Below are 57,671 nucleotides of genomic sequence, written 5' to 3' on the forward strand. Positions count from 1 at the left end.
GAGCGAGCGCCTTTGTGTTGAAGGACATTCCGGCCGACCAGCTCGCCGTCGCGGTCCGCACCGTCGCCGATGGTGGCGCACTGATCGCGCCGTCGATCACCCGGCGCCTCATCGGCCGGTTCACCGAACGCAGGCCTGTCAGCTCGACGGTTGCGCGCCGCGTGGAACGCCTGACCGACCGCGAACGTGACGTGGTGGTCGCGGTCGCCCGCGGGTCCAGCAATTCGGAGATCGCCAACGAACTCTTCATCGGGCCCGCGACAGTCAAGTCGCATGTGTCGAGCATCCTCACCAAACTCGGCCTTCGCGACCGCGCCCAGGTCGTGGTCTTCGCCTACGAAAGCGGGCTGGTCGAGGCCGGCGACCACGACATCGGCCGGTGAGACCGGTGCCTCGGCCCGTCAGACAGCCTCGTCGTAGCCTCGTCAAGGTTCGAACTGTGCGTCCGAAGGAGGGCCTTGGTGGCTGATGCCGACGATGTGCGGCGCCTCGCGATGAGCCTGCCGCATGTCGTGGAGATCGACAGCGACGGTTTCGACTTCCGGGTCGCGGACAAGGGATTCGTCTGGTCCTACCCGGAACGTGTGCCGGGGAAGCCGCGGGTGATCCGAACTGACATCGCCGTGCTCTTCGTCGGTGACGAGGCGGAGAAGCAGGCGCTCCTGCTCGGCGAACCGGACCTCTTCTTCACCGCGCCCGGTTACGACGGCTGGCCGGTGCTGATGGTGCGCCTGGCGAAGGTGACGGCCGAGCGGCTGGCGGAGCTGGTGACCGACGCCTGGCGGATGCGCGCACCCGAAGAGCTGGTGAGCGACCTGGACGAGGCGAGTCTCGGGCAGGCCCGCTGAGCAGGGGAGTCCGCGGTGCCGGGCACAGACGTTTCAGACGTGCCAGAAGCGCCGCTGCTACCCGGGCGCGGGTCGGACTCACCGCGTTTCCTGCCCATGGGCGCCGAAAACACGAACGCCGCTGCCGGCCCGTGGCGATGTACGGGCTGGCAGCGGCGCGGACGAACCCGAGCCGTCAGGCAGCTCAGGGAGCGTCGGCGTAGCGGAGGTAGGGCTTGACCTCTTCGACGTTGCTGAACTTGCCCTTGGCGTCCTCGGTCGACAGCGTCGGCGCGACGATCACCCGGTCGCCGGGCTTCCAGTCGACCGGCGTGGAGATCGGGTTCTTGTCGGTCGCCTGCAGCGCGTCGATGATCCGAATGATCTCGTCGAAGTTGCGCCCCACCGACTTGGGGTAGGTGAGGGTGAGACGGATCTTGTTGTTCGGGTCGATGATGAAGACCGAACGAACGGTGGAGGTGTCACCCTCGCCGGGGTGGATCATGTCGTACAGCTCGGCGACGGCACGGTTCGGGTCCGCGATGATCGGGAAGTTCAGCGCCGTCCCGCTCACCTCGGCGATGTCGGGTGCCCAGCCGCGGTGGTCCTCGACCGAGTCGACCGACAGCGCGATCGCCTTCGTGTTGCGCTTGTCGAACTCACCATGCAGAGCCGCGGTACGCCCGAGCTCGGTGGTGCACACAGGGGTGAAGTCGGCCGGGTGGCTGAACAGCACGGCCCACGAGCCCTGCTTCCAGTCGTGGAACGAGATCTCGCCATCGGTGGTCGTGGCGGTGAAATCGGGCGCGATGTCGCCCAGGCGGAGGCCCATAGGAGCGTCCCTTCGTCGTTGTCAGAGACCGCACGGCTGCCACGGCCCGAGGCGTGACAGTAGGCCAGAAACTACCTGAGATTGCGCTGCCCCCCGCACGTCCCGGGGTCCAGCATCGCAGAGACGTCCGAGGTCACGACGGCCACGAGGACGCCGGCACCACCCATCCGCGGTCCGCCGCCGAGCGGCCTGGCCTCAGGTGTCGGCTACCTGCCCCAAAAGCACTAGTCCGATGTAGCTACGATGGTGGTCGGCCAGTGCCATCCGAGAGGGAGCTGCGACATGAGCAACCGCTCTGACGTCTCCTACGTGCCGCCGCAACCAGACGCCGGCCCGGACGACTTCGCGTGGTGGGTACACGAGATCGACCCGTTCCACCGGCTCTCGCCGCCTGTCCGCCAGGCCCGCGCCCGAGCCGCCCGCCGCCATTGGCTCGCCGACAACGAGGCCGCCGCCATCCGCTGCCGCCTCGCCGAGAGCCGGTAGCCGGCGCACTGCCCGTGCTGAGGTCACCAGGCCGCCCGGGCTGAGGTCACCAGGCCGCCCGGGCTGAGGTCGCCAGGCGCAGGGGCAGGCCGCGAGCCGCAGGGGCAGGTCGCCGAGCGCGGGCCAGGTGGCCAGGCCAGGCAGGTGGTCGTGGCTTGGGCTCCCCGGTTTCCGTGCTGCGTGCCCCCGCGGCGCATGGGAGCATGCGGTCGCGTGGCGACCGAGAGACGGTGATCGGCACGATGGGTGTGCTTGACGGCAGGACGGCGCTGGTCACCGGGGCCAGCCGTGGCATCGGTCGGGCGATCGCGCGGCGGCTCGCCGCGGACGGGGCGGTCGTGGCCGTCCACTTCGGCAGCAGTGTGGCCGCGGCGAAGCAGACCGTTGAAATGATCCTTGCTGCCGGCGGCCGCGCGTTTCCGGTGCACGCAACGCTGGGCGCGCCCGGCGACGCGGCGGCGCTCTGGGCCGCCTTCGACGCGGGGCTCGCGTCAGCCGGCCTCGACCCCGGGGTCGACATCATCGTGAACAACGCGGGCATCGGCCGGTCGGAGGACATCAGGAACGTCACGCCGGCGGAGTTCGACCAGCTGTTCGCGGTGAATGTGCGGGCACCGTTCTTCATCGTGCAGCACGGCCTGGTCCGGCTGCGTGACGGCGGGAGGATCATCAACATCTCCTCGGGCGTCACCCGCATCGCCACCCCGGACATCCTCGCCTACGCCATGACCAAGGGCGCACTCGACACGTTCAGCCTCGCGCTGGCCAAGGATCTCGGCGTGCGCGGCATCACCGTGAACTCGGTCAACCCTGGCATCATCGACACCGATGTGAACGCCGACTGGCTGCGCGGCGACGAACAGGCCCCCGCGGCGCGGTCCGCCGCCTCCCTCTCGGTCTTCGGTCGGGTGGGTCAACCGCAGGACGTCGCCGATGTGGTCGCCTTTGTGGCCTCTCCTGACGCCCGCTGGGTCACCGGCCAGACCATCGACACCACCGGCGGCTCGGCACTGTAGGTCTGAGCCCACTACGGAGGTCTGAGCCCACTCCGGCAGCCGTACCTCACACACCCCGGCTGTACGTCCGGAACCTCCCTGCCGCTGGCAAACCGGGTGCGGAGACGGTTGTCGACCCCGACCGGCACGACGCGCGGCGTGTCGGCGCCTGAAAGGCGCTGACCAGGGCCTCTTCGAGCCGATGCCGATTCGCGGCCTCCCGTGAGCCCGACACACCCTTCGAACTAGTCAGATATGACTAGGATTGGGTAGTCCATCAGTGCCATTCACTGGAGAAGTCGAGATGCGCATGCGCTCAGCCATCACTCACAACCCGCCTCAGCCGGACGTCGAACCCGACGACTTCGCGTGGTGGGTGCACGAGATCGACCCGTTTCACCGGCTCGCTCCGACCGAGCGCGCGGCTCGCGCCTGGGCCGCCCGACAGGGATGGCTCACGGATATCGAGGCAGCCGCCAGCCGGCACCGACTCGCCGGTTCCAGGCGGGCCGCGGACCGGACGACCGGCCGATGGCTCACGTCGAGCCCGACCGTCAGGCCGGCATGCTGATCGTCGTCGCAACTGTCGAAGAAGACGGTCACCCAGTCAGCGCCCAACAGGCCGAACCGCCCGCGGCAGCTGACATCTCATGCTCTGGACCGGCGTCCCATTCCCCGCCAAGAGATCAGGACGCCGGAACCAGAGGTCTTCCCTGCAACCTCAACGAGAGAGGCCGCTTTGAGTAGACCACGCCCGCCACACAGGCGCAGCGACGGACCCGGCGTCCCACGGCCGGCCGCGACTGCCAGTTGCGGCAACCCGATGGCCGGACGCCTCCGCCCGGTGCGCACGGCACTGGCGATCGGCACCATCGTCATTCGGCTTATCACCGTCCTGTCCGTTCTGCACGGCAACCACGACGACATCGACCCGCACTTCTAGCTAGCTGATCAACCGTTCTGCACCGAGGGTGGACGTCGTAGGACCGATCTGGACGACGCCCTGCCGAAGACCACTGGTCGAGCTCGTGTCGAGGGGTCCAGCGCGGACGGCGGGACGGCCACCATCCGTCCCGCCGCGCCGTGGGCAAGACCGACCGCCCACCGGACGCTCACCGGATGCCCACCGGCCGTCCTCCGTGCCGGCAAGCTCTGCGTCACCGGGTTGTAGCCGGGTGGTCATCATCGACGCGGACGGTGGCCTTTGCGCTTTACCGAGCGTTCATCCGCCGCTGGCCGGCGTGCGGTGCTTAGGAAAGGGAGCCTTACTTGAATCGTCCAGCCTGCCGGAGTGTTTTCGGTGGGTCTCGGGTGGGAGCGCTCGCGGGGGACCCGGGCGGGACGGACGAACAAGGACTGCGAGACAGGTGAAACACAGGCAGAGATGGGCTCGGTCGTGGCACCGGGTGGCCGCCGTGACCGCGGCCGTGGCCACGGCTTCGGCTGTGAGCGGCGTGCTGGTGGTCGGGGGGGCGTCGGTGGCGGCGGCCGACACCACAGGTGAGCAGGTCGTTCTACAGCAGGACTTCTCCGGCGGCTCGCTGCCCGCCGGCTGGAACGCGGTCACCGGCAACTGGCGGGTCGAGAACGGCCGCCTGGTCGGTACCGGCGCCGCGTACTCGGCCAGCCCCGCGCGGATCACCTTCGGCCAGCACCTGGAGAACTACCGGTTCGACGCCACGGTGCGGTTCGAGTCGGTGGACAACACCAGCCGCTGGCAGGCGCTCGCGCTCGACATGGCGCCCGACGGCGCCGTGCCGTGGCAGCACGCCGCGATGCGCACCACCACCACCGCGACCAACGGGCTCGAGTTCGCCCAGCGCACCGCCTCGAACACGTGGAACGTGACCGACACGGCCGCGGCGCCGACGTCCGCCGGCACCGGCAAGGACGTCCACGTCTCGATCGTCGTCGAGGGCACCCACGGCGAGTGGTGGTTCGAGGGGCAGAAGATCTTCGAGACCGAGAACCTGGTCCGCAGCGCCACCGGCGTCGAGGGCTTCGTCGTCGACGGCGCCACCGTCTCCTACGACGACGTGACGATCACCCAGCTGCCGGACCCGAACGCGGCGAACATCGTCCTGTCCGAGGACTTCTCCGGCGGCGTCGTCCCGGCCGGCTGGACCGCGGTCAACGGCAACTGGCGGGTCGAGAACGGCCGGCTGCTGGGCACCGGCGGAAGCATCGTCCGGATCACGTTCGGCCAGCACCTGGAGAACTTCCGGTACGACGCGACCGTCCGTTTCGAGGCGGTCAACGAGGCCACCCGCTGGCAGGCCCTCGCGCTCGACATCCCCGCGAACGGCGGGGTGCCGTGGCAACAGGCGGCGATGCGCAGTGGCACGACCGCGGCCAACGGGCTCGAGTTCGCCCAGCGCACCGCGGCGAACGCCTGGTACGTCCCCGCCACGAGCGCCGCGCCGACCGCGGCGGGCACCGGCAAGGACGTCCAGGTCTCGATCGTCGTCCAGGGCACCCACGGCGAGTGGTGGTTCAACGGCCAGAAGGTCTTCGAGACCGACGGGCTGCTCCGCAGCACGACCGGCGTTCAGGGCCTCGTCGTCGACGGCTCCACGGTCTCGTACGACAACATCAGGATCACCAGGATCGACCCGCTTCCGCCGGCGGCGTGCGTGCCGGTCGGCACCACCGCGCCGGGGCAGACCGGGCTGGTCATCGCGCACCGCGGTGACTCCGCCGCCTACCCGGAGAATACGCTGCCGGCGATGCGGTCGGCTTTCGCGAAGGGCGCGGACTACCTGGAGACGGACATCGACTGGTCGTCCGACGGTGTCCCCTTCCTGATGCACGACGACAGCGTCGACCGCACCACCGACGGCACCGGTGCCAACCACAGCCTCACGATCGCCCAGATCAGGCAGCTGGACGCCGGATCGTGGAAGGGCGCCCAGTTCGCGGGCACCCCGGTGCCAACGCTGGAGGACCTGCTCGCCTGGATGAAGCAGAGCGGTGCCAAGCTCCTGCTGGAGTACAAGGGCGACTGGCCGGTGAACTACATCCAGACCACCAGGGACCTCATCGAGCAGTACGGGGTGCGTGACCAGGTCATCGCGCAGGGCTTCAGCACGACCACCATCGACCGGCTCTACCAGGTGCACCCCGAGCTGCCGACGATGATCCTCGCCAACTTCCCGGCCGACCCGGTGACCTTCACCCAGGCGCACCACGCGATCGGCCTGAACCCGGACACCTGGCCGAGCAAGGCGGCGCTGGAGGCGATGCGTGCCGCCGGCCTGAAGACCTTCGTCTGGACCGAGAACTCCGCGACCGCCTGGGCGAGCCTCACCGCGCTCGGCGTCGACGGGATCATCACGGACCTCGGCGGTGAGCTCGTCACCTGGCGGGCGAACTACAACGCGACGCCGCACGCCGAGCCCAACTGGTGCGAGGCGCCCGACACCGACGCACCCGCCGCCACGGCGTCCCTGACCGGCGCGGTCGGTGGGCAGTGGCTCGGTGCCGACGGCCGGGTCGTACTGGCCGCGACCGACGAGGGCTCCGGCGTCGCCACGGTCGAGTACCGCGTCGACGGCGGCGCGTGGGTGGCCTACAGCGCGCCGTTCGCGGTGCCGGCGGGCCAGCACCAGATCGAGTACCGCGCCACCGACAAGCAGGGCAACGTCTCCGCGGTCGCCAGCCTGCAGGCCGGCCTCGACGCCACCGTGCCGGCGGTCACCGTCGCGACCGAGCGGCTCGCCCTCACCGGGGCCGTCCGCCCGGTGAAGATCACCCTGACCGCTCAGGACGCCGACAGCGGCGTCGCGAAGACCCTCTACCGGATCGACGACGGCGCCGAGGCGGAGTACACCGGCCCGTTCGCCGTCGACGCCGCCGGCGAGCACACCGTCACCTACCGGGCGGTGGACCGGACCGGCAACGCCAGCGTGCCGGCGGGCGAGGCCGTCCGCGTCGACGGTGCGAAGACCGCCCCCGCGAAGGGCGTGCTCAGCTCCGACGAGGGCTGGGACACCGGCCTGAGCGACGGCACGTTCAACGTCATGCTGAACATGTGGTACGGCGAGAACGCCACCTCGTTCGAGCTCTACCAGGCCGGCGAGCGCCTTGCCACGCTGCCGCTGACCTGGGCCACCCCGGGCGTGCAGAAGGCGTCCTTCCAGGTCGGTGGCCTGCCCAACGGCCAGTACACGTTCACCGGCGTGCTGATCAACTCTGTCGGCCGCACCGAGACGACGACGCTGCGCGTCACGGTGGACGACGCGAACCCGGCCAGGCCGGTGCTCTCGCACGACAACTGGGACAACGACGGTTCCTACCAGGTCACCGCGAACCTGTGGTGGGGCACCAACGCCACCGGCTACCGCTTCTTCGAGAACGGTGTGCAGGTGGCCGAGGGCGCGCTGACCGCGGCGAGCCCGGAAGCCCAGAAGGCGGTGCTGAACGTGACCGGCAGGGCCGCCGGCACCTACCGCTACACCGCCGAGTTCCGTAACGCGGCGGGCGCCACGACGAGCGACGAGCTCGCGGTGACGGTCCGCTAGTCCGCAAAACCGCTGGACCGGCGGATCGTCCTGCCTACGGGCGGGACGATCCGCCAACCCGCCCGGGTGTTTTGACAGCCGCGTCGGGACTGCGTTGAAAACTCTGTTCGGCGGCCTTCGGCGATGCTACTGTTCCGATCTGGAATTCTCGGACTGATGGTGCCGACAGAAGTCCCGCCAGGTGCATCCGCCGGCGGTGCTGGCCCGTTCCGTGCGGACGGTTCCAAAGGGGGATTCATCATGGTCGCCGGTGTTCATATTCCCGTCCTCGACGACGTCGACCCAGGTGCGGCGCTTACAGCTGTCATCGAGCACGGCGCGGCGTTCATCAAAAGGCCAGGAACCACCCTGTTCGACTTCAGGGAGTTCACCGAGGCGCTCATGGTCCCGATGGTTCACCACGCAACGAACACCATCGAACGTGACCCGGTGGGCGCGGATCCAAGCACGTCCACCGTCAACAAGGGTATGGACGCGATTCCGCTGCACCGGGAGGGCTCCTACGCGCCGGGCTGCCCGGACCTGCTCGTCCTCTACTGCGAGCGCCCCGCCGCCGCCGGTGGTGAGACTGTCCTGTGCGACGGGGCGGAACTGCTGCGGCGCCTCGACGAGTCGACCCGTGCATACGTCTGCGACCTGGACCTTTACTGGAGCTGGGAGGCTACGCCGGCACGCTGGCAGCAGACCTTCGGCGTGACCGACGTGGCGCAGGCCCGGGTGGCGCTGGCTCGGGTCGGCAGTTTGCTGCGCCCCTACGAGCGGCTTGACGGCGACTTCCAGGGGGATGTGCTCCACGGCCGGTTCCGCACAAAGGCGGTGATCCCGTCAGAAGGTGGTGTTCCGTCCTTCTGCAACTCGCTGATGATCTATGCCTATCGGGAGAAAAGCGACTATTACGCCAGGGACAGCTTCCGTGTCGCGCTGGCGGACGGGAGCCCATTCCCGGCCGATCTCCTCGCCGAGATCCGCAAGGTCGCGGAGACGGTCTCCGTGCGCGTCTCCTGGGAACCCGGGAACCTCGCGGTCTTCGACAACTCCCGTTTCATGCACGGCCGCACGGGGTTCGATGACACCGGCCGCCGGGTCCTCATCAGGATGGGCCATCTCAGGAACCGGTGATCCTATTTCGTCTCACGGCGCATGGCCGGGGATGCGGCAGGTCCGAGTCGACGACGGAAAAGGATCGGTCATGATTGAAATCTTCGACGGGAGTGACGCGGCCCGCCTCGCCACGGTCCTCTCGCTTCGGAGGGCCGCGTTCTCCGGCAGCCGGCGCGATCCGGCCCACCTCGACGCCTGGGCGTCGGACACGTACGACCGCGCCTGCCGGCACATCGTGATGACGGACCACACCGGTGCTCCGGTCGCCGCGGTGCGGGTCGTCCTCGAAGGCCGCTGGCCGCTGCAGGACCGCTATGACGGCCCCCTGGAGCAGACGAGGGGCGCGGAGTTCGGCCGGCTCTGTGTGCTGCGGCGGGAGACCGCCGACGTCAGGAACCTGTACGAGCTGATGGTCAACGCCGCCCGGCACTGCGTCGAGTTGCAACGGCCGATGATGTACGGCCTGACCATCGCACCCTTCTGGCGCGCCCTGGCCCGGGCGGGCGTTCCCCTGGCGCCACTTTCCGGCCCGATCCAGGCCTACGGCGAGGAGGAGAACGTCATCCTCTTCGACGCCCACGACCTGATCGCCTTCTACGACGGTGGCGCTCACAGCGGACCACGGCCGACCACGGCGGACACGGTGACCGGTGAGCGGGCCTGAGCGCCCCGTGACGATCCCGGCCCGCGTTCTCGGGGAGCGGGCGATGCGGAGGCTGGCGGAGAACGCCACCCCCGGCAGCCTCCAGGAGACCGCCCGGCTGCTGCGCGCGGGGGAGCTCTCCCCACGGCAGGTCCTCGACGACTGCCACCGGCGCGCGACCCGGGCGAACGCCGCGCTGAACTGCTACGTCACCATCGGCGCGGAGCAGGCCCTGGAACAGGCACTCGAGCAGTCGCTTTCCCGCTTCCGCACCAGCGCGCCGGACGAGCGGCCCCTGCTGTGGGGAATCCCGACCTCCGTCAAGGACCTGACCCCCACCGCGGGAATGCGCACGACCTTCGCGTCCCGTGCGTTCGCGGAGCACGTACCGCCGCACGACGCGCCGGTGGTCGGACGGATGAAGGCCGCCGGCGCGGCCGTGTTCGCGAAGACGAGCACGTCCGAGTTCGGCATCCTCCCGGTCACCGAGCCCGAGCTGAACGGTGTCTGCCGAAATCCCTGGGATCACACGCTCAGCGCCGGCGGGTCGAGCGGAGGCGCCGCCGCGAGTGTCGCGGCCGGGGTCACCGCCGTCGCGCACGGAAGCGACGGGGCGGGATCGCTGCGCATCCCCGCCTCGTGTTGCGGGGTCTTCGCGGTCATGCCGGGGCCGGGCCGCCTCCCCGTGACCCCGCGCCCGGCCCTGGGCGCGGGCGCCCAGGACGGTGTCGTCAGCCGCACGGTCGCGGACGCGATCTACTGGCTGACCGCGCTGGGTGCGCTCGACCTCGACGAGGTGGCCCTGGCCGTGTCCGAGGATCCGTGGCCGGCGGACGACCACCGGATCGTGCTGACGAACGTCCCGCCGGTCGACTGCGAGGTCGACCCGGTGTGCACCGCCGCCGCGGTGGCGGCCGCGAACCTGCTGGCAGGGGCGGGGTGCCGGGTCGAGGAGGCGGCACCGGACTGGTCGGCCGACGCGGTTCTCGACGATCTGATGCTGGTGCGCAGCACGGTTCCGGTGGCGTACGGGGATCCTCGGCCCGAACTGCTGGACGCGACGACCCGGGCGGGCCTCGAGCTCGCCGGCCGGACCAGCGCGCTCGACCTGCACCGGGCCATCGCACGGCTCGGCGCGTACACCCAGCGGGCCAGCCGCGTGCTCGCCGAAGGCGACGTCCTGCTGACCCCGACCGTCGCGAGGCCGTCGGTCCCGCACGGCTGGGTCACCGCCCCCGCACATCCCGCGGACGTCTTCCGGCGCGCCGCGCACTTCGCGCCGTTCGCCGCGTTCGCCAACCTCGCGGGCCTCTGCGCGGTCTCGCTACCGCTGGCCGCACCGGCCGCACCGGCCGCACCGGCCGCACCGGCCGCATCAGGCGTGCCGGGTGCACCGGGTGCATCAGGCGTACCGGGCGTACCGGGCGCGCTGGGCGCGCTGGGCGCCGCCGCGTCGGTTCCGGTCGGGGTCCAGCTCATGGCACGGCCGCGAGACCTGGCGGGCCTGCTCGGGCTGGCCCTGCGGCTGGAACGGCTCGCCCCCTGGGCGGACCGGGTGCCGCCCGTCTGGGTCGGCTGACCAGGCACCGTCATACCCGAGCCGCCACACAGGAGCGCTCCTCTTGACCACACGCGAAACGCTCAGGCCGATCTCGGCGCCTGCCAGCCCCCGCTTCTACAACGCCGCATCGCTCGACGGCCTGCTCGAGCGGGCCGGCCTCGCCGGGCCCGACCGCCTGATGGCCCGCGCCGTCGCGGCCGTGCTGCCGTTCCGCGTCAACGACTACGTGGTCGACGCGCTCATCGACTGGGACGCGGCCCCCGACGACCCGATCTACCGGCTGGTCTTCCCGCAGCCGGACATGCTGCCCGCCGAGCAGGTGGCGCCGATCGCCCAGCTCCTGGCGCGCGGCGCGCCCACGCGTGAGGTCCAGGCCGCCGCGGCGGCGGTGCGTGCGGCGCTCAACCCGCATCCGGCGGGCCAGCGGGAGCTCAATGTCCCGGAGCTCGCCGGCACCCGCCTGGACGGGCTCCAGCACAAGTATCCCGAGACCGTCCTGTACTTCCCCGCCCACGGGCAGACCTGCCACGCGTACTGCACCTACTGTTTCCGGTGGGCGCAGTTCGTCCAGGAGCCGCACCTGCGGATGGCCTCGCGCAACGTGGACGACCTCGTGAGGTACGTACGTGCGCATCCCGAGGTCACCGACGTCCTGATCACCGGGGGCGACCCGATGGTGATGTCGGCCGAGATGCTGGCGCGGTGCGTGCTGCCGCTGCTCGACGAACCCGGGCTCGGGCACCTGCAGTCGATCCGGATCGGCACGAAGTCGTTGTCGTACTGGCCCGCGCGGTTCGTCACGGATCCGGGGGCCGACGACACCCTGCGGCTGTTCGAACGAGTGGTGGCCAGCGGGCGCAGCCTCGCCCTGATGGCCCACTACTCACACCCGCGTGAGCTGGAGACCGACCTCGCCGAGCACGCGGTGCGCCGGGTGCTCGCGACCGGGGCGGTGATCCGGACCCAGGGCCCGGTCATCCGCTCCGTGAACGACGACGCCGGGGCCTGGGCGGCCATGTGGCAGCGCCAGGTGCGGCTCGGCATGGTTCCGTACTACATGTTCGTGGAGCGTGACACCGGGCCGCGCGGCTACTTCGAGGTCGCGCTGCTGCGCGCCTACGAGATCTTCAGCGCCGCCTACCGCTCCGTGTCCGGTCTGGGACGCACCGTCCGTGGGCCGGTGATGTCCGCCACGCCGGGAAAGGTGGTGGTCGACGGTGTTCATACCGTGGGTGCGGAGAAGTACATCGCGCTGAGATTCCTGCAATGCCGCGATCCGGGACTGGTGAACCGGCCGTTTCTGGCCCGGTATGATCCGCGGGCGTGCTGGTGGGACGACCTGCGCCCACCGGTTGGCACGGCGCCCGGCGTGCCGTGGTCCTCCTGGGGCGTGGACCACGGCCCCGATATTCCCCTGGTGCGGTAAGAAAACCGACCGCGGGCCCGGCCGGCTCGGGTGCGCTCCGTGCTCACTGTGGCTCACTGGTAGGATTGGCCTCCAGTGCTGGCACGGTGATGAGTTGCACGACGATAAGCTGCACAGTCGAAGTTGCATGGTCGAGCGCGGGAGGAAATCCGAGCACGATGTTCGATCCGGCTGGATTCAGCGAATTCTCCTATGAGGGCTATTCCTTCGATTCGACCGGGGAGACGTTTCGCGCCTTCTACTCACTGCTGGGGCAGGCTGGGAGCATCGAGTTCGTCGAGACGATCCGCCTCCCGAACGGGAACCAGGGCCGGCCCGCTGGAGTGCCGTCGGCGCGGACGGCTCGGCTGCTGGCACTGGCGAGTGGCCTGAGCTACTACAAGGCGGCCGCTCCCGGCACCGTCCGGGTGGGGTTCGGTCTCACCGACGGAGAGCACACGTTCCTGTCGGAGCTGATCAGGAACGGGCTCGGCGAATTCGCGTTCCGTAACCAGCTGCCCGGCGCCCTCACGCCCCAGATCACGGGCAAGCGCCTGGACGAGGTCCCCGACGAGATCACGGGCGCGGGCGGCGGCGGAGCCGCTGGCGGCGGCGGCGGCGGAGCTCGCGACGGTGGCGAAGCTGGCGGCGCGGTGGCCGCGGCGCCGGCCGCGCCGCTCGTTCCGGTCGGCGGCGGCAAGGACTCCGTGGTCACGATCGAGTCGCTGAAGGCCGCGGGCTTCGACCCGGTGCTCTTCTCCGTCAACACGTTCGCGCCGATCACCCGCTGCGCTCGGGTCAGCGGGCAGCCACTGGTCTCCGCCCAGAGATCGATCGACCCCACCCTGCTCGAGGCCAACCGGCAGGGGGCTCACAACGGCCATGTGCCCGTCACCGCGGTCGTCAGCCTGATCGCCCTGATGGCCGCGGAGCGCCTGGGCCTCGGCCCGGTGGTCATGTCCAACGAGCGGTCGGCGGAATACGGAAACCTCTCCTGGAACGGCCACACCATCAATCATCAGTGGTCGAAGAGTATTCATTTCGAGGCTTTGCTCCGTTCGGCGTTGGAGCGTTCCGGGGGAGCTGCTTCCGGAGGAACCGGTGCCGACGCGTACTTCTCGCTGCTTCGCCCGCTCTCGGAGCTGGAGATCGCCCGCCGGTTCGCCGGGTTGCCGGCCTATTTCGAGGCTTTCACCAGCTGTAACCGCAGCTTCCGGATCGACGAGTCCAAGCGGGCGTCGTCCTGGTGCCGTGAATGCCCGAAGTGCCAGTTCGTCTTCCTGGTGCTCGCCCCCTTCATTTCGAGCGGGCGGCTGACGGAGATCTTCGGGGGAAACATGCTCGACGACCCGGCGAACCTCGACGGCTACCTGGAGATCCTGGGTCTTCGCGGGCACAAGCCCTTCGAATGCGTCGGCGAGTACGACGAGGCTCTGGTCGCCCTGGTCCTGCTGGGGCGCGATCCCGGGTGGGCCCGGGCCCGGCTGGTGGGGCCGCTCACCGACGAGATGCACGCCCAGGGCCAGGCCCCGGCCCCGGGGCTCGATGCCGCGTTGCTCGAGCCCTTGGCCACCCACTTCATCCCGCAGCCCTTCCGCGAGGCACTCGATGCGCTTGGCTGAGATCGCCACCAGGCGCGTCGGGATCTGGGGTCTCGGGCTGGAGGGGCGCGCCGTCCTCGGCGCCGTCGCGGCCTCGCCCGCCGGGGTGGTCGTCGTGGATGAGCGGGAGGCGTCCGCGCTCGCGGCCGAGCCTCTCCCCGGGGTCGACTACAACTGGGGCGCCGGCAGCCTGGAGCGGCTGCTCGACTGCGACCTCGTCGTGGTGAGCCCGGGGATACCGAGGACCCACCCGTTCCTGGAGACGCTGCGGGCGAAGGAGATCCACCTGACCTCGGGCTCCGCGGTCTGGCTCGAGTCCGAGGCCGCGCGGGCGGTCGGGGTCACCGGCACCAAGGGCAAGAGCACCACGGCGTCCCTCATCCACGCCATCCTGAGCCAGCCGACCGGCACCGGCACCGGCACCGGCACCCGCACCGGCACCGGCACCGACGCGGGCGCCGTGCTCGCCGGGAACATCGGCCTGCCGTTGCTGGCCGTGCCGCCGGGCCCGGCCACGGTGGTCGCGGAGCTGTCGAGCTACCAGTGCTTCTGGATCACCCGGTCGCCGCGGGTGGCCGTCGTCACCAACCTCTACGAGGAGCACCTTCCCTGGCACGGCTCACTGGAGCGGTACTGGCAGGACAAGGCGCGGATCGCGGTGCACGGTGCCGCGGTGCTGGTCTGCGACGAGCCGACCCTGGCGAAGTTGGTCTCGGTCGAGCCGCGGGTCCGCGAGCTGCCCACCCTGCTGGCCGCCACGTCCGGCGAGGACATCGTGGACCGCGACGGCACCCGCCTGCTCACGGTGCGCGAGCTGCCGCCGCACCTGCGGGCCGGCCATCTGGTCTCCAGCGTGCGACTGGCGGTGCTGGCCGCCGGCGCGGCCCTCGAAACACCGCTGTCGCCGGACGCCGTGCGCCGAGGCCTCGCCGGGCATGCGCCCCTCCCGCACCGGCTGGAGACGATCAGCCGTGACGGCGGGCTCGTCTGGGTCGACGACACGTTGTCCACCACCGCGAACAGCGTCATCGCCGCGGTCGAGGCGTTCGACGCCGAGCACACGATCCTCATCGTCGGCGGCCAGGACCGCGGCATCTCCTACCAGCCGCTCAACGACTTCCTGCTGGGCAGCCCCCGCCGGGTGGACGTCATCGCGATCCCGTCGAACGGTCCCGCGGTGGTCGCGGAGTTCGGCGAGCGCCGCCCGGATCGGGTCCACCCCGCCGCCGGCCTGCGGGAAGCGGTGGCCCTGGCGGCACGCCTGGGCTCGCCGGGCTGCCACGTGATTCTCTCGCCGGGCGCGCCGAGCTACGACCGGTACGCGAACTACGCCGAGAAGTCCGCCGAGTTCCACGACGCGGTGACCCGGCTCCACCCCCCGACCCCCTGACGGCCCGCGCTACCCGGGGGTGGCCGCTACTGCCGAGCACCGCAATGCATCGGCAATTGTGCCTTAATAGGGGCAAGTAGGGTGCGGAGTCGCTTGACGGCTCGCAAGAAGTGAGGACTTCGGTTGTTGTCGCAGCCAATATTCTCACTTCTTGCTCGGTGACAATGGCGGCGGCGGAAGCCCGAAGCCCGGGATCTGCGACGGCTGCTGCGACGACGAACATCTCCAGAATCGTTGGACGGCTCGCGCCCACGGCGGCGTGCCGGGCGCTAGCGTGGAGCGCCCGGCAGGTGCACCAGCGATGCCAGCAGGGCGCGATGTGCACCCGGGGTGCCGAACGCGATCTGGTCGGCCTTGGCGTTCTTCAGATACAGGTGCGCCGGGTACTCCCAGGTCATGCCGATGCCGCCGTGCAGCTGCACCGCCTCCTCCGCGGCGACGACCGCGAGGTCACCGCAGAACGCCGCCGCGACGCTGGTGGCCACGGCCAGATCCGGGTCGCCGGACGCCAGTGCTGCGGCGGCGTAGCGGGCGGCCGCGGCCGCGGACTCGACGCCCGCGTAGAGGTCGGCCAGCCGGTGCTTGAGTGCCTGGAAGCCACCGACCACCCGGCCGAACTGCCGACGTGTCTTGAGGTACTTCACGGTCTCGTCCAGGCACCAGCTCGCCACGCCGAGCTGCTCGGAGGCGAGCAGGGCGGTGCCCGCGGTCAGCCCGGCGCGGATCGCCCGCTCGGCGGCTCCGGGGTCGTCCGGGTCGTCGAGTACCGGTGTGGCCTCGACGTCGAGCAGGTGCACATCGGCAAGCTGGCGGGTCATGTCGAACGAGACCACGGGCCGCCGGTCCACCGCGGCCGCGTCGACGGCGTAGAGCGTGACGTGGCCGTCCCGGTAAGCCGGCACCAGCAGCAGGTCCGCCTCCAGCGCGCCGGCCACGGTGGTCACCGTCCCGGTGAGCGTGTGCGGCCCGACAACGTCGACAGCGGTCAGCCGAGCGCCCCGCGCCTCCGAGCCCGGTGCATCCGAGCCCCGCGCCTCCGCGCCCGGCACCGCCGTGAACGGTGCCGCCGTGAACGGTACGGCCAGCACCGCGGTCCGCTCACCGGCCGCGAGTGACGCCGTGAGCGTGGCCGCGAGTTCGGAACCGGCCGTCAGCAGCACCGTCGTCGCGACGACCGCGCTGGTCAGGAAGGGGACCGGCGCCGCCGCGCGGCCGAGCTCCTCGAGCACGACGGCGGCTTCCCGGGCCGAGGCCCCGGCGCCGCCCTGGTCCTCGGGAACGAGCAGCCCGGCCAGGCCGAGATCGACAGCCAGGGCCTGCCACAGCGGGTCGACGAGCGTGCGGTCGCCGTCGTACACGGCGGTGACCGCCGCCGGCGGGCAACGATCCGCGAGCAGATCGCGCACGGTCGAGCGCAGGTCGTCCTCGACCTCGGAGTAGAGCAGATCGAGATCTGTCACCGCGCTGTGTCCTTCCAGGGAACGTCCTTGTCGACGCGTGGCTCACCGGGCAGGCCGAGCACCCGCTCGGCCAGGATGTTGCGCAGGATCTCCGAGGTGCCGCCCTCGATAGAGTTTCCCTTGGCCCGCAGGTACCGGTAGCCGGCGTCGCGGGCGGTGAACTCGACCCGCTCCGGCCGGACCATCGTCCAGTCGGAGTAGCGCAGGCCTTCCTCCCCGAGCAGTTCGAGCTCGAGGCCGGACAGCTGCTGGTTGATGCGGGCGAAGGCCAGCTTGATGGCGGAGCCTTCCGGGCCGGGCTGCCCCTGGGCCAGCTTCTGCGCCAGCCGCCGACCGGTCAGCCGGGCGACCTCCGCCTCGACCCAGAGCTTCATCAGACGGTCGTGCAGCTCGGGCGTGCGCAGCTCGGGCCGTATCCGCCAGGTATCGGCGACGACTCCGATCATTCCGGCCTCGCGCACGGTCGCCTTGCCGCCGATCGAGACGCGCTCGTTGTTGAGCGTGCCGGTGGCCACCCGCCAGCCGTCTCCGATGGCCCCGAGGCGCTGGCTGTCCGGGATGCGGACGTCGGTGAGGAACACCTCGTTGAACTCCGCCTCGCCGGTGATCTGCCGCAGCGGGCGGACGTCGACCCCCGGATCGTGCATGTCGCACAGGAAGTAGGTCAGCCCGCGGTGCTTGGGCAGGTCGATGTCGGTGCGGGCGACGAGGATCGCCAGGTCGGAGTGATGGGCGCCCGACGTCCACACCTTCTGCCCGTTGACGATCCAGGTGTCGTCGTCACGTACGGCGCGGGTGGCCACATTGGCGAGGTCCGAACCGGCGCCCGGCTCGCTGAACAGCTGGCACCAGATCTCCTCTCCGGTCCACAGCGGGCGCAGGTACCGCCGCTTCTGCTCCTCCGTCCCGAAGGCGGCGATCGTGGGCGCGGCCATGCCGAGCCCGATGCCGTTGGCGTGCGGCCGGTTGTCGGGCGCGCCGGCGGCGGCGAAGCTCGCGTCCACCTCGGACTGGTACGACTGCCCCAGCCCCAGACCGCCGTGGCCGACGGGAAACGCGACCCAGGCCAGGCCGGCGTCGTACCGGGCACGCAGGAACTCCAACCGGTCCGCGTCGGTGCGCACGCCCGCCGGGTCATGGTCCGCGAGGAACGTCCGCACCCGTGTGCGCAGGTCCGCGTGGATCGCCTGGATCGCGTGCTCGTCAGCCACGGCGGGCCTCCCGTGCCTTGGCCTGGCGGCGCAGCTCGGCCCGCGCCAGGGCGTTCTTGTGGACCTCGTCGGGGCCGTCGGCGAACCGCAGGGTCCGGATGCCGGCGTAGTGGCGGGCGAGGGGAAAGTCCGGCGAGAGCCCGCCGGCGCCGTGGGTCTGGATGGCCTTGTCGAGGATCCACTGCACGGTCGCCGGCGTCGCGATCTTGATGGCCTGGATCTCGGTGTGGGCGCCCTTGTTGCCGACCGTGTCCATCAGCCAGGCCGTCTTGAGCACGAGCAGGCGCAGCTGTTCGACCCGGACCCGGGACTCGGCGATCCAGTCCCTGATCACGCCCTGCTCCGAGAGCGGCCGGCCGAACGCGACCCGGCCCTCCACCCGCTCGCACATCAGCGCGATCGCCTTCTCCGCGACGCCGATGGAGCGCATGCAGTGGTGGATCCGGCCGGGGCCGAGGCGGGCCTGCGCGATCGCGAACCCCGACCCCTGCTCGCCGACGAGGTTCGCTGCGGGCACCCGGACGTCGTGGAAGGCCAGCTCGGCGTGGCCACCGTGATCGTGGTCGTCGTACCCGTAGACCTCCAGGCCACGTCTGATCTCCACACCGGGGGTGTCGCGGGGGACGAGGATCATCGACTGCTGCCGGTGGCGGTCGGCACCGGGGTCGGTCTTCCCCATCACGATGAGGATCCGCGCGTTGGGGTTCATCGCCCCGGTGATCCACCACTTGCGGCCGTTGACGACGTACTCGTCGCCGTCCCGGGTGATCCGGGTGGCGATGTTGGTCGCGTCGGAGGAGGCCACGTCGGGCTCGGTCATGGCGAAGGCGCTGCGGATCTCGCCGGCCAGCAGCGGCTCCAGCCAGGCCCGCTTCTGTTCCGGCGTGCCGAAGTCGCGCAGTACCTCCATGTTGCCCGTGTCGGGGGCCGAGCAGTTGACCGCGGCCGGCGCGAGACGGCAGTGACCGGTGATCTCGGCAAGCGGTGCGTACTGCAGGTTGGTCAGGCCTGCGCCGTCGTCGCCGGGCAGGAAGAGGTTCCACAGGCCCCGCTTACGCGCCTGCGCACGCAGATCCACGAGCGCTGGGACGGTGTCCCACGCCCACCGGTCCGGCTGCGCGGCGAGCTGGGAGTCGAAGTCCGCCTCCGCCGGCTCGACGCACGTCTGCACGAAGTCGAGCAGGTCGGCCCGCAGGTCCTCGGTACGGGCGTCGAGCGAGAACTCCATCGGCCCCTCCAGAGACTGGTCGGTGGGATGCCGCCGCCGTCCGGCACAGCGACTGACTAAGCGACCGCTTATTTCTGGCTGTCAGCCTGCCGTCAGCTTCCCGCGGTGTCAACCACTGCTCTGGCGGCGCGCCCCGGCGAGCCCACGACCAGGAACGACAGGCGGTGATCAGGAACCGCCGCCAGCCGCGTCCGCAGGCGCTCCGACGGAGCCGGTGTGGACGGAGGTGAAATGCCGGCGGGCGATCCGCCAGCCGCCCGCGGTCCGGACGAGATCGTCGTCGTAGAAGCCGTGCGCGGTGACACCGCTGCGCCCGTCCACCGACATGATCAGCGCGTTGACATAGGTGCGCGCCCGGGCGCGGTCACCGTCACCGTCACCGTCGAGGCGGATGTCGATGTTGCTGAGGCTGTGCATGGTGTGGCCGAGGGGGGCGTGCAGGGCGGTGAAGACCTCGGTGAACGCCGCCGCGCCCCGCCACGAGCCGATCTCGCCGTAGTCCAGGTCGCAGTCGTCGGTGAAGCACGATCGGAACAGATCCCAGTCGCGGCGGTCGATACCGGTCGAGTAGCGCAGCAGCACGTCGGCGATCGCGTCGCGGTCACTGGTCATGGTTCTCCGTTCGGATGGGGACCGCCTGGGGCCGCAGCACCCGGAGGATCATTTCGACGGTGCGCTCGATGGGGCGGCGGCGGGCGGTGGCGTTGAACAGCAGCGTGCGGGTCAGGACGGCGCCGAGGAGCAGGTCGAAGACGTCGTCCGGGTCCACGGCGGGGTCGACGCTGCCCGCCGGGGCGGCGCACAGGATGTCCTGGAACTGCGGCCGCGCCGACACCCGCAGGTAGAGCTCCGGCGGGCGTTGCCGGCCGCCGGTCTGGTAGTGGGCTAGCAGGCCGGCGGCGGCCGCGCGTGCCGCCGGTGCGTCGAAGGCCGCCACATAGGCGCGGATGAAGCGGCGCAGGTCGCGCCGGAGGTCCCCGGTCGGCCGGACGCTGAGCGGGCTGAGGCCGGGAAACGTGGCCTCCTCGATCAGCTCGATCCGCGACCCCCAGCGGCGGTAGATGGCGGAGGCGTGGACCCCGGAGTGCCCGGCGACCGCCTGGATGGTCGTCGCGTCGAAGCCGCGCTGCACGAGCAGTTCGCGGGTCGCGGCCAGTGCCCGCTCGTCGATGCTCGTGTCGCGGGGACGACCCGGGCGCCGGCGGGCGGGCTCTGTCATGACAGCGATCGTAACGCCGTGGCGCCTCCGGCCAGCGCGGTCGGCGCCAATTTACAGGACAAGATCTTCCATAATTTTTTAGGACAGGCTCTTCTATAACTCCGGAACCGTGGCTACAGTCCCGTGACGGGGCAGGCCCCGTCACACGAACGAGAGGGAGCGGCTGATGCGTGCTGCGGTGCTGCGGGGCGGAACGGTGCGGGCGCGCGTCATCGACGATCCGGTCCCGGGGCCGGGGCAGCTGCTCGTCCGGTCGCTCGCCTGCGGGATCTGCGCGTCGGACATCCACTTCATGGACCACCTGGAAGCCGGTGCCGACGACGACAGCGGCATGTCGACCTACGACCGGGACGTCGACATCGTCATGGGCCACGAGTACTGCGCCGAGGTCGTCGACCACGGCCCGGGCACCGAGCGCCGGATCCCGATCGGCACCCGGGTGAGCTCACTGCCGGTCCTGTCCACCGGTACCGGCCGCAGGATCATCGGCCAGAACCCCGAGGCGCCCGGCGGGTTCGGCGAGTACTTCCTGCTGGACGAGTCCCTCACCCGCGTCGCGGCCTCGGAGCTCCCGAGCGAGATCGTGTGCATCGCCGACGCGATCTCGGTCGGCTGGTCGGCCGCCTCCCGCGCCCAGCTGACGACGCAGGAGGTACCGCTGGTCATCGGTTGCGGGGCGATCGCCCTGTCGGTGATCGCCCAGCTGCGGCGCCTCGGCGTGGGCCCGATCATCGCGGTCGACTTCGTGGCCTCCCGGCGCGCGACCGCGCTGGCCATGGGTGCCGACGTGGTCATCGACCCCGCCGAGATCTCGCCCTACCAGGCCTGGCGGGACGTCGCCCACGGCTCACCCGAGTCGACGAAGGAGATGATCGCGATGGCCGGCCTGCCCGGCTGCGTCGTCTTCGAGTGCGTCGGCGTCCCCGGTGTCCTCGACTCGATCATCAGGGGGTGCGAGCGCGGCACCCGGATCTTCTCCATGGGCGGCCCGCCGGAGGGCGACCACCTGAGCACCCTGATCGCCAAGCGGAAGGGCCTGAACATCCAGTTCGGCGGCGGCCCGTCGCTGCGGCACTGGGACGAGGCGTTCGAAGCGGTCTGCTCGGGCAGCCTCGACGTCACCCCGATGCTCGGCCGGACGGTCGGGCTCGACGAGGTCGCGGCGGCCCTCGATGCGTCCCGCGACGCCGACGGGCCGGTCCGCATCGTCGTCGTCCCCTGAGCCGCGTCCACTCCCTGAGCCGCGAGCAGTCCCCGAGCCGCGTGCCAGTCCCTGCACCGCGCCGTCGTCCCGGAAAGGCTGTCGCGTATGAGCGAGATCGACGATCTTCGTGCCATGGTCGAGAAGCTGGCGGCCCGGGTCCACGCCCTGGAGGACCAGGTCGAGATCATGCAGCTCGTCGCCCAGTACGGGCCCGCCGTCGACAGCGGCTCGGCCGAGGCCGCCGCGGAGCTGTGGACCGAGGACGGCACCTTCGACGCCGTTCCCCACCTGCGGATGCGGGGGCGGAGCGACATCGTCGACATGGTCAACGGCGGCCACCAGAGCCTGATCCGCAACGGCTGCGGCCACGTCCTGACGGTGCCGCACATCGTGGTCGACGGCGATGAGGCGACCGGCCGCAGCTACGCGCTCAACATCCGCTGGGATGCCGGCGCCGACCGGTTCTGGGTGGCCCGGGTCTCCGCGAACACCTGGCGCTGGGCGCGCACCGCGCAGGGCTGGCGCATCACCGAGCGGATCAACGCCAACCTCGACGGCACGCCCGAGCACCGCGAGATGCTGGCCCCGCCGGGGCAGCGGCCCCCGTCGGCGCCGTCGTCCGTTCCCGCTGGGCCAGCACGCTCTCTGGAGGATTGAGGATCAATGAGGATCGGGTTCATCGGAGCGGGTCGCATGGGCCGGCCGATGGTCGACCGGCTGATCGCCGCGGGCCACGAGGTGACCGTCCTGGCGCGCAGCCCGCAGGCCCGGGCGGCGGCTGAGGCCGACGGGCTGACCTGCGCCTCCACGGTTTCGGCGACGGTCCGTGACGCCGACGCGGTGTTCGTCGCCGTCCTGACCGACGATCAGGTCCGCTCGGTGTGCCTCGGCCCGGAAGGTGCTGTCGCGGCCATGCGGCCGGAGGCCACGCTCGTCCAGCACACGACGTCCGACCCGCAGACCGCGCATCTGCTCGCCGAGGCGGGATCAGGCCGGGGGATCGGGGTGCTCGACGCCGCGCTCTCGGGCGGCCCGCACGACGTCGCCGCGGGCCGGCTGACGTTGTGGGTGGGTGGCGACGAGGCCCTGCTGGACCGGATGCGTCCGGTGCTCGGCACGTACGCGTCACCCGTCATGTCCGTCGGGCCGGTCGGCAACGGCCAGCGGGTGAAGCTGGTGAACAACGCGCTGTTCGTGGCGCAGGTGGGGCTCGCGATCGACGCGGTGCGCCTCGCGGGCTCGCTCGGGATCGAGGAGTCGGCGATTCTGGCCGCCCTCCAACACGGCAGCGGCGCCAGCCGTGGCCTGGGTGTCGTCGCCGGCGGCGGTTCGGTCGACGCCGTCGCGGGCCGCATCGGCGACCTCATGCTGAAGGACGTCACGGTGGTGCGCGAGGTCGCCCGAAGCGCGGGTGCGGACCTCGGAATCATCGGCACGGTCCTGGCCTCGGAGGCGGTGGAGAAGAAGGTGCTGCGCCCGCCGAATACGCCGGAGTCGACATCCGTGGGGAGGGCACGGTGAGGGTTGGATTCATCGGGCTCGGCAGCATGGGGCTACCGATGGCACAGCGGATCCAGGCCGCGGGCCACGAGCTGACCGCCTACGCCCGGCGGCCGGCTTCTCTGGAACCGCTCGCGGGCACCGGTGCGAAGGTCGCGGCGACCCCGGCGGAGCTGGGGGCGGCGGTCGAGACCGTTGGCATCTGTGTCTTCGACGCGGCGGGTGTGGAGGAGGTCATGTTCGGCCCGAACGGCTTGGCCGAAACCCTCGAACCCGGCGCGGTGGTACTTGTGCACAGCACGGTGGCGCCCGCGCACATACAGAAGATCGCCCGACAGGCGGCGACCCACGGCCTCCGCGTTCTCGATGCGCCGGTGAGCGGCGGCGGTCCACGGGCGCTGACCGGCGAACTGACCATCATGGTCGGCGGCGACGCCGAGGCTCTCGCTGATGTCGCCGACGTGATGTCGGCGCTGTCCAACCATGTCGTGCACCTCGGCGGGATCGGGACGGGTTCGTACGCGAAGCTCATCAACAACACCATGTTCTCCGCGCAGGTCGCTCTCGCGGACGAAGCGATGAAGGCAGGGCGGTCGCTCGGTGTCGATCCCGCTGGCCTCGCGGCGATCCTGACGACGAGCAGCTCGGCGTGCGTGGCATCCGCGATGTTGCTGCGGGTGGGCTCCATCGCGGCTCTCGCGGATTCTCCCGCCAACCTGCCGCTTACCAAGGACGTCACATTGATGGCGGACGTCCTGGGCGATGCGCCCGGAAAGGAACTCGTCGAGGTGGCGCGGCGCTTCGTCACCGCGATCCGGTCCAGCTGACATGGAACGACTGGGGATAGAGCATCAGACTGTCTTCGGGCTACCGCCGGTGGAGTTCGTGAACCTGGCCGCCGACCTCGGCTGCCGGTACATCGCCGTGGTGCTTTCCGGAAACCCGGTCAACCCGGACGGATACCAGCCGTTCTCGCTGCGGGATGACGCCGGGCTGCGGCGGAGAACAGCGGCCGCCCTGCGTGACCGCGATGTGTCGATCTCGCTCGCCGAGGGCTTCGTGGTCCGTCCAGGCAGCGACATGCGCGCTCATGCGGCTGATCTGGACACGATGGCCGAGCTCGGTGTCGCGATGGTCAACACCGTGACCATGGACCCGGACGTCGAGCGCAGCCTGGACGAGTTCGGGGTGCTCGCCGAGATGGCCGGTGAGCGGGGGATGGAAACGACGGTCGAGTTCGCGCCCTCGTTGACGATCAGCAGTCTCGACGCCGCGCTGGCCGCGGTGCGCCACGTCGCGCGCCCGGACTTCCGGCTACTGATCGACACCATGCATCTCGTACGTTCCGGGCACACTGCGGCCGACCTGGCCACCGTCGACCCCACGCTGATCGGCTACGCGCAGCTCAGCGACAACACCCTCCAACAGCGCGGCTCGGTCTACCGCGAGGACTCGATCAACCGGATGGTGCCGGGCGAGGGCGAGCTACCGCTGCGGCAGATCCTCGCGGCGCTCCCGCCGGGCATCGTGATCGGCCTCGAGGTCCCCATGCTGTCCCGGGCCCGGGCCGGCGAGTCGACGGAGGCACGGGCCCGCTGGTGCGTCGAGGCCGCACGCGCCCTCCTCGCCTCGGCGGGGGCCGGTCGAGCCGCACCCAAAGACGCCAACGAGCCACCAGGAACGCCGAGAGACGAGGAATGGACAGCGTGAAAACGAGTGCGTACGGGCCGTGGGGGATTGTGGCCGGCGGATCGGACGGAGTAGGGGCCGCGTTCGCCCACGAGATGGCCGCCAGGGGCCTGAACGTCGTGCTGGTGGCACGTCGGGTCGCCGTGCTGGAGGCGTTCGCGGCGGAACTCCGCGCGAAGCACGGCGTCGAGGTCCGCGCGGTCGCGCTCGATCTGAGTGCCCCGGGCGCGGTGGCGGAGCTCGCGAGCGCGACGTCCGACATCGAGATCGGGCTCTTCGTCTACAACGCCGGCGGCGACGACTTCAGCACCCCGTTCCTCGACAAGGATCTCGGCACCCACCTGCAGCTGATCCACCGCAACTGCGACAGCGTGCTCGAGGCGGCCTACCGCTTCGGCGGGCCGATGGTGGCACGCGGGCGGGGCGGCGTGGTGATCGTGACGTCGGGAGCGGCCTGGGTGGGTGGCGCCACGCTCGCCGCCTACGGTGCCACCAAGGCGTTCGACCTCGTCCTGGCCGAGGCGCTGTGGGCCGAATGGCGTTCCAGCGGGGTCGACGTCCTGGGCCTGGTGCTCGGCAAGACCGACACACCGTCGATGCGCCGGGTGTTCGACGCCAAGGGCGAGCCGTACGGCGACACCGCCGACCCCGCCGACGTCGCCCGGGAGGCGCTCGACCACCTCGCCGACGGACCGACCTGGATCTTCGGCAGCGCGGACCCGACCGGTGGTTCGCCGTTCGGCGCGATGTCCCGCCGGGACGCGGTGCTCGCGATGAGCCGGGCCAGCTCCGGCTCCACCGGCCACCCGGCCGACGTGCCTACCGCGCTGGGAACCGATCCGTCGGCGTGATGGGCGCGAACGATCCCGGTGCCGGTGCCGGTGCCGGTGCCGGTTCCGCGGTGCCGGTTCCGCGGTGCCGGATCCGCGGTGCCGGATCCGCGGTTCGGCGCTGCCGCGGTTCCGCGGAACCGCGGCGGCGCCGATGTCACGGGGCTGCGACCGAGATTGATTTGACGTCCAGGTAGCTCTCGAGGCCCTCCCGGCCGAGCTCGCGGCCGTAGCCGCTGGCCTTCACGCCCCCGAACGGGGCCGCGGGGTCCATCGCATAACCCTGGTTCACGCCGAAGGTGCCGGTTCTGACCTGGGCCGCCACCGCGAGCCCCCGCTCGACATCGGCGGTGAAGACCGATCCGGCCAGCCCGTACTCGGAGTCGTTGGCGATCCGGACGGCCTCGTTCTCGTCGTGGTAGGGAATGACGACCACGACCGGGCCGAAGATCTCCTCCTGGGCGATCGTCATCGCGTTGTCGACATCGCTGAAGACGGTCGGGCGTACGTACCACCCGCGGTCGACACCGTCGGGCAGCGCGGTGCCACCGGTGACGAGCCGGGCGCCCTCCCGAATGCCGGTGTCGATGTACCCGCGCACCCGCTCCTGCTGGCGCCTGGCGACCAGCGGGCCCATCTGGGTCGCGGGGTCGGCCGGGTCGCCGACCCTGATGGCGGACAGGGTCGCCGCGAGCGCGTCGGCGTGGTCGTCGATGCGGCTCGCAGGCACCACCACCCGGGTGAGGGAGTTGCAGATCTGCCCGGCCATGCCCATGCCCGAGTAACGGACCGCCAGCGCCACGGAGGCCGGGTCGGCGTCCGCCAGCGCGATCGCCGCCGACTTGCCGCCGAGCTCCAGGCTGACCTTGGTGAGCTGGGCGGCGCACGCCGCGGCCACCTGCCGGCCGGCGCCCGAGGAGCCGGTGAACGAGACCTTGTCGATCCCGGGATGGCCGACCAGGTAGGCGCTCACGTCGCGGTCGGCGGGAACGACGTTCAGGACGCCCGCGGGCAGGCCGATCTCCTCGACGAGATCGGCGAAGAAAAGTGCATCCAGCGATGATTCGGGGGCTGGCTTCAGAATGACCGCGCAGCCCGCGAGCAGCGCAGGGATCACCTTCGTCACGGTCAGGAACTGGGGCATGTTCCAGGGGACCACCGCGGCCACGACACCGACCGGCTCCCGGCGCAGGATGACGTCCTGGCCGTACACGCCCGGTCGTTTCTCCTGCCACGGGTAGCCGGCCGCGATGTCGGCGAACGCGGTCATCATCATGCCCGGCAGGGCGACCTGCGCCCGCCTGGCGAACGAGATCGGTGCGCCCAGCTCGGCGCAGATGAGCGCGGCCAGTTCGTCAGCGCGCTTTCCGTAGCGCGCGGCCAGCCGGCGGATCGCCTCGACCCGCTCGGCCGGATCCGTGCGCGGCCAGGGCCCCTCGTCGAAGGCCTGCCGGGCCGCGCCGACGGCGCGGTCGACGTCGGCGACGCTCGCCGCCGCCACGTGGCCGATCGGTTCCTCGGAGTGCGGAGAGATCATCTCGATCCGCCGGTCGGTGCTCGGCGCGACCCAGGCGCCCCCGATGAACAGGTGCTGCCGATCCCACATGCCTGCTCCCTCGTCCATGCCAACCACGGGCTCCGCCGATGCCAACCGCGGGCTGCGTCCATGCCAACCACGGGCTCCGCCGATGCCGACCGGAGGCGCCACCGGGACCAGCCGCGGCCTCCGCCGATGCCGGCCGCGAGCCGAACCGGGACCTTGCGGCCCGGCGGGTCCTCATGTTAGTCACTTGTAGAACAGAAAGTTAGTCGAGTGTTGAACATGCCGATCTGGTGATCTCCACGGATGCGAACGGAGGGCTAGCCATGGCGCATGCCGGCAAGCCGGCGGAGGCCAGCTGGACCGGGCGCTACCCGGACCTGGGCACCGGGCTCGTGTCGTACCAGGACTCGATCTCTCCGGAGTTCTACGAGCTCGAACGCGAGGCGATCTTCAAGCGGGCCTGGCTGAACGTCGGCCGGGTCGAGCAGCTGCCCCGAAAGGGAAGCTTCTTCACCAAGAACCTGGACGTCGCGAAGACGGCCGTGATCATCGCGCGTGACATGGACGGCCGGGTTCGGGCCTTCCACAACGTCTGCCGGCACCGGGGTAACAAGCTGGTGTGGGAGAACACCCCGAGGCACGAGACGAGCGGTGTGTGCCGCCAGTTCATGTGCCGGTACCACGGCTGGCGCTACGGGCTCGACGGGCAGCTGAAGTTCGTCCTCCAGGAGGAGGAGTTCTTCGACTTCGACAAGGCCGACTTCCCGCTGGTGTCCGTCCACTGCGAGGTCTGGGAAGGATTCATCTTCATCAACCTGGCGGACGAGCCCAGCCAGACGCTGCCCGAGTTTCTCGGGCCGATGGTGCGCGGGCTCGAAGGCTATCCGTTCCACCTCGTCACCGAGCGGTACGCGTACAAGGCCGATCTCTTCAGCAACTGGAAGATCTACCTGGACGCGTTCCAGGAGTACTACCACGCCTCCGTCCTGCATTCGCAGCAGCAGGTCCCGAGCCTGCGAAGCTTCGAGTCCGGTTTCAAGGCCCCGTACTACCAGACCGACGGGCCGCACCGGCTGGTGAGCACCGGCGGCTGGAAGGGCGTGCCGCGCCATCTGCTGCCGCGCGACCAGATGTACCCGATCGAGCCCAACATCGAGGCCGGGCTCATGGGCCCCTGGCAGCGCCCGGACATTCCCGAGCTCGACCCGGCGAACCTGCCGGCGGGCCTCAATCCCGGCGGTCTCGAGCCCTGGTCGATCTCGAACTTCCAGATCTTCCCGAACTTCGTGATTCTGGTCTACGAGCGGGGCTGGTATCTCACGTACCACTACTGGCCGACCTCCCACAACACCCACGCGTGGGAGATGTCGTACTACTTCCCGCAGTCGCGGAACGCCAGCGAGCGGATCCGGCACGAGCTCACCGCCGTCATCTCCAAGGAGGCCGGTCTGCAGGACGCCGGCACCCTCGACGGCACCCAGATGGGCCTGGAATCCCGGGTCATCGACCGGTATCCGCTCTCCGACCAGGAGATCACCGTTCGGCATCTCCACAAGGTCACCGAGAACTGGGTGCAGTCCTACCTCCGCGATGAAAAGGCGGTCCGGGCATGAGTGACCCGTCGGGCGGGCCGTTACTCCCGGCGGAGTTCGCCGACCTCGAGCCCTTCGCGCGGCGCTGGTGCCTCGCGACCGAGCCGGCCCGGTACGCCGAGCGGCTCAACAGCACGATGGCCGACATGGAGGCCTTCTACGACGCCGCGTTCGGGCGGGTGMGCGACGCCATGGCCTATCTCGACAAGTTCCCCCTGCAGGAACTCTCCGCAACGCAGGAGAACCTTCTCCACCTGGTCTATTCGCTCATCATGGTGTCGCTGCCCGTCGAGGTCTGGCACCAGCCCCGGGTCATCGATTCCGGGACCGCCTACTTCGACCGTTACCTGGAGCCCGCACCGTGACGCCGACCATCATCTGTCAGCCGCTCGCCGCGACGGTCGGCGCCGAGGTCAGCGGGGTCGACGCGGAACAGCTCGGCCGGGACGACACGGTCGCCGGAGCCGTCCTGGCGGCACTCGAGCAGTACGGAGTGCTCGTCTTCCGCGGCCTGGACCTCGACCCGGAATCCCAGGTCGCCTTCTCCCGGCGCCTCGGCGAGATCGACTACGAGCCGGGGCACCACCCCGTCCCCGGGATCTACCGGGTCACCCTCGACGCGTCGAAGAACTCCTCGGCCGACTACCTGAAGGCCACGTTCGAGTGGCACATGGACGGCTGCACCCCGCTGCACGGAGAGCCACCGCAGAAGGCCACGGTGCTCAGCGCCAAGGCGGTGGCGGCGACCGGCGGGGAGACCGAGTTCGCCAGCACCTACGCCGCCTACGACGCGCTGGATGGCGAGGAGAAAGAGGTGTTCGCCGCTCTGCGGGTCGTCCACGCCATGGAGGCCTCCCAACGCCGGGTCACCCCCGACCCGACCCCTGAGCAGCTCGCACGGTGGCGGGCCCGCCCGACGTCCGTCCACCCGCTGGTGTGGAGGCGCCGCACCGGCCGGCGGTCGCTCGTCATCGGCGTCCAGGCCGGCCACGTCGTCGACATGGATCCCGCCGAGGGCGGGCGGCTGCTGCAGGACCTGCTCGACCGGGCGACGGCGCCCGAACGGGTCTACCGCCACCGGTGGTCGGTCGGCGACACCGTCATCTGGGACAACACCGGGGTGGTGCACCGGGCGGCGCCCTACGACCCGCGCTCGCCGCGGGAGATGCTGCGGACGACGGTCTTCGGTGACGAGCCGATCCGTTGACGGCGCTCTCCCTCCAGCGCACGGATCTCACGTTCGATCACGGCGACCATCTCGGCGTGGCCGACGGTGACGTCGAAGTCCTCCTCGATCTGCAGGAACCGCGAGATCGCGGTCATGGCGAGGATCAGCGACACCGGCGGCCATCGCTCGTGGTCCACTCCGTAGTCCTTGAGTACCTCGGTGAGGGCGTCGAGCTCCAGCTTCCGGAAGGTCCGCGAATAGGCCGCTATCTCGGCCCGGATCGCCTTGCGGTGATTGGCCAGCGCGGTGAACTCCATCGTGAGCGCGTTGCTGGAGAAGTCGTGGGTCAGGTCCCAGAGCGCCCACAGTGGCTGCGGGGACTGCAGGATGAGCCGCAGGCGCGCCAGGCTCCGCTCGGCGCCGCGCCGGAACAGCTCGATGTACAGGCCGTCCATCGTCCCGAAGTAGTAGTAGACGAGCCCGTTGTTGACGCCGGCCTTGCTGGCCAGCCGGCGGGTGGTGACGGCGGCGTAGCCCTCTTCCAGCATCAGGCTCTCGGTGGCGTCGAGAAGCGCGGTGCGGGTGACCGAGTCCTCGACGGTGCTCCGCCGTGCCGGCGCCATGAATGTCCTCCTGCTGGTCGGCGGTGCCGCAACTGTCCTCAGCTGCCCTCAACTGCACTTCCAGTGTTACGCCGCCGGCACCGGTGGGCTGCTCGCGCACCCGGCCATCGTGATGTTAGTCATATGGAGAACACGTGTCAGAGGACGTCGAGGTGACCATCCGGCTCGGCGGCAGGACGATCACGACCGCCTACCGGCAGGGCTCCACGCTGCTGCAGACCGCGCGGTCCGCGGGCCTGCGGCCCCCCTCGTCGTGTGAGACGGGCAGCTGCGCCACCTGCCTGGCCCAGATCGTGCGAGGGCGGGCCGAGATGCGCAACAACGACGCGCTGAGCCTCGACGAGGTCGCCGAGGGCTGGGTGCTCACCTGCCAGGCCGAACCCGCCACCCCGGCTGTCGAAGTGGTCTACGAGTGAGGAGGCAGGCAGCTATGTCAGGTACCAGGCCAGGGCCGGGCGCCAGGCCGCGGAGGTCCCGGGTGGCGGTGGTCACCGGCGGGGCGTCGGGCATCGGCGAGGCCACCTGCCACCAGCTGGCCGAACGAGGCCACCGCGTCGCCGTGCTGGACCTCGACCGCGAGACGGCGGACCGGGTGGCCAAGGAGGTGCGGGCCGCCGGCGGGCAGGCCATCGGCCTCGCCGCGGATGTCACCGACCGGCCCGCCCTCGACGCGGCCTTCGCCGAGATCCGTTCGACGCTGGGGCCGACGGAGATCCTGGTGACCAGCGCGGGCCTCGTCGCGTTCGACCCGTTCGAGCAGATCACGCTCGACCAGTGGAACCGCGTCCTCGACGTGAACCTCACCGGCACGTTCCACAGCTGCCAGGCGGCGATCCCCGACATGGTCACGGCGCGCTGGGGCCGCATCGTCACGATCGCGTCGTCGAGCGCCCAGCGCGGGTCGCCGAACATGGCGCACTACGCCGCGGCCAAGGGCGGTGTGATCGTCCTGACCAAGTCGCTGGCCCGTGCGTACGCCTCGCGCGGAATCACCGTCAACAGCATCCCGCCGTCGGGCATCGAGACGCCGATGCAGCACCAGTCGCAGGCCGAGGGGAACCTCCCCAGCAACGAGGTGATGGCCGGGACCATCCCGCTCGGTCACCTCGGGACTCCCGACGACATCGCCGCGGCGGCCGTGTTCCTCGCCTCCGAAGAGGCCGGTTTCATCACCGGGCAGGTCCTCGGGGTCAACGGCGGGTCCGTGCTTTGACCTCATCGACCCGCTCCGCCGCGCCCCGGCTGGGCCCGCTGCCGGTCGCGGACTGGACCGAACAGGACCGCGAGACGCTGCGTGGCAGTTTCGCCCGCGCCGATCGCTACCTCTCCGGTGACGCCGACGCGCCACCGATGCCACCCATCCTCGGCCTTCTCGCCCGGCACTCGCGGGTGGGTGGGCCCTGGCTCGCCTTCAACGGCCGCCTGCTCGACGCCGGGACGCTCGACCCGCGCGACCGGGAGCTGCTGATTCTGCGGGTCGCCTCCCGGACGGGCTGCCGCTACCTGTGGGCGGAACACGTCGGTCTCGCCCGCTCGGCAGGGCTGACGCGGGAGCGAACCGCCGCCGTCACCGAGGGCCCCGAGGCCGCCGGGTGGGCCGAGCGGGACCGTGACCTGCTGCGCGCCACCGATCAGCTCGTTGCCGACCACGCCCTCGATGACGCTCTCTGGGCGCGACTGGCCTCGTATCTCGACGAACGACAGCTCCTTGAGGCGATCTTCGTGGTCGGAAGCTACACGTGTCTCGCCATGGTGCTGAACAGCGTTGGGCTGGAACCGGCGACCAGGCCCGTTCCCTGACACCGATCCTGCGAAGGAGGCGGCCCGTGCCGCGTTTCCCGAAACCCCCGGAAGGCAGCTGGACCCAGCATTACCCGGAGCTTGGAACAGCCCCGGTGTCCTACGAGGACTCGACCTCACCCGAGTACTACCAGCGGGAGAAGAAGGCGGTCTTCAAGCGTGCGTGGCTGCATGTCGGCCGGGTGGAACAGCTGCCCCGTGTCGGCAGCTACTTCACCAAGGACATCCGTGCCGCCAACGCGTCGATCGTCGTCGTCCGCGACCGGGCGGGGCAGGTCCGCGCGTTCCACAACGTCTGCCGCCACCGCGGCAACAAGCTCGCCTGGACGGAGGACCCGAAGCTCGACAGCCAGGGCATCTGCCGGCAGTTCACCTGCAAATACCATGGCTGGCGTTACGACCTCGACGGCGCGCTGAAGTTCATCCAGCAGGAGGGAGAGTTCTTCGACGTCGACCGGAGCCGGTACGGCCTGGCTCCGGTGCACTGCGACGTCTGGGCCGGGTTCGTCTTCGTGAACTTCGCGCCGGAGCCGGAGCAGTCGCTGCGCGAGTTCCTCGGCCCGATGGTGACGGCGCTCGAAGGCTATCCCTTCGACAGGCTCACGGCCCGCTTCGGGTACAGCACGACGATCCAGTCGAACTGGAAGCTGTACATGGACGCGTTCGCCGAGTTCTACCACGCGCCGATCCTGCACGCGAAGCAGTCGCCGGAGAAGTATTCGGCGGCCGCCGCGCAGGCCGGCTTCGAGGCACCGCACTACCAGCTCGACGGGCCGCACCGGCTGGTGAGCACCTCCGGCGTCCGTTTCTGGGAGATGGACGCGGACCTGCTCAAGCCGATGGAGATCATCACCCGCAGCGGGCTGTTCGGCCCGTGGGAGAAGGCCGAGCTGGGGGAGATGCCACCCGGGCTCAACCCGGCCGGGTGCGACCCGTGGGGGCTGGACTCGTTCCAGCTGTTCCCGAACTTCGTGATCCTGATCTGGAGCCAGGGCTGGTACATCACCTACCAGTACTGGCCGACGGCGTACAACACCCACGTCTTCGAGGGCAGCGCGTATTTCCCGCCGGCCACGAACATCAGGGAGCGGGTCGCGCAGGAGATGGCGGCGGTGACGTTCAAGGAGTTCGCGCTGCAGGACTCCAACACACTCGAGGCCACCCAGTTGATGCTCGAGAACGACTACGTCAACGAGTTCCATCTCAATGACCAGGAAATCCTCTGCCGACACCTGCACAAGGTCGTCCGTGACTGGGTCGCGGACTTCGAGGGGGCCCGCCGATGACCACGCTGCCGATGGCCAGGCGGCTGCCGGCGGAGTTCGCCGACCTCGAACCCTTCGCCGCGAAATGGTGCCTGCCGGCCGAACATGAGCGGTACCACACCCGGCTGGCCTCGACCATGGACGAGATGCAGGCGCTGTACGACGCCGCGAAACCACGGGTCGAGGGCGCCATGGTGTACCTGGAGAAGCTCCCGTTCGACGCGTTACCCGAGGACGCGGTGAACCTCCTGCACCTGGTGTACTCCACGATCCAGGTGTCGTTCCCGGTGGAGGTGTGGCGCCAGCCCCGGGTCCCCGACACCGGATCGGCGTCCTTCGACTGCTTCATCGAGCCGGTCCCCTGATGGCGGCGGCCCCCATCACCATCCTGCGCGCGCGGCGCTGGCTGGACGTCGACGCCGGGGAGGTCCGGTCGCCGGCGGTGATCGTCGTGGAAGGTGACCGGATCAGCGCGGTCAACCCGACCGATCTCGCCGCGGACGTGGCCGCGGGCGTCGACGTGGCCGAGATCGACCTGGGTGATGTCACCCTGCTGCCCGGGTTGATGGACATGGAGCTCAACCTGCTCATCGGCGGGCCGGAGACCCCGACGGGCCTGCCGCTGCCGATGCACGGCGTCCAGGACGACCCCGCCTACCGCACGCTGCGGGCGACCGTGAACGCCCGCACGACGCTGCACGCCGGCTTCACCACGGTCCGCAACCTCGGGCTGATGGTCAAGACCGGGGGCTACCTGCTCGACGTCGCGCTGGCGCGTTCGATCGAGCAGGGCTGGGTGGAAGGGCCACGGATCATTCCGGCCGGTCACGCGGTCACGCCGTACGGCGGGCACCTCGACCCGACCGTCTTCCAGCGCCTGGCACCCGGGATCATGCCGTTGAGCGTCGCGGAGGGGATCGCGAACGGAGTGGCCGACGTGCGGGCCTGCGTCCGCTACCAGATCCGCCACGGCGCCAAGGTGATCAAGGTGTCGGCGTCCGGCGGAGTGATGTCGCACAGCACCGGCCCGGGCGCCCAGCAGTACTCCGACGAGGAACTGGCGGCGATCGCCGACGAGGCGCACCGGGCCGACATCCGCGTCGCCGCGCACGCCGTCGGCGACCGGGCGGTGCGGGCCTGCGTCCGGGCCGGCATCGACTGCATCGAGCACGGCTTCCTCGCCAGCGACGAGACCCTGCGGATGATGGTCGATCACGGCACCTTCCTGGTGTCGACGACGTACCTGACCGACGCGATGGACATCGCGCGGGCAGCACCCGAGCTGCGGAGGAAGGCGGCCGAGGTGTTCCCCCGCGCCAGGGCGATGCTGCCCAGGGCTGTCGCCGCCGGCGTCCGGATCGCCTGCGGCACCGATGCCCCGGCGGTTCCGCACGGCGACAACGCCAAGGAGCTGGTCGCGCTGGTGTCGCGGGGTATGACCCCGGTGCAGGCGCTGCGGGCCGCGACCGTGACCAGTGCGGAGCTGATCGGGCTGGACCACGAGCTCGGCCGGCTGCGGGAGGGCTACCTCGCCGACATCATCGCCGTCCCCGGCGACCCCGCCCAGGACATCACCCGCACCCAGGACGTCCGGTTCGTCATGAAGGACGGGCACGTCCACAAGAGAGTCTGATCATCGTCATCGATTCGAACGGAGCAGGAATGGCAAGCGGTGTTCTGATCGTCGAATCGCGTCCCGCCTCGCCGGAGGAGGCCGCGGCCTATCACGACTGGTACGAAAACACGCACCTGCCCGAGATCCTCAAGGTGGACGGCTTCGTCGCCGCCCGCCGGCTCGCGGCGCTCGGCGGCGACACCTTCATCGTGATCTACGAGATCGACGGCGACGTCGAGGCGGCGAAGGCGGCGCTGGCTCAGGCGCAGGCCTCCGGGACGATGTCGCGCCCGACCGGAGTCGAGCTCACACCACCTCCGACGGTTCGCTACTTCACCCAGCTCTTCCGCTGATGCGGCTGCTTCCGAGTAAGTAGTCGGGATTCAGGATTTCGACTGCCAGGGCTCGCTTGGTGCTCCGCAAGAAGTGAGGGTTTCGGTCGCGTTCATGACCATAATCCTCACTTCTTGCTCGGGGTCGGCCGCACTGCTTGCTGATTGTCAGGTAGCTCGGTCCGGTTTCGCTGTGGTGTCGTGTGGCGGGTGGGCGCGGACCGTGCGGCCGCGGCCGCCGGCGCTGGCGCCGGGCGAGGAGGCTCGGTACGAGCGGGGTACGGGCCTGACGCATCAGTGCGGTCGCGCCGAATCGGCGCCATAGTTTGACGTAATGACTACGTCAAACTATCGTGGATGCATGCTCTACCCTACGCCCGCCCTCGGCTCTGCCGACGGTCAGGTGCTCGGCGAGATCGACGGCATGCGGGCTGTGCTCCGGCACCAGATCCAGAGCACGCCGTCGAAATGGGCCGACGGACTCCGGAAGTTCCTGACCGCCGATGCCGTCGCGGCGTCGAACTCCATCGAGGGCTTCAAGGTCGCCACGATCGACGTCGAGGACCTGATGGATGGCGAGCGAGATGTCGAGGTCTCCGACGAGAACCGCGAGGAGACCCTCGCCTACCAACGGATGATGACCTACATCCAGACGCTCCACGACGCCGAGGACTTCAGCTACAGCAAAGGCCTGCTCAACGCGCTGCACTGGATGCTGCAGGGTCACCGTCACGCGGTGCGAAGGCCGGCGGGGCAGTGGCGCCGGGGCCCGGTCTACGTCACCGATGCCCGCGACCCGAGCATCGCGGCCTACACCGCCCCGGGTGCCGATGCCGTCCCCGCCCTGATGCGGGAACTCGTCGACTGGCTCAACGCCGACGACGGCACCCATCCGCTGGTGCGGGCGGCCATGGCCCATCTGCACCTGGTGTCCATCCACCCCTGGGCCGACGGGAACGGCCGGATGTCCCGCTCGCTGCAGACACTCATGATCGCCCGCGAAGGTGTGCTCGCCCCGGAGTTCTCCTCCATCGAGGCGTGGCTCGGCCGCCCCGGCAACACCTGGGAGTACTATCGCGAGCTCGCTGACCGGGGCCCGACCTACCTTCCCGACCAGGACGTCTCCAGCTGGATCCGGTTCAGCCTGACCGCCTACCACCAGCAGGCCCAGACCGTCGCGGGGCGACTCGACCGATCCGGGCGGGTGGGGGAGGCACTCGCCGCGTTCGCCGTGAGCACCGGGCTGGACGAGAGGGTCGTGACCGCCCTGCACGACGTGGCGATGACCGGGCGGGTCCGCCGCGCACGCTACGAGCACGCCGAGGGCCTGAGCCTGCAGCAGGCGCAACGCGACCTGCGCGACCTCACCACCGCCCAGGTCCTGCAGCCGGTCGGCCGCACCCGGGCCCGCTACTACACGGCGGGCACCCGCTTCCCGCAGCCGGCGCTGGACGTCGCCCACACGCCGATGACCCTGCGCAAACCCTACGCCTCCGCGGGCTGACCGCCGTCCGCTGCTTCGGCCTCCGTGGTGGCGGCCCAGCTGGCGAGGAGCCGCAGGCCGTCGGCCGCGGGGGTGCCGGCCGGTGCGGTGTAGACGACCAGCGTGAGGCCGGGATGGGACGGGAACTCCATGGCCTCGAAGGTGAGGTCGAGGGCGCCGATCACGGGGTGATGGAGCCGTTTGCGGCCGGTGCGGTGGAACCGGACGTTGTGCGCGGCCCAGCGGGTGCGGAACTGGGCGCTGCGGGTGGACAGCTCGCCGATCAGTTCGATCAGCTGCCGGTCGTGGGGGTTGCGGCCGGCTTCGGAGCGCAGCATGCCGGCGGTGTCGTCGGCGGCGCGTTCCCAGTCGGCGAAGAACGCACGCGACGCGGGGTCGAGGTAGATGAAGCGGGCGGTGTTGGCCGGCCGCCGCGGGTCGGCGAGCACCGGGGCGTACAGCGCGCGGGCCAGCCGGTTGGTGGCCAGCAGGTCATGGCGCGCGTTGCGGACCCAGGCCGGGGCTTCGGTGATCGCGTCGAGGACCCGCTGGATCCCGTCGGTGACCTCCGGTGTCACCGTCCGGCGTTGCCGGGTGGGAGCAGGGTGCGCGGAGCGGGCGAGGTCGAACAGGTGCTCGCGCTCGGCGTCGTCGAGCTGCAGCGCGGTGGCGAGGCAGCCGAGGACGGCGTCCGACGTGCCGGCGAGGTTCCCGCGTTCCATCCGGACGTAGTAGTCGACGCTCACCCCGGCGAGCAGGGCGACCTCTTCGCGGCGCAGTCCCTTGACGCGGCGGTTGGCGCCCCCGTAGGCGGGCAGCCCGGCCTGCTCGGGGGTGATCCGCTCCCGCCGCGAGATGAGGAACTCGCGGACCTGGGCTCGGTCACCCGCCTGGTTGTCCATGCGTCCACGGTAGGCACGGCCGCCGCCGGGGAACGGCGAGCAGGGAGGTACTGCCGTTACCTGGAAGGCCAGGCACTCCCCGGGCGTCCCGGCCGGCTCCAGAGTGGGGACTGCCCGACCGGGCCCCTGCCGCCCGCGAGTCACAGCGCGGGCCTCGAACAAGGCAGGCAGGGAACAAGGCAGGCAGGGCACGACACAGGCAAGGGAGAGACCACCATGCGGCACGTCAGGCTGGGAGAGCTCGACGTCTCCCGGATCGGTCTGGGCGCGATGGGCATGTCGTTCGGTTACACCGGCGCGGGCAGCGACGACGACGAGTCGATCCGGACCATCCACCGGGCGCTCGACCTGGGCGTGACCTTCCTCGACACGGCCGAGGTCTATGGCCCGTTCACGAACGAGGAACTGGTCGGGCGGGCGCTGAAGGGCCGCCGCGACGGTGTCGTGCTGGCCACGAAGTTCGGCTTCGTCTCGCACACCGGCCGCGCCGGCCTGGACAGCAGCCCGGCGAGCATCCGCACCGCGGTCGAAGGGTCGCTGCGACGGCTGGATACCGACTACATCGATCTGTACTACCAGCACCGGGTCGACCCGCAGACGCCGATCGAGGACGTCGTCGGAGCCCTGGCCGACCTGATCGCCGAGGGCAAGATCCGTCACATCGGGCTGTCGGAGGCGGGGGCGGGCACGATCCGCCGGGCGCACGCGGTCCATCCGGTCACGGCGCTGCAGTCGGAGTACTCGCTGTGGACCCGCGACCCCGAGGCGGCGGTGCTGGGGGTGCTGCGCGAGCTGGGCATCGGGTTCGTGCCCTACTCGCCGCTGGGCCACGGCTTCCTCACCGGGCAGATCCGGTCGATCGACGAGCTCGACGACAACGACTGGCGCCGAACCAGCCCGCGGTTCATGGGCGACAACCTCCAGTACAACCTGCGCATCGCCGACGAGGTCGCGGCCGTCGCCTCCGAGGTCGGCGCGACCCCGGCCCAGGTGGCGATCGCCTGGCTGCTGGCCAGGGGGGACGACATCGCGCCGATCCCCGGCACCAGGCGGGTCGCCCGGGTGGAGGAGAACATCGCCGCCGACGAAGTCGCTCTCACCCCCGAGCAGGTCGGCAGGCTCGACGGCCTCACCGTACCCGCCGGTGATCATCACAACGAGGAGCAGATGCGGATGATCGAGCGCTGACCACGTGCTGGTGCACGTGCTGGTCCAGCCGCCGTCCCGCGCTGTCTCGGTACACGGAAGGTGACCGTTCCATGCGAGCAACATTCATGTACGGCCCCGGTGACGTCCGCGTCGAGGACGTCCCGGACGCGAAGCTGCACGAGCCGACGGACGCCGTCGTGCGGGTGGTGCTGGCGTGCGTGTGCGGGTCGGACCTGCATCCGTACCGCTCCATGTCCGCCACCGGCGACGGTGTTCCGATGGGGCACGAGTTCATCGGCGTGGTGGAGGAGGTCGGCGCGGCGGTGACCGGCCTCGCGCCCGGTGACTTCGTCGTGTCCCCGTTCGCGTTCTCCGACAACACCTGCGAGTTCTGCCGCGAGGGCTTCCACACCTCCTGCGTGCACGGCGGCTGGTACGGCATCGGCGGGGTCGGCGGCGCGCAGGCCGAGGCGGTGCGGGTCCCGCAGGCCGCCGGCACCCTGGTGAAGCTGCCCGCCGACGTCGACGAGGCGTTGTGGCCCTCGCTGCTGACCCTCTCGGACGTCTACCTGACCGGCTGGCACGCCGCGCACATGGCCCGGGTCGCGCCCGGGCGGACCGTCACCGTGATCGGTGACGGCGCGGTGGGGCTGTCCGCGGTGCTGGCCTCGAAGCGGATGGGCGCCGAGCGGATCATCCTCATGGGCCGGCACACCGACCGCACCGACCTCGGGCGTGAGTTCGGCGCCACCGACGTCGTCGCCGCCCGCGGCGAGGAGGGCGTCGCCGCGGTCCTCGCGCTCACCGGCGGCGCGGGCAGCCACGTCGTGCTCGAAGCCGTCGGGCACCTGCCCGCCTACGAGCAGGCGTACGGCGTGCTGCGCCCCGGCGGCACCATCTCCCGGGTCGGGGTGCCGCAGTACGAGCAGGCACCGGTCGGGTTCGGCTCCCTGTTCCGCAAGAACGCCACCCTCAACGGCGGGCCCGCCCCCGTCCGCGCCTACATCGAGCGGGCCCTGCCCGACGTGCTCGAAGGCCGGATCGACCCCGGCCGGGTGTTCGACCGCACCGTCGACCTCGACCATGTCGCCGACGCGTACCAGGCCATGGACTCCCGCGACGCCCTGAAGGTCGTCGTCCGCCCTTGACCCGGCGCCCGGTGGAAGGGGGCGGCGTGCGCGGGCGTTCGTGAACACGCCGTAGCCGTACGGCCGGATCAGCGGCGAGCCGGGGGCGGAGGTCGAGGATCGTCGAGGGGAACACCGAGCCGGTACGAGACGGTGCGGGCCAGTGCGATGAGCAGATCACGCCGGTTCTCGACCCGGCGGCCGGTGACGTCGACGGCTACCGTGACTCCCTCGGTGACGATCACCGCGCGAACACGGCCCCGCAGGTAGACCGTGCCCGGCACGGGTAGCCGCCGCCGCCGCGACGCGGCCGTCAACAGCCGCCGGAACGGCCCGGCGGTGGCGACCAGGCACTGGATGGTCACCGTGGGACCGCCGGCCCGCCGGGCCCGATAACTTCTCATGTGGCCGAACTGCGGTGGAATCTCCTCGATCCGGTGGTCCGGGAACAGCTGCCGCAGGTCCGCGCCGTCGAGCAGGTCGTCCGGATTCGGTCGGGCCGCGACGATCAGCTGGCTCGGTGCCGTTTCCACGACGTCGGCTGACCAGGCGCGTGCGCCGTCGCTCCAGGTCAGTCGGACGACCGACCCGACGCCGGGTGGGCGTGGCCCGCCGTCCACGCGGTCCCCGCCGAGGCGGCGCGCGATCGCGTGGTCGGACATGCCCTCGTGCACGGCAATCCACCATCCGCCGCCTGCTGACCACCGGGCGCGCACCACCTCTCCGACGATCGGTGCCTCCGGGTCGGTCGTGAACGACGGAGCACGGACGGCGGCGCCCGGTGAGGTGCTGATGCCGCGGGTGATGAGCTCCGGTTCGACATGAACGGCGATCGGCCGCGGCGTGCCGCTTCGGGCGGTCCAGGCTGTGGCCTCGGCTGACTCGTCCGGTGTGAACGGACCCACCGCCGCTGGTGCGTGTCCCAGCGCGGCGCCGTACACCAGCTGGTGACCAAGCGCACCGATCCGTTCCGGCCCGGCGGTCGTCAGGTCCCGATCGGCGGCCAGGCCCGAGCTGACCCGGCGCCAGCGCGCGCGCCGGCGCCGGTCGTCCTCCCCGTGGGCACCCCCGATCACGATCATCGAGACGGCGGTGGTCGCCAGCAGGACGAGGACGAAGGTGAGGAACCACTGCCCGGCCGGGCTGTTGATGGTGTCCTCCGTCTCGACCTCCGGCTCCACGAACCGGCGCGCGGAGGTGAACCCGGCGAACGTCGAGACGGTGAGGACCAGCAGGGTGCTGGCGGTGCTGAGGTGGCGGACTCGGCGTCGCCGCGGGGTCTGGAACCGGCTGGCGGCGGCCTCGGCCTCGGTGACCAGCACTTCCCGCCACCGCGCCGGCGACGGCGCCGCCTCCTGGAACAGTGCCTCGGCCGGCAACGGCCCGTGCGCTGTGCGGGTGGCGATCAGACGCAGCACGGCCGCCTCGTGCGCGGCGAGTGCCGGCGCCACCCGCGTCGATCCGGCGAGCGCTGACCGTGCCCGGACCAGGACGCCGAACCGTTCGTCCCGCCAGATGTCGACCAGCCCCCGGCGGGCCAGATCGAGAACGGTCGTCGCCACCGCCGTCGACGGCACCGTGGCGGGGGCGGTGGCCATCGCGGCCGCCAGCGGCGGTTCCGGCCCCGCCGCCGGCGGCAGGCCCTCGCCGAGCAGCTCCCGCCTGATTCCCAACCGGGTCAGCGCGACCGCGGCCGTGACCACCGCCCAGGCCAGCGAGGCCGCCGCCGTCACGATGTCCACCCACCCGAGCTCGGCCCCCAGGACGATCAACGCGTCGTCACCTCACGGATCGGCGAAGCGGCTCCGTTCGGGCGGGTTCCCTTTTGGTGCCCGGGAATCCTGCCCAGGGATCGGACTCGAGATCCGAGATCCCCCCGAAACGTCGCATGTTTCCCAGAGGCGGGCAATCGGTCCGCACTGTCGGCTCCCGGACCGACCCGGCGACCACCCGACCGGTCGTGTTCAGATCCGGCCGAGTGGCAGCCGCGGAACCGACCACGGCCCGCGGGCTGCCACCCGAGTACGTCCTGCGCCTAATACGTTCGCTCGAATTCTCGTGGCGAGACGTCCGGTCAGGAAAGGTCCGCCTGGTTGCAGACCGACGTCGCGACGTCGACCTTCTCGAGGCCGAGAAGGTTGAGTGACAATGCGTCGACCGTGAGCGTGCCATCCGCCGCGACGGTCTGGCGATTCAGGGTCAGGGTGCCCAGGCCGGAGGCCAGGTCCAGGGTGGTGTTCGGTGCCGGATTCGGCTGGAGCACGACGGGCGTTCCGAGCACCACGAGCCGCCCGTCCGCGATGTCGGYATCACCGGTGACCGCGTCGGTGTCCGGGTCGTAGGAACAGCTCGACTCGATCGTGCCGACTCGCAGGCTCAGCAGCGGCGCCAGCGCCAGCGAGAGGTTGTGGACCGCCGCCTGTGCGCTGGTCGAGTCCGCCGCGGTGTCGATGACGCCCGTGCTGAGCAGCGGCGCGAAGTTGACGCTGGCCAGGTGGTTCGGCGAGGTGCCGGGGGAGGTGCTGACGACGGTCGGGGCGATGGGGATGATTCCCGTCGCCTTGAGGCCGACACCCGCGTTCGGTGCGGCGGCGACGGCGGGTGATCCGGCCGCGAGCGCGAGGCCGGCGGCTACCGCGACAATTCCGAGACCACTGGCTGAACGATACTTCCGCATAACCCTGATGCTCCTTTCTGGTCGTTGGGAGTGGTCGGCACGACCTCGGCCGGCGGTTCGGCCACCCGGGACTTTCTCCTGGGCAGGTCGTGGCTTTGTTCCCGGCCGGAAGGTAACGGGCGCGGAACCGGAACGGGCGCCTCGTCGGGGGAGATGGAGGTTCATCGCCGAACGCGCGACTGGCTTCCTATGGACGCGTATGGGCCCCGTCCGTCACGGAGATGGACCCGGTCCGCGTGGGGAGCTTGCGCACGGGCTTGGTAAGTCGTAGCTTACCGTTCGTGGGGACTTACCAAGAGGCGTTCGCGGCGCTCGCCGACCCGACCAGGCGCGAGGTCTTCGAACGGGTCGCGGCCCGGCCGATGTCCGTCGGGGAGCTGGCCCGGGAGCTGCCGGTGAGCCGCCCCGCCGTTTCGCAGCACCTCAGGGTGCTCAAGGACGCCGGCCTGGTCACCGACCAGGCGGCCGGGACTCGGCGCATCTACCAGGCCAACCCCGAGGGCGTGGCGATGCTGCGGGACTACCTCGACCGGTTCTGGCGTCGCTCGCTCGACACCTTCAAATCCGTAGCCGAGGAGTCATTCCGTGATCATTGAGACAGCATCGACATCGGTCACCCACAGCATCGACGTCGCCGCCCCGGCCGAGCATGTCTTCGACGTGTTCACCGGGCAGATGAACACCTGGTGGGATCCCACCCATCACCTGCTCCCGGGCACCGTCGAGATGCTCGTCGAGCCGTTCGTCGGCGGCGCCATCACCGACGTCGCGGCCGACGGCAGCCGGTGCACCTGGGCCCGGGTCCTCGCCTTCGACCCGCCCACCCACTTCGCCTTCAGCTGGAACATCAACCTGCGCTGGGAGATCGAGACCGACTCGGAACGCTGCAGCGAGGTGCATGTCAGCTTCGAGGCGACCTCGGAGACGTCCACCCGCGTCGTGCTGGAGCACCGGCATCTCGACCGCCACGGTGAGGGCTGGGAGTCGATGCACGACGCGGTCGGCGGCCCGGACGGCTGGGTCCGCGGCCTCACCCGGTTCGCGCAGACCGCCGCGCGGAGCTGACCGGCGGCTGGCCGCCTCCGCGGGTGGACGTGGCGGAGGGCTGAGGACGTCCGGTGCGCGAGCACCCGGCCAGGTTCTTCCCCCAACTTCGAACCTGACCGGGTGCTCACCGTCTCACCGTCTCACCCGCCTCGGCGGCCGTAGGTGCTACCGCTTGTTGAGCAGGCCCGCGTCGACGGGGACGACCGTGCCGGTGATGTACCGCGCGTCCTCCGACACCAGCCAGGCGACGGCGTTGGAGACGTCGATCGGCTCGACCAGGTCGACCGGCATCGCGTTGGTGAGCGCGTTGGCCAGCTGCGGGGCGTGCTCGAGGATCTTCTGCAGGTTCCCGTCACCGGCCATCGGCGTGCGCACAGCGGTCGGGGCGACGCTGTTCACCCGGATGTTGAACGGCGCGAGGAAGTTCGCCCACGACCGCATCAGGCCGATGACGCCGTGCTTGGCGGCGGTGTAGCCGAGGAACCCGGCGGTGGGGATGCCGACGCCGACCAGGCCGCCGGTGGAGCTGGTCAGAACGATCGAACCGCCCTGGTTCAGCTCCAGCATCTGCGGGATCGCGACCCGGCCGGTGTTCCACACCCCGGTCAGGTTGACCGCGACGACGTCCTCCCACTGCTCGTCGTCGGTGGCGACACCGCCGGCGCCGATCCCGGCGTTGGCGACGACGAGCTGCACCGGGCCGAGCTCGGCCACGCCCTCCTTGAACGCCGCCTCCAGCCCGGCGAAGTCCCGGACGTCGGCCTGGCGCGCGAAGACCCGCCGGCCGAGGGCCTCGACGTCCTTCGCGGTCTGCTGCAGGTCGTCCAGCGTGGGCATCGGGTAGGCGACCGAGCGCACCGGGCCACAGAGGTCCACGGCGATGATGTCGGCACCCTCCTGCGCTAACCGCAGCGCGTGGCTGCGGCCCTGGCCACGGGCTGCACCGGTGATGAAGGCGACCTTGCCGTCAAGCTTTCCCATCACTTCTCCCTGAGTCCCGCCGTGTCGTGCTGTGTCTGGATTTTTAACAGTCGTTCTAACTTTGCCGATGGCCCATGTCAACCAAATCGCCGGGCCCCGAAGGTCGGGTGCACGGGTTCGACCGACCGGCTCGGCAGGCGACCCGCCGGCCGGGAAGGGCGGTCGCGGCGGCCGGGAAGGGCGACCCGCCTGGCCGGGAAGGGCGGTCGCGGCGGCCAGCCGTGCTGTCGTCCAGGTCACGTCGCGGGCACGGAGTCGGCCCCCGAACGGGCGCATCCGACATCATGAGACGTCTGCCGGCGCCCGGAGCCGGACGACGCGTCCTGGAGGAAGGTGCATGGCCGAGCCCCGCCGACGCCGGGCGGCGACCGCGGAGAAGGTCACCCGCCTCCTCGACGCGACCGAGGAGATCATGCTGGCCGAGGGCTACGCGGCGGTCAGCTCCCGCAGCGTGGCCGCCCGCGCCGAGATCACCGCGCCACTGCTGCACTACTACTTCCCCACGATCGACGATCTGTTCGTGGCGGTCCTGCGGCGGCGCGCGGAGGAGACCCTGGCGCGGACGGCGGTGGCGCTGGCCTCCCCGCGGCCGCTCGCCGCCTGGTGGGAGCTCGTTTCCGACCCGCGGGGCACCGGGCTGACCGTCGAGTTCGTCGCGGCGGCGAACCACCGGCCGGCGCTGCGCGCGGAGGTCGGCAGGGTCGCCCGCGAACTGCGGCGGATCCAGATCGACGCCCTGACATCGATCCTCGGCGAGTACGGCCTCGACGAGCAGGACTTTCCGGCCAGCCTCGTCGCCGCCGCCGTCCAGGGCCTCGCGTTCGCGGTGGTCAGCGACCGGGCCGCCGGCCACGACACCGAACCCGAGGAGGCCACCGCGGCGATGACCCGGCTGGTGGCCCGCCTGGAGGACCGCCGCGCCCACCGCATCCCGGGCTGACCGGGCCTTGGGGGCCGTCGTCAGGTTGTCGGCGGCGCGGCGCGGCTGCAGGGTGGCAGCGAGGACGCGAACGTGGTGATCCATCCCGGTGGCGGTGCCGTGTAGGGGCGGAACTTCTCCACCCGACCATGATCCTGGACGACCAGCAGGGCCTGGTTGCGCCGCAGACTCGAGGCGACCCTCGCGTTGTGCAGTATGTGGTGGCCGTCCTCCTCGTCCAAGCGGCGGACGACGAGGTTCTCGAAGTCCTTCAACAGGCGTCGGTCGAGGCGGCGGCGGACAGCCGTGGGCGAGTCGGCGGTGACGAAGACGTGGACACCGAATGCCGGCCCGTTGGCCAGAATCCCGCCCAGCTGGCGGCCGACGCTCTCCCTGCCGTCGGTGGACCGCAGCAGGTCGGCGTCGAGGGCTCGCACGGCTTGCAGACCGTGCACGATGAGGATCTGTGGACTGGCGTCGTGGCTGTCGAACGCCTGACGGTCGTCGACGACGGCGGCGAACTCGCTGACGACATCCGGGAACCGCCGGAGCTCGGCGAATTCGATCGCCGGCATGAGCCCGGTGAGCTCGGCGGTGTAGTCACCGAACACCCCGCGGTCGCCGACGCAGTCGACGATGACCAGCCGCCCGTGCGGACGCGCGACACCCTGGGCCGCCAGGGACGCGGTGACGGCGACGACGTGGCCGACCGCGGCTCGGTCGCTGCCGATGAACAGGAGATGGGCACCGTCGGTGCGGCGTAGATCGAGCGTGGTCGAGGCTCCCAGCCCCATCGGCTCGCCTAGGACGAGACGTAGCTCGAGGGGCCAGGGCGTGGCTTCGGCCCCCTGCCTGACCGGAGTGGTGGCCGGGGCGGACGCGGCGGTCAGCGCGGGCCGAAGCCCCTCGTCCTGGTCGAGTCGTCCGGGAGCATCGCCTTCGTACACCCTTGGCTGGCGCTCGAAGCCGTTCGCCCGCGCGGTCGCGGCCAGCCGGTGGAGCAGGTCGCGTCGTTGGTCACTGTCGCAGTACGCGGTCTGGAAGGTCTGGTTGTGCCGAGGCAGTCCTCGCTGTGTGTTGTAGATGGCCTCGCCGGGGCGGCCCAACATGCGTGCGCCGGGGTTGTCGTCCGCCAGGATCAGCCGGCTGTCGGCATCGGTGCACTGAAGTGCGACGCGGACCTGCATCTGCCCGAAGGTCGAGCGGTGGGCTGCCCGGGCGCTGGCCAGGCTCTGGGAGCTGAGAAGGATGTGGATGCCGAAGGCCCGGCCCTGCGCTGTGAGGTTCTCCAGCAGCGTGGCCGCCCGTTGGGTGATGGCGTCGGTCTCGGTGAGCAGTTCGTGGAACTCGTCGATGACCAGCAGGATGCGGGGCAGCCGCGGTGCGTCGGGACCTTTGGGCTTCGTCCGGTACTGGGCGAGCGTGTCGACGTTGTGTTCTCTGAACACCTCACCGCGCCGCCGGAGCTCGGCGACAATGATGTCGAGGACCTCGACGCCGAACTCCCGATCGCTGTTGGTGGCCACCAGACGCGCATGCGGCAGGCCGTTCAGCGCGTATTCGTGGAATTCCACTCCCTGCTTCAGGTCGACCAGGTAGAGCTCCAGCTCCTCCGGGTGGTAGAGCAGTGCACTCGTCATGATCACAATGTGGAGCAGGTTCGATTTTCCGGAGCCGGTCTGCCCCGCCACCAGCGAGTGCTGTGACGTGCCCGCACCCAGCTCGAACAGCAGTGCGTCCCCCACCCCGAAGGCGCCGATCGGCAGCGCGATTCCGTTTGTGGTGTCGCCCTGCCACCAGGTTCTCTCGTCCGCGAGGTCGACACGGCCGAGGCTTGCCGATGGCGTGCCGATGACGATGTCCTGGCGGGCCTGCATGTCGAGGACTTCCTGCAGGCCGATCTCGATGTCGAGCACTGACGTCGCCTTCCGGCCGATTTCCTGGAGTACTCGGGTGAACGCGTCCGCTGGGTTCGCCGGGTCGAACCGGACAGTCGGCGCCGCGTCGAGTTCGACGTTCTGCCAGGCTGCCCATCCGCCGTTGTCGTCGGTGAGCGTGAGTGTCGAGCTGACGGAACCGGAGCGCTGGTCGTCGCCGAAGGCCAGAACATGCGCGTCGGCCAGCGACAGCCCGGCATCGGCGATGGCCGCCGGCGTACTGACCAGAATGGTGTAGACGCCACAGCGCGGCCCGTTGTTGACGACAGCTGCGAGTTTGCGGTGCATCTCGGCGGACGTGAATCCGTTCGGGAAGTCGTAGACGACCAGAACGCGGTACGGCTCACCCCTCGACCCGACTCGCTCGTTGTATTCGACGACCGAATTGTACTCACCACGGAGGTTTCTCTGCGTGATCTCCTCGATGCGGCTCAGCAGTATGCCGAGCTGCTCCTCGATCTCGCGCGGGTCGGTCCAGACGTTCGTTCCGACAAGCCGTTCCTCATAGTCCTGCAGCCGCATCATCGGTGCGATGGTGTCGCCGTAGAGGAAGGCGTCGACAAACGTGAAGCGCAGTGCCCCGGCTGGGACGGACGACAACATCCGCAGCAGAACGCCGAGAACGAAGGCGCGCTGCTGGAGAGCGCCAGGCCTGGCGTGCACGACCAGGTTGCAGCGGGACAGGAACGGCAGGAGYGCCGGCAGCCGGACGTCCTCGAACTGGCCCTTGAACGTCCGCTGCCCGAGCCGCACGAAACGCAGTGCCTGCCGTGGTGCCTGCCAGCGGTGCCAGTCAGCCTGCCACCCGGGCGCCAGGCTGTTGACCTCCGCCTCGACCTGGCGCGCCCTCGGGTACAGCTTCGTGTAGGCCGCCACCCACTCCTGCTCGACCTGCCTGCGTGCCGCCTGGTAGCGATCGTGGTCGGGTTGCTGGACCAGCGTGAACCGGTGGGTCTCGTAGCCTTCCGCCCGGCTCTGAAGCTCCTTGGCGTGAGCAAGCGCTGTCTTGGCCTCCCGGGCGGCCTTCCGGCGCCTGGGGAACAGCCGCCGGCGGACACGCCGCACGGCGCTGTCGAGCTGGCGCATGACCTGGTCGTGATCGACGGCTGGTGTGTTGTAGAGGCGAGCCCGGTTCCAGATGTTCCCGTACGCCAGCATGTTCTCCACCGAAGCAGCGAGATTGAAGGCCTCGCGATAGGTGGCCGCGATCTCCTCCATTGTGCTCTCGTGCTGTTTCTGGAGATGCTCCAGGCGGCCGCGGTAATCGGTTTCCGCAGCCGATAGCTGCCGCCGCGCCTCGGCGTCGGCCTTTTCCACCGCACCCTTCACCCACAACACTCGGCGCAGTGTCTCCGCACCGTCATCAGTCACTGACAGGCCCCCCGTCCGTCAGATCAAAACCAATCCTCGCCACAGCCTCACCTAAAGCCGCCAGCTCCCGGGAGAATCTTGTCAGGCAGTCCGCCAGCTCTGTCGAGTAAGCCTGTCGGAAGGTGATGCCGACAAGGTCGGGCCATTTCTCCACGAGATGATCGATGTCCGTGCCGAGCTGCATCCGCAGCCTGTCGACCTCGTCGGCGATGCGGCCGATCTCCAGGTCATCGAGCGACATCGGCGGGGAAGTTTTCGAGCCCGGCCTGCCGGGCGTCGGAAATCCGCTGGTCCCACTCGACCACGGCGAACCTGCCGGCCGGCCGCTCACGGAGCTGTACCGGGTACTTGCCGTAGCATTTGTCGAATGCCGGTATCGCCGTCGCCGGCAGGTGCAGCACGCTGCCGGCAGCGCGGCCGGTGATCAGCGGCAGCACCTGGTCGGCGAACTGCCGGAGCAACGTGAGCGTCGGTTCGTCGGCAGCGCGCGGCCGACCGCCGTGTACGCCGGGAAGGTCGACGGCGGCGAGCGGAACCACCCGGAACGACGCGCTGAGCGTCCGGACGAACGCGCCGACACCGCCGCCCGCGCCGCTGCCCGCCGCGGCGCCGAGGTCGTCGTTCTCCTGGTACGCGTCAAGCGCCGGGCTCAGCTCGTTCCGGATCAGGTCGATGCCGAGCCCGACGTGCTCGGTGGTCTCCTCGACGTGTGCCGCTGCCTTCAGGAGCGGGCCCAACGCCACCTCGAACTCCCTGAGCGCCAGCTGCGCCAGGGCCAGCTGGGCCTCCGCCAAGGCGATGCCGGTGGGATCCCCCGCGGCGAAGGCGGTGCTGACCTCGACCACCCGTTGCGCTACCACCGCGCCCAGGTGGAGGCGGATGCGCTCCACCTCCCGCCGGATCTCTGCCGCGAGATGGTCGGCCTCCTTGCACACCTGGCTGAGCACTCGGCCATGGTGCGCGATCGCCGCTGGATCGGCCCGGACCGGGTCGAAGAACATCTCCCCGCGGCCCGTCAGCGGCCCTGATAGCGCTCGAGATGGGAGGCTTTGCCGTCCAGAACGGGTGCGAGCCTGTCGACTTCCGCGATGAGGTTGCGCAGGTGGGTGATCGTCTCCGTGAGTTCCTCGCCGAACCGCCGCTGCTGGTCGTCGTCCCAGTCAAGACGGTTGAAACGGCCTCGGAGCGCGACGCAGTCATCTTCCGCGTTCTCGGCGAACGAGCGGACATCCGATGCGAAAAGCCGCAAATCATCCGGATTTGCATGAACTTCAGACATCTGCGCAACCCCCGTTCGCGCCGTGCGTCATGCGGTCAAGATGACGCAGGATCAGCATACCTGCGCATGTCATAAAGGCTGCCGAAAACACCAGGTAGAGCCGCATTCGCGTCGACGACGGCCGTCACGGCCACTGCCGGTGCGCGACCAGCCGCTCCAACTGCCGGATCGGCCGCCGGGCCGACAGCGGCTGGACGGCGCCGGCCACCCCCGAGACGGTCTCGATCGACATGCGGTGCAGCTTCATCACCCACCACATCGGCAGCGGGCCGTCACCGGCGTGGCAGAAGCCGCCCTCCTCGTCGAACACCGCCCGGTCGCCGTCGCCCGCGAGGACGACCGTCGCCGCGAGAGCGCCGCTGCGGGTCAGCCACAACCGGATGTTGCCGTCGGCATGGGCCGTCGCGAGCAGTTCGCCTCCGTCACCGAACGCCGCGGAGCGCACGTCGCCGGCGAACGGCGCGGCGACGCGGCAGTGCACCGGCTGCGGGCGGTCTCTGCCGGCAGAGGGGTAGGCCGTCTGCCGGCCCAGCTCCGTGACGTGTACGGTCGCGACACTCCCGACCGCTGTCGCTGTCAGCAGCCGCGTGTCCTGGTAGCAGAGCGCGAGTGTGCCCCGATGACCTGGCCGGTGCTGCGGCCGGGTGGTCGCGTGCGGGAATGGTGCGATCCGGAGCCCTCCATGCTCGTCAGAGGTGACGATCTGGCGTTGCCGGCGGCCGTGGGCGACCGCCACAACGCCGGCGGGATGCCACGACGGCTCGTTCCGCGTCCCGCCGGCCGCGACGCCGTGCCGGTCCAGAACGGTCACCCGGCCGTCGTCGAAGCACACCACCAGCGAGCCGTCCGGGCTCCAGGCCAGGCAACGGACGGTTCCCGGGCCGGCATGCCAACGGGGCGCGGGGCGTGGCGTGGCGCCCGACCGGTGCGCGTCGACGGCCACCAGATGGACGTCCCCGCCCGCGTCACACACAGCCAGGCGGCCGCCGTCCTCGTCGAGAGCGATCGCCGTGGGCATCAGATCCGGATCGAAACGCCGCAGCTCGGCTCCGGTCGCGGTCTCCCACACGACGACGGCGCGCCCGGTGGAGGAGGCCGTCCGGGTGCCGTTGCCGGAGATCGACACAACCGTCTCCCGAGGTACCGCGAACGGCAGCGCGCTCCGCCCGCGGGTGCTGGTGTCCCACAGCGTCAGGCGTCTGTCTACGACCATCGCGACGTGGGAGCCACTCGCCGCCAGCTGCGGTGGGCCGAGGCGGTGGCCGCGGCCGGGCAGGTGCGGATCGGGCAGGCGAAGATCAGGCAGTGGCCCGCCGGAATCGACGTTCCACCTGCTCAGCCGAGGGACGGACGTCGCTCCGGCACGGGGAGCCGCCGTGTGGAGGACCGCCAGCGTCCGCCCAGCCTGATCCGCCGCCACGGCGTTCACGTCACCGAAGCCCCCGGTGTGCTCGCGGCCTCCGAACCCGGTGGGACCGGCTGACCGGGCACCCGTCGCCGGGTCCCAGAGCCGGATCGCCGGGTCGCCGCTGCATGTCACGAACAGCCCGGACCCGCCGAAGCACAGAGAGGACACGATCGCCTCGTTGTCGATCGTCATCGTCTGCTCGCCGGTCGACGTGTCCCAGAGGACCACGTGCCGGCCACGTGAGGTGGCGGCCAACGTCCCATCGGAGTTGAGAGCCGGCGGGCACCTCGACGGGGCGATCCGGCTGATCCGGCGCCCGGTCAGAGTGTCGCGGATCTCGACCTCGTGGTCGTCTCCGGCACTCCAGGCGTTCTTCTCGCCGTCCGCGCTGACGACGACCCGACCGCCGCCGGGCCGCGCGCCTTGCGGTCCGCCGGCCGCCGGGGACAGGCCGCTGCGGCCGCTGCCACCGCCGGTGCCGCCGTCGATGGTGACCGGTTCGATCCTGGGGCCGGAGGTGTTCCACACGACCGAGGTCCCGTCGGCGCGGAAAGCGGCGACAGTCGTCCCCCCGCCGGCGAACGCCACCGCGACGGCGTCGCCTGATCGAGGCAGGGGAAGCAGCCGGAGGAAGCGCTGTCGTGCCACATCAAGGACACCCACACCGTCGTCCAGCAGGACGGCGAGCATCGACCCGTCCGGCGAGAACCCGATCGCGTGAACATCAGCGATGGCGGGTGGGGTCTGCACGACGATCTGATCGCGGCCGGCCACCGCTGCCTGGCTCAGTTGCGGCGCGACCGGAAGCCTGTCGGGATGCCGCGTGAACACGGCCGCCCGGCGCCAGTCACCGCCGTCAAGTCGAGCCCGAGCCAGCTCGGGCTCGAACAGTTCCGCACCTCGCAGGGACGCGCCTGTCAGGTTCGCCTCGGTCAGGTCCACGTCATATAGCCGGCTGCCGGCAAGGTCCGCTTCACTGAGGTCCGCTTGGCGCAGGCGCGTCATGTCGATCTGGGCGTCGCGCAGCCTCGCGCCGGACAGATCAGCGCCCTGCAGGTTCATCCGACTGAGGTGAACCCTGGTGAGGTCCGCTCCCGCCAGGTTGGTGAAGCTCCAGTCCCACCCGGAGACCGTCTGCCCGGCCAGCGAGACGCCACCGAGTCGAACCGCCGGAACGTGGATACCGAAGCATTCCGCTATGCGCAGGGCATTCCTGTGCAGGACCGGTTCGGCCTGCCCGGCGCCCAGCTCGGCGGCGGCCCACTCGACGAGTCGGGAGGTCGCCGGCGCACCGTGGAAGAAGTCGACCATGGCGTCGGAGATCTCGCGGTGCTGGAAGAAGTATCGAAGGGAAGCCAGGTCCGTGAGCCGGGCGATCGCTGAGGTCACCAGGAACTCCAGCACGGTGCGGTGGCCGAAGGAGAAGATCGCGAACTCGTCCGGCCCGTCCCGCACGAGCAGGCTGCCGGAGCCGATGACGAAGGCCGCCTGCGGCGGGTCGAGCCGCCCCCGGTACAGGTGTTCCAGCGACCGGCTCACCGTCAGGAGCCCGGGGCGGTCGATCGTGTCCCTGCCGGATTCCCACATGGTCAGTGCCAGCTGTTCCACGGCTTCCCGCAGCGTGGTGGCGTCGAGGCCGCTGTCGACCATCGACGTCTCGCGTCGTCGCTGCGCCTCGTACTCCAACCAGTGCGTCACCACGGCCTCGTAAAGGGCCGTCGGAGTCGTCAGTCCGTCGTGCCGCGCCGCCACCGCCAGCGCGGTGTCGTCGAGCATCGCGACGAACGAGAGCATCCGCGGGTTGTGTGACAGCGCTCGCAGGTTGTTGCTGTCGATGAACTGCTGCCGGGTGTGTGCCCTCGCGGCTGCCTCGGCCCGGAGCGCCTCGTCGTGCCCGACCCCGCCGGCAGGCTCCTCGGAGTCGGGTGCCTGAAGCAGGAAGTGTCGGGTCAGATAGTCGGTGACCTGCTCCTCGTCGAAGCCCGCGATCTTCACCTTGTGGCAGTTCGGTGCTGATATCCGCCACCGCAGGATGTCGTCCATCTGCCGGTCGTCGTAGAAATGCTGCGTACGACTCGTGAGAACGACCTTCGCATGCCCGTCGGCCACGTCGAGAAGCAGGTTCAGGTACTCGTTCGCGGTTTCGTAGGTCAGTTTCGAGGCGAGTTCATCGAAGCCGTCGAAGAGAATTACGGCGCGGCCGCGCTCGACCATTCGCCGCAGGGCCCGAACGCTCACGCCGTCCTCGCCGTGCGCGGTCAGGTGTGACGACAGCAGGGTGTCGATGCCATGTTTGCGGTCGACGTCCCGCAGCTCTATCAGGATGGGTACGACACCAGGTAGGTCGGTGTCCCCGAGCCGGCGCGCGAGCTCGTGCAGCAGGAACGTCTTCCCATGGCCGAAGTCGCCGATCACCAGGACGAACTGCAGGGCGTCGCGGTTCAGCCAGTCGATGACCTGCTCACAGAGGCTTCCGGCGATTCCGCCCGTGCCGGCCGGGATGTCGGCAGGGTCGCCCAGTACCTTGAAGCGCTGCGGAACATAGAGCTCCGGCTGGTACAGCAGATCGGCGGCGAGCCGCTCGCGCTGGCGATCGCGGTAGTCCCTGAAATCCCACTGCCCGTCGTACTGCGCGAGGCTGAGCGCCCGAACTCCCCGCTGGTCGGCCTCGTAGACCAGCTCCTCGTCGGCCAGCCGGCCGCCGTACACCAGCTCGGCCCGGACCCGCCTGTTGCGTGTCCGGAACCCACTGAGCTCGTGGAAGAAGGCTGCGAGAACGGAGCTGTCGAGGCCCTCCGGTGACAGTCCGACAAGCCATCGCTCTTCCCTGTCGCTCTTTTTCTGCACAGCCTCGAAAAACGGTGTGGTAATACCGTCGGCAGCGACCCGTACGATGTCGGCGTCGGCGTTCCGGGCCAGAAAGGCGTCGCGGACCCAGTCGAAGAAGCTCGTTGGCGTGTAGCTGGGGAAAAACGGCTCCGGGTGACTCGCAACCCCTCCGGGAAAAGGAGGTGGAAGTTCTGGTAGACCTGATCCACGGCGCGCATTGTCAATTCCCCGCAGGAGGTCACGGTGAGCCTCCTCGCTATTGAGGCCGGCCAGGTTGATCGGGGCGAGTTGACTTAGTCCCGCCGGCGGATCGCACGGCTCCACCCGTACCGGTATCGTTCGCTTGTCCTGGTGCAGCGCAGCCAGCCACTCCACCTGGCTCGCGACCGAGGTGGTCAACCTCGACGAAACAACGATCAGCACAAGGTCGGCGTGCTTCAGCGCATTCTCGCGGAATACCCCCAGGTTCGTGCCCGGCACCGCCCAGGCGGCGATCTCGACGCGATAGCCGGACTCCTGCAGGCTCCATGCGATCCACGCGGCCCAGCCGGAGTCGACGTCGGTGTCCGTGTGAATCACGAAGACCGTCGTCTGCCCCGGCTGACGTTCCTCGGCCACATCCAGATCGTCGCATGCGATCGTCGGGTTCTGGGCGGGTTACCAGAAGCGACCGGCCGAGGCCCGCCGCGGCCGAGGGCCGGATCATCGCCGCGGCGGGCGTGCCGACCGAGGCGGTTCGAACACGCGCGCGCAGTCGAGCAGGTCGGTGAGGGCGCCGTGGACGTCCCCCGTGGCGGCGCGGACGCGCGCGCGGTCAAACAACGCGGCGATGTGCTGGTCAGCTATCTCGCGCTGTCCGGTGACGTCGACGGCGCCGTCGAGCAGCATGCGCGCGGTGGCGGGATGGCCGTGGTGGGCGCACAGGCCGCCGCAGGCGCGGGCCAGCCGGACGGCGAGCTCGGGCAGGTCGCCCTCGGACCTGCTGGCCTGTGTGAACAACGCGCTGATCGTGTGGTGTTCGGCCTCGATCCAGCGGGTCACGTCCGCCGGCCGCACCGCCCACGCCGGGTTGGCGTGGAGGCCGGTGCCGGCATTGGTGTCGGCTGCGCTATCGGTGTTGGCCGCGATGTCGGTGTCGGCGGTGGTGCCGGCGTCATCCAGCGTCACGGCGTGATCGGCGACGGTGAGGTAGGAGAGCGTGAGGCGTCGCAGGGCTTCGTCCCGCGCGGCGCGGCTCTCCTCGTCGCGGGCGCGTTCGTGCGCGTACGCCCGCGGCAACTCCGGGAGCGTGTACCGGCCGTCCTGATGCGGCTCCAGCAGGCGGTGATCGGCGAGGGTGTCGAGCAGCAGGCGGGTCCGGTCCGCGGGCCGGTCGACGAGCGCGGCCGCCGCCTGGAGCGTCACCGTCGGGGCGGGCGCGACCCCGAGCAGGCGGAAGGCCCGGGCGCATTCCCGCTCGTGCTCGGTGCCGGCAGACAGAGCCAGGTAGGCGGGCTGTAGCGCGTCGCGGACCCGCAGGTCGTCGTAGCACAGCTCGTCGAGCCGCCGGGCCGGGTCGGCAAGCCGGTCGGCGAACGCGGACAGCGACCACTGCGGCCGGCTGGCCAGCCGGGCCCCGGCGGTGCGCAGTGCCAGCGGCAGCTGCCCGCACAGGTCAGCCACCCGGCCGGCGGCGTCCGGGTCGTCCGTCGCCCGCTGCCCCGCCCCGGCGGCGGCGAGCAGAGCGATGGCATCGTCCCGGGTGAGCGGGTCGACCGCGAGATGCCGGCCGCGGGGCAGGGTGGCGAGACGCCGCCGGCTGGTCACCAGGACCCCGCAGGTCGGGTCGGCGGGCAGCAGCGGTGCGACCTGCGCCGCGCTGTCCGCGTTGTCGAGCACGACCAGCACCCCGCGGCCGGCGAGCTCGCGGCGGTAGGCGGCACCGGCCTCACCCGTCTCGGTGGGGACGGCGTCACCGGGGACGCCCAGCGCCCGCAGCAGGCGGCCGAGCGCCTCGACGGGTCGCACGGGGCCGCCGTTCCCGGCGGCGCCGCTGCCGAGGGCGCCGCCCCCGGGGCCGACGTTCGCCGGGTCGGTGCATCGCAGGTCCGCGTACAGGACGCCGCCGGGGAACACCGCGGCGAGCGCGTGCGCGGCGGACACGGCCAGGGACGACTTCCCCACGCCGCCCGGGCCGTGCAGGGCGATCACCGGGCCGTCGTCGCCGCGCGCCCACGACAGCATGGTGGCGAGATCGGCGTCCCGGCCGACCAGCGGCTCGACGGTCGGTGGCAGCTCGTGGCAGCCGGGACGCGGAGCCGGGCCCGGCGCGCGGGACGGCCGGGCGTCGTAGCGCTCGGCCAGGACGGCGCGGTTGTGCAGGATGTCGTCGTGCAGCCGGGAAAGCCCCGGAGCCGGGTCGAGGCCCGCCTGCTCGGCGAGAGCCGCCCGTGCCGCCCGGAACGCGTCGAGCGCGCCGGCCACGTCACCCAGGCGGTACAGCCCCACCATCAGCTGCCCCCACGCCCGCTGCCGCAGCGGATGCTGTTCCAGCAGCGGCCGCAGCCGCTGTACCGCCTCACTCTCACCACCCAGGGCCAGCAGGGCGGCGGCGTGGTCCTCCTCGACGAGCAGCCGCCGTTCCTGGAGCCGGTCGGCCCAGGCGGCGAGCGCTCGCGGCAGCGGAAGGCCGTCGAGCGGCGCGCCGCGCCACAGCGTCACCGCACGGGTCAGCGCCGTCTTCGCCCGGGAGGCGTCACCGGCGTCGAGGGCGCTGCGGCCGCGTTCGGCGGCGGTGTCGAACCGGTCCACGTCACGTTCGTCGACCTCCACCCGCAGCAGATAGCCGCCGGATGTGGCCGACAGCCGCGGTGCCCCGGCTGCGGGCTCCACCGCGCGCCGGAGCCCGAGAACGTACGTGCGCAGGTTCGCGGCCGCGGACGG

Annotated in this window: 50 protein-coding genes and 1 pseudogene (2 of these 51 running past the window's edge); 33 read left to right on the forward strand and 18 right to left on the reverse strand. The window is 70.6% G+C overall.

Features of this window, described 5'->3' with window-relative positions:
* Window positions 1–383: the 3' portion of a response regulator transcription factor gene (locus tag CcI49_RS14755; RefSeq protein WP_054569343.1), read on the forward strand. The gene continues 295 nt to the left of window position 1, outside the view; 383 of the gene's 678 nt are visible here — the last part of the coding sequence; its start codon lies beyond the left edge, outside the window; it ends in the stop codon at window positions 381–383.
* 78 nt (window positions 384–461) lie between these two features.
* Window positions 462–848 (forward strand): MmcQ/YjbR family DNA-binding protein, encoded by a 387-nt coding sequence (locus CcI49_RS14760; protein WP_198955537.1) that lies wholly within the window; start codon window positions 462–464, stop codon window positions 846–848.
* A 184-nt stretch (window positions 849–1,032) separates the two neighbouring features.
* Here CcI49_RS14760 and CcI49_RS14765 read toward each other — a convergent pair whose 3' ends face one another.
* A complete protein-coding gene (locus tag CcI49_RS14765) occupies window positions 1,033–1,659 on the reverse strand; it encodes a peroxiredoxin (protein WP_006538648.1) in 627 nt (208 codons plus the stop codon).
* 282 nt (window positions 1,660–1,941) lie between these two features.
* Between CcI49_RS14765 and CcI49_RS14770 the strand changes: the two genes are divergently transcribed.
* From CcI49_RS14770 to murD, 9 genes are all read left to right on the forward strand, one after another.
* A complete protein-coding gene (locus CcI49_RS14770) occupies window positions 1,942–2,145 on the forward strand; it encodes a hypothetical protein (RefSeq protein ID WP_006538649.1) in 204 nt (67 codons plus the stop codon).
* A 242-nt stretch (window positions 2,146–2,387) separates the two neighbouring features.
* Window positions 2,388–3,161, forward strand: a complete 774-nt coding sequence (locus CcI49_RS14775) for an SDR family oxidoreductase (protein ID WP_054569616.1) — start codon at window positions 2,388–2,390, stop codon at window positions 3,159–3,161.
* Between the two features lie 1,394 nt (window positions 3,162–4,555).
* Window positions 4,556–7,660 (forward strand): glycerophosphodiester phosphodiesterase family protein, encoded by a 3,105-nt coding sequence (locus CcI49_RS14785; protein ID WP_131831096.1) that lies wholly within the window; start codon window positions 4,556–4,558, stop codon window positions 7,658–7,660.
* A 240-nt stretch (window positions 7,661–7,900) separates the two neighbouring features.
* On the forward strand, window positions 7,901–8,779 hold the full coding sequence (locus CcI49_RS14790; protein WP_076827184.1) for a TauD/TfdA family dioxygenase: 879 nt from the start codon (window positions 7,901–7,903) through the stop codon (window positions 8,777–8,779).
* Window positions 8,780–8,849: 70 nt separating this feature from the next.
* Window positions 8,850–9,425, forward strand: a complete 576-nt coding sequence (locus CcI49_RS14795) for a GNAT family N-acetyltransferase (RefSeq protein ID WP_131831097.1) — start codon at window positions 8,850–8,852, stop codon at window positions 9,423–9,425.
* Window positions 9,412–10,983 carry an amidase gene (locus tag CcI49_RS14800; protein ID WP_131831098.1) on the forward strand — a complete coding sequence of 524 codons (1,572 nt, stop codon included), beginning with the start codon at window positions 9,412–9,414 and terminating at the stop codon, window positions 10,981–10,983. Before CcI49_RS14795 ends, CcI49_RS14800 begins: the two co-directional genes overlap by 14 nt.
* A 70-nt stretch (window positions 10,984–11,053) precedes the next feature.
* On the forward strand, window positions 11,054–12,391 hold the full coding sequence (locus CcI49_RS14805) for a lysine 2,3-aminomutase (protein WP_076827387.1): 1,338 nt from the start codon (window positions 11,054–11,056) through the stop codon (window positions 12,389–12,391).
* A gap of 158 nt (window positions 12,392–12,549) precedes the next feature.
* Window positions 12,550–13,992, forward strand: coding sequence for a hypothetical protein (locus tag CcI49_RS40555; RefSeq protein ID WP_076827191.1), 1,443 nt, complete (start codon window positions 12,550–12,552; stop codon window positions 13,990–13,992).
* Complete coding sequence (gene murD / locus CcI49_RS14815) at window positions 13,979–15,361, forward strand: UDP-N-acetylmuramoyl-L-alanine--D-glutamate ligase (protein WP_076827193.1); 1,383 nt, start codon at window positions 13,979–13,981, stop codon at window positions 15,359–15,361. Before CcI49_RS40555 ends, murD begins: the two co-directional genes overlap by 14 nt.
* Before the next feature lie 269 nt (window positions 15,362–15,630).
* Here the strand turns inward: murD and CcI49_RS14820 are convergent, their stop codons facing one another.
* The 5 genes from CcI49_RS14820 to CcI49_RS14840 form a co-directional block, all read right to left on the reverse strand.
* Window positions 15,631–16,821: an acyl-CoA dehydrogenase family protein gene (locus CcI49_RS14820; RefSeq protein ID WP_076827196.1), complete on the reverse strand. Its 1,191-nt coding sequence runs from the start codon at window positions 16,819–16,821 to the stop codon at window positions 15,631–15,633.
* Complete coding sequence (locus CcI49_RS14825; protein ID WP_076827198.1) at window positions 16,818–18,032, reverse strand: acyl-CoA dehydrogenase family protein; 1,215 nt, start codon at window positions 18,030–18,032, stop codon at window positions 16,818–16,820. The genes CcI49_RS14820 and CcI49_RS14825 overlap by 4 nt, the downstream gene beginning before the upstream one ends.
* Entirely contained in the window at window positions 18,025–19,260 is a 1,236-nt protein-coding gene (locus CcI49_RS14830; protein WP_054569333.1) for an acyl-CoA dehydrogenase family protein, read from the reverse strand. Before CcI49_RS14830 ends, CcI49_RS14825 begins: the two co-directional genes overlap by 8 nt.
* Before the next feature lie 168 nt (window positions 19,261–19,428).
* Window positions 19,429–19,872, reverse strand: coding sequence for a nuclear transport factor 2 family protein (locus tag CcI49_RS14835; protein WP_054569332.1), 444 nt, complete (start codon window positions 19,870–19,872; stop codon window positions 19,429–19,431).
* Window positions 19,862–20,479, reverse strand: a complete 618-nt coding sequence (locus tag CcI49_RS14840; RefSeq protein WP_054569331.1) for a TetR/AcrR family transcriptional regulator — start codon at window positions 20,477–20,479, stop codon at window positions 19,862–19,864. Before CcI49_RS14840 ends, CcI49_RS14835 begins: the two co-directional genes overlap by 11 nt.
* A gap of 166 nt (window positions 20,480–20,645) precedes the next feature.
* Between CcI49_RS14840 and CcI49_RS14845 the strand changes: the two genes are divergently transcribed.
* From CcI49_RS14845 to CcI49_RS14870, 6 genes are all read left to right on the forward strand, one after another.
* A complete protein-coding gene (locus CcI49_RS14845) occupies window positions 20,646–21,701 on the forward strand; it encodes a zinc-binding dehydrogenase (RefSeq protein WP_076827201.1) in 1,056 nt (351 codons plus the stop codon).
* Between the two features lie 87 nt (window positions 21,702–21,788).
* Window positions 21,789–22,340: a nuclear transport factor 2 family protein gene (locus CcI49_RS14850; protein ID WP_076827203.1), complete on the forward strand. Its 552-nt coding sequence runs from the start codon at window positions 21,789–21,791 to the stop codon at window positions 22,338–22,340.
* A 6-nt stretch (window positions 22,341–22,346) separates the two neighbouring features.
* Complete coding sequence (locus CcI49_RS14855; protein WP_054569328.1) at window positions 22,347–23,204, forward strand: NAD(P)-dependent oxidoreductase; 858 nt, start codon at window positions 22,347–22,349, stop codon at window positions 23,202–23,204.
* Complete coding sequence (locus CcI49_RS14860; protein WP_054569327.1) at window positions 23,201–24,010, forward strand: NAD(P)-dependent oxidoreductase; 810 nt, start codon at window positions 23,201–23,203, stop codon at window positions 24,008–24,010. The genes CcI49_RS14855 and CcI49_RS14860 overlap by 4 nt, the downstream gene beginning before the upstream one ends.
* 1 nt (window position 24,011) lies before the next feature.
* Window positions 24,012–24,893, forward strand: coding sequence for a sugar phosphate isomerase/epimerase (locus tag CcI49_RS14865; RefSeq protein ID WP_054569326.1), 882 nt, complete (start codon window positions 24,012–24,014; stop codon window positions 24,891–24,893).
* Window positions 24,881–25,723, forward strand: a complete 843-nt coding sequence (locus CcI49_RS14870; RefSeq protein ID WP_054569325.1) for an SDR family NAD(P)-dependent oxidoreductase — start codon at window positions 24,881–24,883, stop codon at window positions 25,721–25,723. Before CcI49_RS14865 ends, CcI49_RS14870 begins: the two co-directional genes overlap by 13 nt.
* 136 nt (window positions 25,724–25,859) lie before the next feature.
* Here the strand turns inward: CcI49_RS14870 and CcI49_RS14875 are convergent, their stop codons facing one another.
* Window positions 25,860–27,308 carry an aldehyde dehydrogenase gene (locus CcI49_RS14875; RefSeq protein WP_076827388.1) on the reverse strand — a complete coding sequence of 483 codons (1,449 nt, stop codon included), beginning with the start codon at window positions 27,306–27,308 and terminating at the stop codon, window positions 25,860–25,862.
* 260 nt (window positions 27,309–27,568) lie between these two features.
* Between CcI49_RS14875 and CcI49_RS14880 the strand changes: the two genes are divergently transcribed.
* From CcI49_RS14880 to CcI49_RS14890, 3 genes are read left to right on the forward strand one after another with little or no spacing between them, the layout of a single operon-like run.
* Window positions 27,569–28,858 carry an aromatic ring-hydroxylating dioxygenase subunit alpha gene (locus tag CcI49_RS14880; protein ID WP_076827206.1) on the forward strand — a complete coding sequence of 430 codons (1,290 nt, stop codon included), beginning with the start codon at window positions 27,569–27,571 and terminating at the stop codon, window positions 28,856–28,858.
* A complete protein-coding gene (locus CcI49_RS14885) occupies window positions 28,855–29,202 on the forward strand; it encodes a hypothetical protein (protein WP_076827208.1) in 348 nt (115 codons plus the stop codon). The genes CcI49_RS14880 and CcI49_RS14885 overlap by 4 nt, the downstream gene beginning before the upstream one ends.
* On the forward strand, window positions 29,199–30,044 hold the full coding sequence (locus CcI49_RS14890) for a TauD/TfdA family dioxygenase (protein ID WP_076827211.1): 846 nt from the start codon (window positions 29,199–29,201) through the stop codon (window positions 30,042–30,044). The genes CcI49_RS14885 and CcI49_RS14890 overlap by 4 nt, the downstream gene beginning before the upstream one ends.
* On the opposite strand, the gene CcI49_RS14895 is transcribed toward CcI49_RS14890, so the two are convergent.
* Window positions 29,978–30,628, reverse strand: coding sequence for a TetR/AcrR family transcriptional regulator (locus tag CcI49_RS14895; RefSeq protein WP_076827214.1), 651 nt, complete (start codon window positions 30,626–30,628; stop codon window positions 29,978–29,980). The two genes, CcI49_RS14890 and CcI49_RS14895, sit on opposite strands and share 67 nt — an antisense overlap.
* A 140-nt stretch (window positions 30,629–30,768) precedes the next feature.
* On the opposite strand from CcI49_RS14895, the pseudogene CcI49_RS14900 reads away from it, so the two are divergent.
* From CcI49_RS14900 to CcI49_RS14935, 8 genes and pseudogenes are all read left to right on the forward strand, one after another.
* A pseudogene (locus CcI49_RS14900) lies at window positions 30,769–31,044 on the forward strand (2Fe-2S iron-sulfur cluster binding domain-containing protein); the annotation flags it as partial.
* Between the two features lie 14 nt (window positions 31,045–31,058).
* Window positions 31,059–31,841 carry an SDR family NAD(P)-dependent oxidoreductase gene (locus CcI49_RS14905; protein WP_054569319.1) on the forward strand — a complete coding sequence of 261 codons (783 nt, stop codon included), beginning with the start codon at window positions 31,059–31,061 and terminating at the stop codon, window positions 31,839–31,841.
* A complete protein-coding gene (locus CcI49_RS14910; protein WP_054569318.1) occupies window positions 31,838–32,428 on the forward strand; it encodes a carboxymuconolactone decarboxylase family protein in 591 nt (196 codons plus the stop codon). Before CcI49_RS14905 ends, CcI49_RS14910 begins: the two co-directional genes overlap by 4 nt.
* A 26-nt stretch (window positions 32,429–32,454) precedes the next feature.
* Window positions 32,455–33,714: an aromatic ring-hydroxylating dioxygenase subunit alpha gene (locus CcI49_RS14915; protein WP_054569317.1), complete on the forward strand. Its 1,260-nt coding sequence runs from the start codon at window positions 32,455–32,457 to the stop codon at window positions 33,712–33,714.
* A complete protein-coding gene (locus CcI49_RS14920; RefSeq protein WP_076827217.1) occupies window positions 33,711–34,058 on the forward strand; it encodes a hypothetical protein in 348 nt (115 codons plus the stop codon). The genes CcI49_RS14915 and CcI49_RS14920 overlap by 4 nt, the downstream gene beginning before the upstream one ends.
* A complete protein-coding gene (locus CcI49_RS14925; RefSeq protein ID WP_076827219.1) occupies window positions 34,058–35,326 on the forward strand; it encodes an amidohydrolase family protein in 1,269 nt (422 codons plus the stop codon). The genes CcI49_RS14920 and CcI49_RS14925 overlap by 1 nt, the downstream gene beginning before the upstream one ends.
* A gap of 29 nt (window positions 35,327–35,355) precedes the next feature.
* Window positions 35,356–35,661, forward strand: a complete 306-nt coding sequence (locus tag CcI49_RS14930) for a DUF4286 family protein (RefSeq protein WP_054569314.1) — start codon at window positions 35,356–35,358, stop codon at window positions 35,659–35,661.
* A 340-nt stretch (window positions 35,662–36,001) separates the two neighbouring features.
* Window positions 36,002–37,144 (forward strand): Fic family protein, encoded by a 1,143-nt coding sequence (locus tag CcI49_RS14935; protein WP_054569313.1) that lies wholly within the window; start codon window positions 36,002–36,004, stop codon window positions 37,142–37,144.
* Here the strand turns inward: CcI49_RS14935 and CcI49_RS14940 are convergent.
* Window positions 37,126–38,025 (reverse strand): helix-turn-helix transcriptional regulator, encoded by a 900-nt coding sequence (locus CcI49_RS14940; RefSeq protein WP_076827222.1) that lies wholly within the window; start codon window positions 38,023–38,025, stop codon window positions 37,126–37,128. The two genes, CcI49_RS14935 and CcI49_RS14940, sit on opposite strands and share 19 nt — an antisense overlap.
* A gap of 216 nt (window positions 38,026–38,241) precedes the next feature.
* Here CcI49_RS14940 and CcI49_RS14945 point away from each other — a divergent pair, with 216 nt between their 5' ends.
* The gene (locus CcI49_RS14945) at window positions 38,242–39,213 is read left to right on the forward strand and encodes an aldo/keto reductase (protein WP_054569311.1); all 972 of its coding nucleotides are present in this window, start codon (window positions 38,242–38,244) and stop codon (window positions 39,211–39,213) included.
* 71 nt (window positions 39,214–39,284) lie between these two features.
* Window positions 39,285–40,322, forward strand: a complete 1,038-nt coding sequence (locus tag CcI49_RS14950; RefSeq protein ID WP_198955538.1) for an alcohol dehydrogenase catalytic domain-containing protein — start codon at window positions 39,285–39,287, stop codon at window positions 40,320–40,322.
* Window positions 40,323–40,390: 68 nt separating this feature from the next.
* Here the strand turns inward: CcI49_RS14950 and CcI49_RS14955 are convergent, their stop codons facing one another.
* Together CcI49_RS14955 and CcI49_RS14960 are read right to left on the reverse strand one after the other, a co-directional pair.
* Window positions 40,391–42,073, reverse strand: coding sequence for a hypothetical protein (locus CcI49_RS14955; protein WP_076827227.1), 1,683 nt, complete (start codon window positions 42,071–42,073; stop codon window positions 40,391–40,393).
* A gap of 302 nt (window positions 42,074–42,375) precedes the next feature.
* The gene (locus tag CcI49_RS14960) at window positions 42,376–42,978 is read right to left on the reverse strand and encodes a choice-of-anchor P family protein (protein WP_076827230.1); all 603 of its coding nucleotides are present in this window, start codon (window positions 42,976–42,978) and stop codon (window positions 42,376–42,378) included.
* A 281-nt stretch (window positions 42,979–43,259) separates the two neighbouring features.
* On the opposite strand from CcI49_RS14960, the gene CcI49_RS14965 reads away from it, so the two are divergent.
* Together CcI49_RS14965 and CcI49_RS14970 are read left to right on the forward strand one after the other, a co-directional pair.
* On the forward strand, window positions 43,260–43,574 hold the full coding sequence (locus CcI49_RS14965) for a metalloregulator ArsR/SmtB family transcription factor (RefSeq protein WP_235498242.1): 315 nt from the start codon (window positions 43,260–43,262) through the stop codon (window positions 43,572–43,574).
* Window positions 43,564–44,043, forward strand: a complete 480-nt coding sequence (locus CcI49_RS14970; RefSeq protein ID WP_198955540.1) for an SRPBCC family protein — start codon at window positions 43,564–43,566, stop codon at window positions 44,041–44,043. Before CcI49_RS14965 ends, CcI49_RS14970 begins: the two co-directional genes overlap by 11 nt.
* A 147-nt stretch (window positions 44,044–44,190) precedes the next feature.
* Here CcI49_RS14970 and CcI49_RS14975 read toward each other — a convergent pair whose 3' ends face one another.
* Complete coding sequence (locus tag CcI49_RS14975; RefSeq protein ID WP_054569307.1) at window positions 44,191–45,006, reverse strand: mycofactocin-coupled SDR family oxidoreductase; 816 nt, start codon at window positions 45,004–45,006, stop codon at window positions 44,191–44,193.
* 337 nt (window positions 45,007–45,343) lie between these two features.
* On the opposite strand from CcI49_RS14975, the gene CcI49_RS14980 reads away from it, so the two are divergent.
* Complete coding sequence (locus CcI49_RS14980) at window positions 45,344–45,946, forward strand: TetR/AcrR family transcriptional regulator (protein WP_054569306.1); 603 nt, start codon at window positions 45,344–45,346, stop codon at window positions 45,944–45,946.
* Window positions 45,947–45,966: 20 nt separating this feature from the next.
* Here CcI49_RS14980 and CcI49_RS14985 read toward each other — a convergent pair whose 3' ends face one another.
* The 6 genes from CcI49_RS14985 to CcI49_RS15010 form a co-directional block, all read right to left on the reverse strand.
* A complete protein-coding gene (locus CcI49_RS14985) occupies window positions 45,967–49,080 on the reverse strand; it encodes an FtsK/SpoIIIE domain-containing protein (protein ID WP_158230770.1) in 3,114 nt (1,037 codons plus the stop codon).
* A gap of 145 nt (window positions 49,081–49,225) precedes the next feature.
* The gene (locus CcI49_RS14990) at window positions 49,226–49,474 is read right to left on the reverse strand and encodes a hypothetical protein (RefSeq protein ID WP_076827235.1); all 249 of its coding nucleotides are present in this window, start codon (window positions 49,472–49,474) and stop codon (window positions 49,226–49,228) included.
* Window positions 49,461–50,234, reverse strand: coding sequence for a hypothetical protein (locus CcI49_RS14995; protein ID WP_076827237.1), 774 nt, complete (start codon window positions 50,232–50,234; stop codon window positions 49,461–49,463). The genes CcI49_RS14990 and CcI49_RS14995 overlap by 14 nt, the downstream gene beginning before the upstream one ends.
* 14 nt (window positions 50,235–50,248) lie before the next feature.
* Window positions 50,249–50,512 (reverse strand): hypothetical protein, encoded by a 264-nt coding sequence (locus tag CcI49_RS15000; protein WP_131831099.1) that lies wholly within the window; start codon window positions 50,510–50,512, stop codon window positions 50,249–50,251.
* Between the two features lie 124 nt (window positions 50,513–50,636).
* A complete protein-coding gene (locus tag CcI49_RS15005; RefSeq protein WP_076827240.1) occupies window positions 50,637–55,367 on the reverse strand; it encodes a TIR domain-containing protein in 4,731 nt (1,576 codons plus the stop codon).
* An 84-nt stretch (window positions 55,368–55,451) separates the two neighbouring features.
* Window positions 55,452–57,671, reverse strand: partial view of an AfsR/SARP family transcriptional regulator gene (locus tag CcI49_RS15010; RefSeq protein ID WP_158230771.1) — the 3' portion only. The gene runs 201 nt beyond the window's last position; the window shows 2,220 of its 2,421 coding nt (coding positions 202–2,421); the start codon falls outside the window, past its right edge — the gene reads right to left on this strand; it ends in the stop codon at window positions 55,452–55,454.

Source organism: Frankia sp. CcI49 (assembly GCF_001983215.1).
Classification (GTDB): domain Bacteria; phylum Actinomycetota; class Actinomycetes; order Frankiales; family Frankiaceae; genus Parafrankia; species Parafrankia irregularis.

Coding starts and splice junctions, on each gene's coding strand:
- CcI49_RS14875 (WP_076827388.1), bottom strand. CDS start 27,308: ATGTGGGATCGGCAGCACCTGTTCATCGGGGGCGCCTGGGTCGCGCCG.
- CcI49_RS14850 (WP_076827203.1), top strand. CDS start 21,789: ATGAGCGAGATCGACGATCTTCGTGCCATGGTCGAGAAGCTGGCGGCC.
- CcI49_RS14765 (WP_006538648.1), bottom strand. CDS start 1,659: ATGGGCCTCCGCCTGGGCGACATCGCGCCCGATTTCACCGCCACGACC.
- CcI49_RS14790 (WP_076827184.1), top strand. CDS start 7,901: ATGGTCGCCGGTGTTCATATTCCCGTCCTCGACGACGTCGACCCAGGT.
- CcI49_RS14950 (WP_198955538.1), top strand. CDS start 39,285: ATGCGAGCAACATTCATGTACGGCCCCGGTGACGTCCGCGTCGAGGAC.
- CcI49_RS14840 (WP_054569331.1), bottom strand. CDS start 20,479: ATGACAGAGCCCGCCCGCCGGCGCCCGGGTCGTCCCCGCGACACGAGC.
- CcI49_RS14770 (WP_006538649.1), top strand. CDS start 1,942: ATGAGCAACCGCTCTGACGTCTCCTACGTGCCGCCGCAACCAGACGCC.
- CcI49_RS14830 (WP_054569333.1), bottom strand. CDS start 19,260: ATGGAGTTCTCGCTCGACGCCCGTACCGAGGACCTGCGGGCCGACCTG.
- CcI49_RS14870 (WP_054569325.1), top strand. CDS start 24,881: ATGGACAGCGTGAAAACGAGTGCGTACGGGCCGTGGGGGATTGTGGCC.
- CcI49_RS14855 (WP_054569328.1), top strand. CDS start 22,347: ATGAGGATCGGGTTCATCGGAGCGGGTCGCATGGGCCGGCCGATGGTC.
- CcI49_RS14925 (WP_076827219.1), top strand. CDS start 34,058: ATGGCGGCGGCCCCCATCACCATCCTGCGCGCGCGGCGCTGGCTGGAC.
- CcI49_RS14845 (WP_076827201.1), top strand. CDS start 20,646: ATGCGTGCTGCGGTGCTGCGGGGCGGAACGGTGCGGGCGCGCGTCATC.
- CcI49_RS14980 (WP_054569306.1), top strand. CDS start 45,344: ATGGCCGAGCCCCGCCGACGCCGGGCGGCGACCGCGGAGAAGGTCACC.
- CcI49_RS14775 (WP_054569616.1), top strand. CDS start 2,388: ATGGGTGTGCTTGACGGCAGGACGGCGCTGGTCACCGGGGCCAGCCGT.
- murD (WP_076827193.1), top strand. CDS start 13,979: ATGCGCTTGGCTGAGATCGCCACCAGGCGCGTCGGGATCTGGGGTCTC.
- CcI49_RS14975 (WP_054569307.1), bottom strand. CDS start 45,006: ATGGGAAAGCTTGACGGCAAGGTCGCCTTCATCACCGGTGCAGCCCGT.
- CcI49_RS14995 (WP_076827237.1), bottom strand. CDS start 50,234: ATGTTCTTCGACCCGGTCCGGGCCGATCCAGCGGCGATCGCGCACCAT.
- CcI49_RS40555 (WP_076827191.1), top strand. CDS start 12,550: ATGTTCGATCCGGCTGGATTCAGCGAATTCTCCTATGAGGGCTATTCC.
- CcI49_RS14935 (WP_054569313.1), top strand. CDS start 36,002: ATGCTCTACCCTACGCCCGCCCTCGGCTCTGCCGACGGTCAGGTGCTC.
- CcI49_RS15000 (WP_131831099.1), bottom strand. CDS start 50,512: ATGTCTGAAGTTCATGCAAATCCGGATGATTTGCGGCTTTTCGCATCG.
- CcI49_RS14865 (WP_054569326.1), top strand. CDS start 24,012: ATGGAACGACTGGGGATAGAGCATCAGACTGTCTTCGGGCTACCGCCG.
- CcI49_RS14880 (WP_076827206.1), top strand. CDS start 27,569: ATGGCGCATGCCGGCAAGCCGGCGGAGGCCAGCTGGACCGGGCGCTAC.
- CcI49_RS14990 (WP_076827235.1), bottom strand. CDS start 49,474: ATGTCGCTCGATGACCTGGAGATCGGCCGCATCGCCGACGAGGTCGAC.
- CcI49_RS14795 (WP_131831097.1), top strand. CDS start 8,850: ATGATTGAAATCTTCGACGGGAGTGACGCGGCCCGCCTCGCCACGGTC.
- CcI49_RS14895 (WP_076827214.1), bottom strand. CDS start 30,628: ATGGCGCCGGCACGGCGGAGCACCGTCGAGGACTCGGTCACCCGCACC.
- CcI49_RS14920 (WP_076827217.1), top strand. CDS start 33,711: ATGACCACGCTGCCGATGGCCAGGCGGCTGCCGGCGGAGTTCGCCGAC.
- CcI49_RS14930 (WP_054569314.1), top strand. CDS start 35,356: ATGGCAAGCGGTGTTCTGATCGTCGAATCGCGTCCCGCCTCGCCGGAG.
- CcI49_RS14835 (WP_054569332.1), bottom strand. CDS start 19,872: ATGACCAGTGACCGCGACGCGATCGCCGACGTGCTGCTGCGCTACTCG.
- CcI49_RS14905 (WP_054569319.1), top strand. CDS start 31,059: ATGTCAGGTACCAGGCCAGGGCCGGGCGCCAGGCCGCGGAGGTCCCGG.
- CcI49_RS14940 (WP_076827222.1), bottom strand. CDS start 38,025: ATGGACAACCAGGCGGGTGACCGAGCCCAGGTCCGCGAGTTCCTCATC.
- CcI49_RS14945 (WP_054569311.1), top strand. CDS start 38,242: ATGCGGCACGTCAGGCTGGGAGAGCTCGACGTCTCCCGGATCGGTCTG.